The sequence below is a fragment of the Escherichia sp. WS3063 genome, from assembly GCF_046486595.1.
Classification (GTDB): domain Bacteria; phylum Pseudomonadota; class Gammaproteobacteria; order Enterobacterales; family Enterobacteriaceae; genus Escherichia; species Escherichia coli.
In genome coordinates this window covers 170,988-228,218 of sequence record NZ_JBJQKY010000004.1, presented here as the reverse complement: position 1 = coordinate 228,218, position 57,231 = coordinate 170,988, and the positions used below count along the sequence as shown (strand labels likewise).

Genomic DNA, 57,231 nt, shown 5'->3' with positions numbered 1-57,231 from the left:
GCTAGCGTCGTGGCAAAATGCATTGGCATAATCATTACAACCGCTGGTACATGTAGTCCGGCTGCGATATTCGGAATAAGACTGGCAAATGACATAAACGGCGCATTGCCTGAGCCCATCACAATGGCACAAATGGCAATGACCAGCGCCATAATAATCATCACGCCAATACCGCCCAGACCAGAATGCTCCGCCCCCCTGATAACCGCATCGACAGTGCCAATCGTCGTTAAGCCTTTCGCAAATATTTCACCCGCGACCACCAGCGTTACCACGTTGGCAAACTGCGTACCCATGCCGTCAAAAAACGCCTGCACATCGTCCATTGTTTCGCGCAAGTTATGCTTGCGGAAGAACTCAACAAACATCGTCACCGTCAAACTCAGTAACATCACCACCACCAGATGCAGTTCTGACTGCATCAGCCCGACGTGGGCAAGGAACAGCGAGCCGAGCATCAGGATTAACGGCATCACCGGTAAAATGGCGTAATAGAGCGGCGGGACATTATCGAGAGCTTTTTGCTCTGCCTGTTCGTGATTGATATGTTTATCTTTTTTGTCGAAAGCGCGTTGCACGAAAAAGTGGGAGATCGCCACCGAGATAATGACGCAAGAGGCGACCGGAAGCTGGTAGTGGAAGAAGTAAGTGGCAATTTTCATTCCTGCGACCTGGGCAGCAAAAATGGAGTTCGTTTCCAGAATCCCCCACTCAATGGACATGGTGGTTGCGATAACCGCCACCGCAGAGAGACGACTTACTCCCAGACTCACCAGCGTCGGAAATAAGGTGACCATCAGCAACATACCCAGACCGGAGGCGCTGGTAATAAACTGCGCCATGATTTGGCCGATGACGTAAGTTGCCGACAGAATAATATACGGCGAGCGAATGAGTTTTAACGGGCGGCTTAACAAGCTCACCATCGCGCGACTTGCCCCTATGCGCTCCATATAGCGGGCATAACCGCCCACTGCCATAATCGACAGCCCCAATCCGGCAATGCGGTTGGACAGCATGCGCAGGATTTCATTATAAATATCGACGATCAAGTAGCCGCTGCTTTTGGCGGGATCGAGCACACCACCGAACCCTAACCAGACACCGCACATCATCAGGAAGATACCTGCGGCAGCCAGCACCACCTGAGGTTTGTAGTTTTTCAGGATCAAATAGCCCATCGTAATTAATACGATGACAGATATAATTATGCCGAACATTGTTGAACTCCGTGTCAAAAGAAAACGGTCAATCCCATAAACGGCAGATTGAAAACAATGATGTTATATTTTTTGCAAGGCTATTTATGGTGCGGATGTCGTGTTTTTAATTGTAGATGAGGTGATTTTTCATTAAAAAATATGCGCTTATGATTATTTTGTAAGAACACATTCATAATATTCATAATACTTGTTAATAGTCTTATGAATAATTCAATCGGGATGTTTTTATCTGCGTTACATTAATTTTTCGCAATAGTTAATTATTCAGTTAATTATAGTAATGATGAGGCACAAAGAGAAAACCCCGCCATTTCCCCCTACTTTCAATCCTGTGATAGGATGTCACTGATGATGTTAATCACACTGACCTTACAGAATGGGCCTTATGAACGCATTTGATTCGCAAACCGAAGATTCTTCACCTGTAATTGGCCGCAACTTACGCAGCCGCCCGCTGGCGCGTAAAAAACTCTCCGAAATGGTGGAAGAAGAGCTGGAACAGATGATCCGCCGTCGTGAATTTGGCGAAGGTGAACAATTACCGTCTGAACGCGAACTGATGGCGTTCTTTAACGTCGGGCGTCCTTCGGTGCGTGAAGCGCTGGCAGCGTTAAAACGCAAAGGTCTGGTGCAGATAAACAACGGCGAACGCGCTCGCGTCTCACGTCCTTCTGCGGACACCATCATCGGCGAGCTTTCCGGCATGGCGAAAGATTTCCTTTCTCATCCTGGCGGGATTGCCCATTTCGAACAATTACGTCTGTTCTTTGAATCCAGCCTGGTGCGCTATGCGGCTGAACACGCTACCGATGAGCAAATCGATTTGCTGGCAAAAGCACTGGAAATCAACAGTCAGTCGCTGGATAACAACGCGGCATTCATTCGTTCAGACGTTGATTTCCACCGCGTGCTGGCGGAGATCCCCGGTAACCCAATCTTCATGGCGATCCACGTTGCCCTGCTCGACTGGCTGATCGCCGCACGTCCAACCGTGGCTGATCAGGCTCTGCACGAGCATAACAACGTTAGCTATCAACAGCATATTGCGATCGTTGACGCGATCCGCCGCCACGATCCCGATGAAGCCGATCGCGCGTTGCAATCGCATCTCAACAGCGTCTCTGCTACCTGGCACGCCTTCGGTCAGACCACCAACAAAAAGAAATAATGCCACTTTAGTGAAGCAGATCGCATTATAAGCTTTCTGTATGGGGTGTTGCTTAATTGATCTGGTATAACAGGTATAAAGGTATATCGTTTATCAGACAAGCATCACTTCAGAGGTATTTATGGCAACGAATTTACGTGGCGTAATGGCCGCACTCCTGACTCCTTTTGATCAACAACAAGCACTGGATAAAGCGAGTCTGCGTCGCCTGGTTCAGTTCAATATTCAGCAGGGCATCGACGGTTTATACGTGGGTGGTTCTACCGGCGAAGCCTTTGTACAAAGCCTTTCCGAGCGTGAACAGGTACTGGAAATCGTCGCCGAAGAGGCGAAAGGCAAGATTAAACTCATCGCTCACGTAGGTTGCGTCAGCACCGCCGAAAGCCAACAACTTGCGGCATCGGCTAAACGTTATGGCTTCGATGCCGTCTCCGCCGTCACACCGTTCTACTATCCTTTCAGCTTTGAAGAACACTGCGATCACTATCGGGCAATTATTGATTCAGCGGATGGTTTGCCGATGGTGGTGTACAACATTCCGGCGTTAAGTGGCGTTAAACTGAGCCTGGATCAGATCAACACTCTGGTTACGTTGCCAGGTGTTGGCGCGCTGAAACAGACCTCTGGCGATCTCTATCAGATGGAGCAGATCCGTCGTGAACATCCGGATCTGGTGCTCTATAACGGTTACGACGAAATCTTCGCCTCTGGTCTTCTGGCGGGCGCTGATGGTGGTATCGGTAGTACCTACAACATCATGGGCTGGCGTTATCAGGGCATTGTTAAGGCGCTGAAAGAAGGCGATATCCAGACCGCGCAGAAGCTGCAAACCGAATGTAATAAAGTCATTGATTTACTGATCAAAACGGGCGTATTCCGCGGCCTGAAAACGGTCCTCCATTATATGGATGTCGTTTCTGTGCCGCTGTGCCGCAAACCGTTTGGTCCGGTAGATGAAAAATATCTGCCAGAACTGAAGGCGCTGGCCCAGCAGTTGATGCAAGAGCGCGGGTGAGTTTTTTCCCCTCGCTCGCCCCTACCGGGTGAGGGGAAATAAACGCATCTGTACCCTACAATTTTCATACCAAAGCGTGTGGGCATCGCCCACCGCGGGAGACTCACAATGAGTACTACAACCCAGAATATCCCGTGGTATCGCCATCTTAACCGCGCACAATGGCGGGCATTTTCCGCTGCCTGGTTGGGATATCTGCTTGACGGTTTTGATTTCGTTTTAATCGCCCTGGTACTCACCGAAGTACAGGGTGAATTCGGGCTGACGACGGTGCAGGCGGCAAGTCTGATCTCCGCAGCCTTTATCTCTCGCTGGTTCGGCGGCCTGATGCTCGGCGCTATGGGTGACCGCTACGGGCGTCGTCTGGCAATGGTCACCAGCATCGTTCTCTTCTCGGCCGGGACGCTGGCCTGCGGCTTTGCGCCAGGCTACATCACCATGTTTATCGCTCGTCTGGTCATCGGCATGGGGATGGCGGGTGAATACGGTTCCAGCGCCACCTATGTCATTGAAAGCTGGCCAAAGCATCTGCGTAACAAAGCCAGTGGTTTTCTGATTTCAGGCTTCTCAGTGGGGGCCGTCGTTGCCGCTCAGGTCTATAGTCTGGTGGTTCCGGTCTGGGGCTGGCGTGCGCTGTTCTTTATCGGCATTTTGCCAATCATCTTTGCTCTCTGGCTGCGTAAAAACATCCCGGAAGCGGAAGACTGGAAAGAGAAACATGCTGGTAAAGCACCGGTACGCACAATGGTGGATATTCTCTACCGTGGTGAACATCGCATTGCCAATATCGTAATGACACTGGCGGCGGCTACTGCGCTGTGGTTCTGCTTCGCCGGTAACCTGCAAAATGCCGCGATCGTCGCTGTTCTTGGGCTGTTATGCGCCGCAATCTTTATCAGCTTTATGGTGCAGAGTACGGGCAAACGCTGGCCAACGGGCGTAATGCTGATGGTGGTCGTGTTGTTTGCTTTCCTCTACTCATGGCCGATTCAGGCGCTGCTGCCAACGTATCTGAAAACCGATCTGGCTTATGACCCGCATACTGTCGCCAATGTGCTGTTCTTTAGTGGCTTTGGCGCGGCGGTGGGGTGCTGCGTCGGTGGCTTCCTCGGTGACTGGCTGGGAACCCGCAAAGCGTACGTTTGTAGTCTGCTGGCCTCGCAGCTGCTGATTATTCCGGTATTTGCGATTGGCGGCGCAAACGTCTGGGTGCTCGGTCTGTTACTGTTCTTCCAGCAAATGCTTGGACAAGGGATCGCCGGGATCTTACCGAAACTGATTGGCGGTTATTTCGATACCGACCAGCGTGCAGCGGGCCTGGGCTTTACCTACAACGTTGGCGCATTGGGCGGCGCACTGGCCCCAATCATCGGCGCGTTGATCGCTCAACGTCTGGATCTGGGTACTGCGCTGGCATCGCTCTCGTTCAGTCTGACATTTGTGGTGATCCTGCTGATTGGTCTGGATATGCCTTCTCGCGTTCAGCGTTGGCTGCGCCCGGAAGCATTGCGTACTCATGACGCTATCGACGGCAAACCATTTAGCGGTGCCGTGCCGTTTGGCAGCGCCAAAAACGATTTAGTCAAAACCAAAAGTTAATCCTGTTGCCCGGTCTATGTACCGGGCCTTTCGCTAAGGGAAGATGTATGTCGTTACTTGCACAACTGGATCAAAAAATCGCTGCTAACGGTGGCCTGATTGTCTCCTGCCAGCCGGTTCCTGACAGCCCGCTCGATAAACCCGAAATCGTCGCAGCCATGGCATTAGCGGCAGAGCAGGCGGGCGCGGTTGCCATTCGCATCGAAGGTGTGGCAAATCTGCAAGCCACGCGTGCGGTGGTGAGCGTGCCGATTATTGGAATTGTGAAACGCGATCTGGAGGATTCTCCGGTACGCATCACGGCCTATATTGAAGATGTCGATGCGCTGGCGCAGGCGGGCGCGGACATTATCGCCATTGACGGCACCGACCGCCCGCGTCCGGTGCCTGTTGAAACGCTGCTGGCACGTATCCATCATCACGGTTTACTGGCGATGACCGACTGCTCAACGCCGGAAGACGGCCTGGCATGCCAAAAGCTGGGAGCCGAAATTATTGGCACTACGCTTTCTGGCTATACCACGCCTGAAACGCCAGAAGAGCCGGATCTGGCGCTGGTGAAAACGTTGAGCGACGCCGGATGTCGGGTGATTGCCGAAGGGCGTTACAACACGCCTGCTCAGGCGGCGGATGCGATGCGCCACGGCGCGTGGGCGGTGACGGTCGGTTCTGCCATTACGCGTCTTGAACACATTTGTCAGTGGTACAACACAGCGATGAAAAAGGCGGTGCTATGACCACACTGGCGATTGATATCGGCGGTACTAAACTTGCCGCCGCGCTGATTGGCGCTGACGGGCAGATCCGCGATCGCCGAGAACTTCCTACGCCTGCCAGCCAGACACCAGAAGCCTTGCGTGATGCCTTATCCGCATTAGTCTCTCCGTTGCAAGCTCATGCGCAGCGGGTTGCCATCGCTTCTACCGGAATTATTCGCGACGGCAGCCTGCTGGCGCTGAATCCGCATAATCTCGGTGGATTGCTACACTTTCCGTTAGTTAAAACACTGGAGCAGCTTACCGATTTGCCGACCATTGCCATTAACGACGCGCAGGCCGCAGCGTGGGCGGAGTATCAGGCGCTGGAAGGCGATATAACCGATATGGTCTTTATCACCGTTTCCACTGGCGTCGGCGGCGGTGTAGTGAGCGGCGGCAAACTGCTTACCGGCCCTGGCGGTCTGGCGGGGCACATCGGGCATACGCTGGCTGATCCTCATGGTCCAGTCTGCGGCTGTGGACGCACTGGTTGCGTGGAGGCGATTGCTTCTGGTCGCGGCATTGCGGCGGCAGCGCAAGGGGAGTTGGCTGGTGCGAATGCGAAAACTATTTTCACGCACGCCGGGCAGGGCGATGAGCAGGCGCAGCAACTGATTCACCGCTCCGCACATGTGCTGGCAAGGCTGATCGCTGATATTAAAGCCACAACTGATTGCCAGTGCGTGGTGGTCGGTGGCAGCGTTGGTCTGGCAGAAGGGTATCTGGCGTTGGTGGAAACGTATCTGGCGCAGGAGCCAGCGGCATTTCATGTTGATTTACTGGCGGCGCACTACCGCCACGATGCAGGTTTACTTGGGGCTGCGCTGTTGGCCCAGGGAGAAATATTATGATGATGGGTGAAGTACAGTCATTACCGTCTGCCGGATTACATCCTGCGTTACAGGACGCGTTAACGCTGGCATTAGCTGCCAGACCGCAAGAAAAAGCGCCTGGCCGTTACGAATTACAGGGTGACAATATCTTTATGAATGTCATGACGTTTAACACTCAATCGCCCGTTGAGAAAAAAGCGGAGCTGCACGAGCAATACATTGATATCCAGCTGTTATTAAACGGTGAGGAACGGATTCTGTTTGGCACGGCAGGCACTGCGCGTCAGTGTGAAGAGTTCCACCATGAGGATGATTACCAGCTTTGCAGCGCCATTGAGAACGAGCAAGCCATCATCTTAAAACCGGGAATGTTCGCCGTGTTTATGCCGGGAGAACCGCATAAACCAGGATGCGTTGTTGGCGAGCCTGGAGAAATTAAAAAGGTTGTGGTGAAGGTTAAGGCTGATTTAATGGCTTAAAACTTAGTTCGTTTTAAAGATTCTCCAGACAGTGTCTGGAGAATTCGAAACCGCTGAAATTAACGGCGTCTATAGCCTTCCTCTAACACCGCCTGTGTTCGAACGAGTTCATCCGCGAGTCGTTTTTCATCAGGTAGTTGCATCTTATATTCACTCGCCAGAACGGTGTTAGGTAAACCAGCCAGTGCATAATGCGCTTCTCCGACTCCTTTCTCTGCACAGAGAATCAGACCGATGGGCGGATTTTCATCCGGTAGCGTCCAGTGCTCTTTGGCGTAGTTGAGATACATATTCATTTGTCCGGCATCGCTATAGCTAAATTTGCCCACTTTTAGATCGACGATTAGCAGGCAGCGTAAACGGCGGTGGAAAAACAACAGATCGACCCGAAACCAGTTGTCATCAATGCGTAACCTTCGCTGCCGACCAACAAAGGCAAAATCATCCCCAAGTTCCAGCATGAAATCCATCAGGTGGTTGATCAGCGCCTCCTCGAAATCAGATTCTGAATATTCATCTTTCAATTCCAGAAATTCGAGCACAAAGGGATCGCGTATCGCCCGTTGCGGAAGAATATGCGTCTCGGCAGGAGCGTGTTGTTGCAGCATGGCTGATTTGTCATGTGACAGTAGTGTCCGTTCATAAAATTGGGTCGCAATTTGCCGTTCGAGCTGACGAGCAGACCAGCCACAGCGGAGTGTCTCTTTCTCATAAAAGCTACGAGCGTCAGCGTTTTTAACAGAAAGCAAACGGACGTAAGTGGACCAGGGCAGGGGGAAGGATTTGGCAAGTTGCGCTAAATGGCAAGATTCGCCAGATAGTGTCTGGCGAATTGTGGGGGTGAATTGTGCAGACAGTGTCTGCACAATTTCAATTCGTTGAAAACAAATATAAAAATTCTTAAACTGCCATAAATTCCTGGTGGAAAACCCACGCTTATACCTTAGACGTAAATCCTTTGATAGTCGCTTGATTAGCTGCGCACCATACGCAGCCCTGGCCTCGCCACCTTGTTCAAATTCGACAATTCGTCGGCCAATTTCCCAGTATGTGGCGGTCATTAACGCGTTAACAATACGTACCGTTTCCGTCCGGGCGCTATCGACCAGATGAATAATGCCGTCGTGGATTTGCTGGTAGCCTGCTGTGGTTCCTTCTGAGAGCGATTCCATTATCTGTCCCTTCATATGGCGCAGTGTTGAATAATGGAATCAGCTATACGCCGGGCATCTGCCGGTAACAATCCAGATGTGCGTATTACATTGGTTTTCTTCAGATTATGCGAGGCGATTTCCAGAACGAAAGGAGAATTTCAGCGCCGACTCTTTTCTGAGAAGGCGGCGCTGGGACAGAGCTTAAACTTCCAGCCAGTTCATAATACCGTCTGCCGCCTTACGACCTTCGGCAATAGCGGTCACCACCAGATCGGAACCTCGGACGATATCACCGCCAGCAAAGATTTTCGGGTTGCTGGTCTGGAAAGCGTTGTCGCTGCCTTCCGGGGCGATAATGCGCCCTTGCGAATCCAGCTCGACGCTGTGTTTTGCCAGCCATTCCATGCTGTGTGGACGGAAACCAAACGCCATGATCACCGCATCTGCCGGAACGATATGTTCGGAACCTGCCACGATCTCTGCGCGGCGACGGCCTTTGGCATCCGGTTCGCCCATTTCTGTGCGCACCATTTTTACGCCGCTGACTTTGCCGTTACCGTTCACTTCAATACCCAGTGGCTGGACGTTGAATTTGAACTCAACACCTTCTTCCCGCGCGTTTTTCACTTCGCGGCGGGAACCCGGCATGTTCTCTTCATCACGACGATAGGCACAGGTAACGTGCTTTGCCCCCTGGCGTACAGACGTGCGCACGCAGTCCATCGCAGTGTCGCCACCGCCAAGGACCACCACGCGTTTGCCTTCCATGCTGACGAACGGTTCTTCGCGAGTTTCGCCAAAGCCCATTAACTGTTTGGTGTTGGCGATAAGGAACGGCAGCGCTGCGTACACGCCATCGGCGTCTTCGTTTTCCAGCCCGCCGCGCATTGACTGATAAGTCCCGACGCCAAGGAACACGGCATCGTAATCACTCAGCAGATCGTCCAGCTGTACGTCGCGGCCCACTTCGGTATTGAGTTTGAATTCAATACCCATGCCGGTGAAGATTTCACGGCGGCGCGTCATTACCTCTTTTTCCAGCTTGAAAGCCGGAATACCGAAGGTCAGCAGGCCGCCAATTTCCGGGTGACGGTCGAAGACAACCGCTTTTACGCCGTTGCGCGTCAGCACATCCGCACACGCCAGACCCGCCGGGCCTGCACCGATAATCGCTACTTTTTTACCGGTCTGTTTCACGCCGGACATATCCGGACGCCAGCCCATTTCGAACGCTTTATCGTTGATATAGCGCTCAATGTTGCCGATGGTCACTGCGCCGAACTCATCGTTCAGGGTGCAGGAACCTTCGCACAGACGGTCTTGCGGGCAGACACGTCCGCACACTTCCGGCAGGGTATTGGTCTGATGCGACAGTTCCGCCGCTTCAAAAATACGCCCCTCGTTGGCGAGCTTCAGCCAGTTCGGGATGTAGTTGTGTACCGGGCATTTCCACTCGCAGTATGGGTTGCCGCACGACAGGCAGCGGTCAGCCTGCGCTTTGGCCTGGCCTTCGGAAAACGGCTCGTAAATTTCAACAAACTCAATTTTGCGGATCTTCAGCGGTTTCTTTGGCGGATCAACGCGCTGCAGGTCGATAAATTGATAAACATTCTGACTCATTGTTGCTACCCCTTACTGCGCCTGCACGCGCAACTCTGCTGCGCTACGACTACGGTGACCCAGCAGTGCTTTTACATCACTGGACTTCGGTTTAACCAGCGCGAATTTCGTGGCGAAGGTTGACCAGTTCGCCAGAATCTCTTCACCGCGCTGGGAACCGGTATGCTGCACATGCTCGGTGATAAGACCACGCAGATGCTCTTCATGGATCGCCAAATCGTCAACGCTTAAGACCTCGACCAGTTCCGGGTTAACGCGTTTGCGGAAATCGCCGCTTTCATCGAGAACGTAAGCGAAGCCACCGGTCATGCCCGCGCCGAAGTTAACGCCGGTTTTACCCAGAATACAGACAATACCGCCCGTCATATATTCACAGCCGTTGTCGCCAATGCCTTCTACCACGGTGATAGCACCGGAGTTACGTACGCCGAAACGTTCACCCGCGCGGCCTGCGGCATACAGACGACCTCCGGTCGCGCCATACAGGCAGGTGTTGCCGATAATGCTTGCTTCATGGCTGCGGAAGGCTGAGCCAACCGGAGGACGAATGGCGATTAAGCCGCCCGCCATGCCTTTACCGACATAGTCGTTGGCATCACCGGTCAGGTACAGTTCCACGCCGCCCGCGTTCCACACGCCGAAGCTCTGGCCTGCGGTGCCGTTGAAGTACGCCTTGATCGGATCGGCTGCCAGCCCCTGATCGCCATGCGTCTGGGCGATATAGCCTGAAAGCGATGCGCCGACAGAACGGTCGGTGTTGCGGATATCGAACCAGAAGGTTTTGCTCTGGCGTTCATCAACAAACGGTTTTGCCTGTTGCAGCAACTGCGCGTTCAGCAGGCCGTTATCAAACGGCGGATTGTTTTCGGTGCAGTAAAGTGCCTTACCTGCATGCGGCTCGGCAGTCTCCAGCAGCTTCGACAGCGCCAGTTTCTGCTGCTTGGCGGTGAAACCGTCCAGCTCTTTCAGCAGGTCGGTGCGACCAATCAGATCCACCAGACGTGTTACGCCCAGCTGTGCCATCAGCTCGCGGGTTTCACGGGCGATAAACTCAAAGTAATTCGTCACTTTGAACGGCAGGCCGTGATAGTGATTCTTACGCAGTTTGTCATCCTGAGTTGCTACACCCGTGGCGCAGTTGTTCAGGTGGCAAATTCGCAGATATTTACAACCGAGCGCGACCATTGGGCCAGTGCCGAAGCCGAAGCTTTCTGCGCCGAGAATCGCCGCTTTGATGATATCAACGCCCGTTTTCAGTCCGCCATCGACCTGCAAACGGATCTTGTGACGCAAGCCGTTGGCAACCAGCGCCTGTTGGGTTTCCACCAGGCCGAGTTCCCACGGACAGCCTGCGTATTTCACCGATGAAAGCGGACTTGCGCCGGTGCCGCCGTCATAGCCTGCGATGGTGATCAAGTCCGCATAAGCTTTCGCCACGCCAGTCGCGATGGTGCCGACGCCCGGTTCGGACACCAGCTTCACGGAGATCATCGCTTTCGGGTTAACCTGCTTGAGGTCGAAAATGAGCTGCGCTAAGTCCTCGATAGAGTAGATATCGTGGTGCGGCGGCGGGGAGATCAGCGTCACTCCGGGCACCGAATAGCGCAGTTTGGCAATGTAAGGAGTGACTTTATCACCCGGCAACTGACCGCCTTCGCCCGGCTTCGCGCCCTGGGCGACTTTAATCTGAATGACGTCAGCATTGACCAGATACGCCGGAGTAACACCGAAGCGACCGGACGCCACCTGCTTGATGCGTGAGACTTTGTTGGTACCGTAGCGCGCCGGATCTTCACCCCCTTCACCGGAGTTCGAGTTACCGCCGATGCTGTTCATCGCTTCAGCCAGCGCCTCGTGGGCTTCCGGGCTTAACGCGCCAATAGACATCGCAGCGGTATCGAAGCGTTTAAACAGTTCGCTTGCCGGTTCAACATCGGCAATGTTGACTGCGTTTTCACCCGGCGTAATTGCCAGCAGATCGCGCAGCGTGGTTGCCGGACGCTCATTAACCAGCTTCGCGTATTCCTGATAGTCGCTGTACTCGCCGCTTTGTACCGCCTGTTGCAGTGTGCGCACCACGTCCGGGTTGTAGGCGTGGTATTCGCCACCGTGCACGTATTTCAGCAGGCCGCCCTGGCTGATGGGCTTACGCGCCAGCCAGGCACGTTTCGACAGATTCAGCAGATCCTGCTGGAAGTCTTCAAAGCTCGCCCCGCCAATGCGGCTAACCGCGCCCTGGAAGCACAGGCCCACGACATCATCGTGCAGACCGACCGCTTCAAACAGTTTCGAGCAGCGATAAGAGGCGATGGTGGAGATGCCCATTTTGGACATGATTTTGTACAAGCCTTTGTTGATGCCGTTACGATAGTTGAGCATCACGGTACGATAATCTTTGGCAATCGCGTGGGTGTCTACCAGACGGCCCAGCGTTTCATAGGCAAGGTACGGATAAATAGCCGTCGCGCCGAAACCCAGCAACACGGCGAAGTGGTGCGGATCACGGGCGCTGGCGGTTTCGACGATGATGTTGGCATCGCAACGCAGGCTTTGCTCGACCAGACGGGTCTGGATCGCGCCAACCGCCATCGGAGCCGGAACCGGCAGGCGATCTTTAGCGATATTCCGGTCGGAGAGCACCAGCAGCACGGTGCCGCTACGTACCATTTTTTCGGCTTTGTCGCACAGCTCTTTAACCGTCGCTTCGAGCGTGGTTTTGGTGACGTCAAAGGTGATATCCAGCGTATCTGCGCGGTAGTGCTCCTCTTTCATCGTCGTGAGCTGTTTGAAATCCGAGTAGAGCAGAATCGGCGATTTAAAGCTTAAACGGTGCGCCTGGCCCTCTGCTTCGCAAAAGACGTTCATTTCACGACCGATACTGGTGGCGAGCGACATAACATGCGCTTCACGCAGCGGGTCGATTGGCGGGTTAGTCACCTGGGCAAACTGCTGGCGGAAGTAGTCGTAAATAATGCGCGGCTGACTGGAGAGCACGGCGAATGGGGTATCATCGCCCATCGAACCGACCGCTTCCTGACCGTTTTCGCCCAGTACGCGAATTACGGAGTCCAGCTCTTCCGCGCTGTAGTTAAACTGTTTCTGGTAGCTGGCAAGCGTGTCGTCGTCCAGTTCGCGGCTCCCCACTTCTTCATCGGGCAGATCTTCAAACGGTACCAGACGGCGGACGTTTTTCTCCATCCACTCTTTATATGGATGGCGGCTTTTCAGATCGTCATCGGTTTCTGCCGAGTGCAGAATACGCCCACTGCGAGTGTCGATCACCATCAGTTCGCCTGGCCCGACGCGGCCTTTTTCGACCACTTCGTCAGGCTGATAATCCCAGATACCGACTTCAGAGGCGCAGGTGATGAGCTTGTCTTTGGTGATGACAAAGCGCGCCGGACGCAGACCGTTACGGTCGAGGTTACAGGCGGCAAAACGACCGTCAGACATCACGATGCCCGCCGGACCATCCCACGGCTCCATATGCATGGAGTTAAAGTCAAAGAAGGCACGCAGTTCCGGGTCCATATCCGGGTTGTTCTGCCAGGCGGGTGGCACTAACAGACGCATGGCGCGGATGATATCCATCCCGCCTGCCAGCAGGAGTTCCAGCATGTTATCCATGGAACTGGAGTCAGAGCCGGTTTCGTTGACGAACGGCGCGGCGTCGTGCAGGTCAGGGATCAGCGGCGTCTGGAATTTATAGGTACGCGCACGCGCCCATTGGCGGTTACCGGTGATGGTGTTGATTTCACCGTTATGCGCCAGATAGCGGAACGGCTGCGCCAGCGGCCAGCGCGGTACGGTGTTAGTGGAGAAGCGCTGGTGGAACAGGCAAATGGCCGATTCCAGACGCAGGTCCGCAAGATCCAGATAAAAGCGCGGCAGATCCGCCGGCATACACAGACCTTTATAGATGTTCACCAGATTCGACAGGCTACAGACGTAGAAGTCTTTGTCGGCTTCGAGACGCTTTTCAATGCGGCGGCGGGCGATAAACAGACGGCGCTCCATATCGCGTGGACGCCAGCCTGCCGGGGCGTTCACAAAAATTTGCTCAATGCGTGGCAGAGAGGAGAGGGCGATTTCACCCAACACGCCTTCGTTAGTGGGGACATCACGCCAGCCCACAATCGACAAGGTTTCGCGTTGCAGTTCTTCTTCAACGATGCGGCGTGCGGCAGCGGCGAGTTCAGGATCTTTATTCAGGAATAGCATCCCGACGGCGTAGTTTTTCGCTAAACGCCAGCCGCGCTCCTGCGCAACGATGCGAAAAAAGCGATCCGGTTTTTGTAACAGCAAGCCGCAACCGTCACCGGTTTTACCATCGGCGAGAATCGCGCCACGGTGCTGCATGCGGGCCAGTGCGTGTATTGCAGTACGCACTACCTTGTGGCTAGGTTCGCCTTCTATGTGGGCGATCAGGCCGAAACCACAGTTATCCCTCTCAAGGGATTTATCGTACAACATATCGTGAACCTCCCCCAGGCTCTGCGGGAACCCCACTTCCGAACCGCTGCGCACGGGCACAGAAAGAGCGTGGCGACGGGGTTTGCGTGTCATACGCGCACCTCGCATTCGCCCCCTTGTTGTCCTTTTCGCATCGGTTAATACGGTGAAGAGGGGATCTCAATTACTGCATAAATATGATGAGCAGGCTGCTCATCCAGAAAGCTTCCAGCGGATTTCCAACTTATCGGGAAAGCTGATACAGGTCAAATGGCAAGCTTATTGGTACAGAAATGTGCTTTAGCGCAAAATTCTTTATTAATTGTCTGAAATTAAAGTGGATTTTCTATTTAAGGCTAAAAGGGCGTCGTTAGAGAAACAGTCAATTCCTGACTGTCATAAAGGCGTGTTAACCCTTATCCTGCCTTGAACTGACGAGAAAACCAGCATTTTATACTGCCTTAATTGGTAATAACGTTTCATGCTACTGTTTTTGCCTAAAATCCATAAGGAGATAAAAAAATCTGACACAAGATAAGCAAAAGTGATTTATGTGATTGTGCATGAAATTTCGGTAATTTTGATTGATTATGCAGTTGATAAAAGCAGGCCGGGACGATTGATCCAGGTCATCGCCGAATTGAGCTAAAAATGGCAGGCTTTGGCCTCTTTTCAAGGCGCGGTCTATCAGATTATGCAGTTACAGAAATTAGTCAATATGTTTGGTGGTGATCTCACCCGTCGTTATGGGCAAAAGGTGCATAAGCTGACGCTGCACGGCGGTTTTAGCTGCCCTAACCGTGACGGTACCATCGGGCGTGGTGGCTGCACATTCTGTAATGTGGCCTCGTTTGCCGATGAAGCGCAGCAGCATCGTTCCATTGCCGAGCAACTGGCGCACCAGGCGAATTTAGTTAACCGCGCTAAACGCTATCTGGCCTACTTTCAGGCGTATACCAGCACCTTTGCGGAAGTTCAGGTGCTGCGTTCTATGTATCAGCAGGCGGTGAGCCAGGCCAATATTGTCGGTTTGTGTGTTGGTACCCGCCCGGACTGCGTGCCGGATGCGGTGCTGGATCTGCTTTGCGAATATAAGGACCAGGGTTACGAAGTGTGGCTGGAGCTGGGGCTACAAACCGCCCACGACAAAACGCTGCATCGCATCAATCGCGGTCATGATTTTGCCTGTTATCAGCGCACGACGCAGCTGGCGCGTGAGCGTGGGCTGAAGGTGTGTTCTCACTTAATTGTCGGCCTGCCTGGCGAAGGGCAGGCTGAATGTTTGCAAACGCTGGAGCGAGTCATTGAAACTGGCGTGGACGGCATAAAGCTGCATCCGCTGCATATTGTGAAAGGCAGCATTATGGCGAAAGCCTGGGAAGCGGGGCGTTTGAACGGTATTGAACTGGAAGATTACACGCTCACTGCCGGAGAAATGATTCGCCATACGCCACCGGAAGTGATCTACCACCGCATTTCCGCCAGCGCCCGTCGCCCGACGCTGCTTGCTCCTCTGTGGTGCGAAAATCGCTGGACGGGAATGGTCGAGCTGGATCGTTATCTGAATGAACATGGCGTACAGGGATCGGCGCTGGGACGTCCGTGGCTACCTCCAACGGCGTAGGCCATTGAGGGGAATTCCGCATTTCTCACACAATTTATAACGTAACTGTCAGAATTGGGTATTATTGGGGCAGGTTGTCGTGAAGGAATTCCCTAATGAAGCAAATTCGTCTGCTGGCGCAGTATTATGTTGACCTGATGATGAAGTTAGGTCTGGTGCGCTTCTCAATGTTGCTGGCGCTGGCCCTCGTCGTTCTTGCCATTGTGGTACAAATGGCGGTAACCATGGTGCTGCATGGTCAGGTCGAAAGCATTGATGTTATTCGTTCTATCTTCTTTGGTTTGCTGATTACGCCGTGGGCGGTCTACTTTCTATCGGTGGTCGTCGAGCAACTGGAGGAGTCACGGCAACGTCTGTCACGACTGGTGCAAAAACTGGAGGAGATGCGCGAGCGCGATTTGAGCCTCAACGTTCAGTTAAAAGATAATATTGCCCAGCTAAATCAGGAAATCGCCGTTCGTGAAAAAGCGGAAGCAGAACTGCAGGAAACCTTCGGCCAACTGAAAATTGAAATCAAAGAGCGCGAAGAGACACAAATTCAGCTCGAGCAGCAATCCTCATTCTTACGTTCCTTCCTTGATGCTTCACCCGACCTGGTTTTTTATCGTAACGAAGATAAAGAGTTTTCCGGCTGTAACCGCGCGATGGAGCTGCTGACCGGAAAAAGCGAAAAACAACTGGTTCACCTGAAACCTGCTGATGTTTACTCACCGGAAGCCGCCGCAAAAGTCATTGAAACCGATGAAAAAGTGTTCCGTCATAATGTGTCACTGACCTATGAACAGTGGCTGGATTACCCGGACGGGCGCAAAGCCTGCTTTGAAATCCGTAAAGTGCCGTACTACGACCGCGTGGGTAAACGTCACGGTTTGATGGGCTTTGGTCGCGACATTACCGAGCGTAAGCGGTATCAGGATGCGCTTGAACGGGCCAGCCGCGACAAAACGACGTTTATCTCCACCATCAGTCACGAATTGCGTACACCGCTGAATGGTATCGTCGGCCTGAGCCGCATTCTGCTGGATACCGAACTCACCGCCGAGCAGGAAAAATACCTCAAAACCATCCATGTTTCGGCCGTCACGCTGGGGAATATCTTCAACGATATTATCGACATGGATAAGATGGAACGGCGCAAGGTCCAGCTTGATAATCAGCCGGTTGATTTCACCAGCTTCCTTGCCGATCTGGAAAATCTCTCCGCCTTGCAGGCGCAACAAAAAGGATTGCGCTTTAATCTGGAGCCGACGCTGCCATTACCGCATCAGGTCATTACCGACGGGACGCGTTTACGGCAGATCCTGTGGAACCTCATCAGTAACGCCGTCAAATTCACCCAGCAAGGCCAGGTTACTGTGCGCGTGCGCTACGATGAAGGCGATATGCTGCATTTTGAAGTGGAAGACTCTGGTATCGGCATTCCGCAGGATGAGCTGGATAAAATTTTCGCCATGTATTACCAGGTGAAAGACAGTCATGGCGGTAAACCTGCCACCGGCACCGGTATTGGTCTGGCCGTTTCTCGTCGTCTGGCGAAAAATATGGGCGGCGATATTACGGTTACCAGCGAACAGGGCAAAGGTTCAACCTTTACGTTGACGATTCACGCACCGTCGGTAGCAGAAGAGGTTGATGATGCGTTTGATGAAGACGATATGCCTTTACCGGCGCTGAATGTGCTGCTGGTGGAAGACATTGAACTGAACGTGATTGTCGCACGCTCTGTGCTGGAAAAATTAGGTAACAGCGTTGATGTCGCCATGACCGGCAAGGCGGCGCTGGAGATGTTTAAACCGGGCGAATACGACCTGGTATTGCTGGATATTCAGTTGCCAGATATGACCGGGCTGGATATCTCTCGTGAACTGACGAAGCGTTATCCGCGCGAGGATTTACCGCCGCTGGTGGCCTTAACCGCTAACGTGCTGAAAGACAAACAAGAGTACCTCAATGCTGGAATGGATGATGTGCTGAGTAAGCCGCTTTCTGTTCCGGCGCTAACCGCGATGATCAAGAAATTCTGGGATACCCAGGATGATGAGGAGAGTACGGTGACGACAGAAGAGAACAGTAAATCAGAAGCATTGCTCGATATTCCCATGCTGGAACAGTATCTCGAACTTGTAGGACCGAAGCTGATCACCGACGGGTTAGCGGTATTTGAGAAGATGATGCCGGGATATGTCAGCGTGCTGGAGTCGAATCTGACGGCGCAGGATAAAAAAGGCATTGTTGAGGAAGGGCATAAAATTAAAGGTGCGGCGGGGTCAGTGGGGTTACGCCATCTGCAACAGCTGGGTCAGCAAATTCAGTCTCCTGACCTTCCCGCCTGGGAAGATAACGTCGGTGAATGGATTGAAGAGATGAAAGAAGAGTGGCGTCACGACGTAGAAGTACTGAAAGCGTGGGTGGCAAAAGCCACTAAAAAATGACCCCGGCTAGACCGGGGTGCGCGAATACTGCGCCAACACCAGGGAAATCTTGGCTGCGCCGTAAATTATTATGATGAGTTACAAGGGCACAGCACTGTTTTTCAGGCCGCACGCAGTTAAGATAGCAAAACTTAAATGATTTGTTACATGAATCAGTTAAATGTGTGATGCGTAGCATTTTTATTAAAAAAATTAATGTGTTTCAGTCAATTGCGAAAGGATGATCACAATGAAGAAAATTGGCGTAATTCTGAGCGGATGCGGCGTCTATGACGGTTCTGAAATTCATGAAGCGGTGTTGACGTTGTTAGCTATTTCACGCAGCGGTGCGCAGGCGGTCTGCTTTGCACCGGATAAGCAGCAGGTTGATGTTATCAACCATTTAACGGGCGAAGCGATGACGGAAACGCGCAATGTGCTGATTGAAGCGGCACGAATAACGCGCGGTGAAATCCGTCCTCTGGCCCAGGCCGATGCCGCTGAACTGGATGCGTTGATTGTGCCGGGGGGTTTTGGCGCGGCGAAGAATTTAAGCAATTTTGCCAGTCTTGGTAGCGAATGCACCGTTGACCGTGAATTAAAGGCGCTGGCACAAGCGATGCATCAGGCCGGAAAACCGCTTGGTTTTATGTGTATTGCCCCGGCGATGCTGCCGAAAATTTTCGATTTCCCGCTGCGTTTGACCATCGGTACTGATATTGATACCGCAGAAGTGCTGGAAGAGATGGGCGCGGAGCATGTGCCATGTCCTGTCGATGATATCGTGGTTGATGAAGACAATAAGATTGTCACCACCCCGGCATATATGCTGGCGCAGAACATTGCAGAAGCGGCGAGCGGCATTGATAAGCTGGTTTCCCGCGTGCTGGTACTGGCTGAATGAGTAAAAGCCGCTTAACGGTGTTTAGTTTCGTTCGCCGTTTTCTTCTGCGGTTAATGGTTGTCCTCGCCGTTTTCTGGGGCGGGGGCATCGCGTTGTTTAGCGTTGCGCCTGTTCCCTTCTCAGCGGTAATGGTTGAGCGGCAAGTCAGCGCCTGGCTGCATGGCAATTTTCGTTACGTGGCACATTCTGACTGGGTCAGTATGGATCAAATCTCGCCGTGGATGGGACTGGCGGTGATTGCCGCAGAAGATCAGAAATTTCCTGAGCACTGGGGCTTTGATGTCGCTTCCATTGAGCAAGCCCTGGCGCACAACGAACGCAATGAAAACCGTATTCGCGGTGCGTCAACGATTTCTCAGCAGACAGCCAAAAATCTCTTTTTATGGGATGGGCGCAGCTGGGTTCGAAAAGGGCTGGAAGCCGGATTAACGCTGGGGATAGAAACAGTCTGGAGCAAAAAGCGTATCCTGACGGTTTACCTGAATATCGCCGAATTTGGCGACGGTGTGTTTGGCGTCGAAGCTGCGGCACAACGTTATTTCCACAAACCCGCGAGCAAGCTTACCCGGTCGGAAGCTGCATTACTGGCAGCTGTATTACCTAATCCACTTCGTTTCAAAGTCTCCGCGCCATCGGGCTACGTGCGTAGCCGTCAGGCGTGGATTTTACGGCAGATGTATCAGTTAGGCGGTGAGCCGTTTATGCAACAACACCAGCTTGATTAAGCTTCGCGCGAAGTGAGGGCCAGCGTTTTGCTCTCACGAGGTTGCAGATCTTTCTGCAGGGCAATAGCCAGCGCCGGTTGGGCGATAAATCGTTTCCACAACCGCTCTTGCTTACGCAGACAACACCACTTCGACCAGGTCGCCAGTGGAATCAATGTGCTTTCACCAATGTTGTCGCAGACGACGGGGATAACCTCTGACTCACTGATGCGATGACAAAGGATATTCTGCGGCTTCAGCGACATCGTCACGATACGGTTATCCTGCAAATAACGCTTCAGCTGTTTCAGTATCTGGCGCAGTTGTGCAATGTCTTCTTCGTAACGGCATTGTTCAGCAAATTCGGTCAGCGTAATGGAGGGTTTGCCGTCAAAATCTGCAATCACATCGTAGACATAACCGGTTCCGCAATCCGTCTCAACGGTACCGTGATAGCGCGGTATTCCACTCCAGTCTTTTAACCGACGACCAAGATGCGCGTAGTACTTTAACTCACGGCGGATCTCTTTATCGCCACCATCGCCACGATGGTAGACAATCTTGATACAGCGTTGGGCATCTTCCGGATGCGCATAACATTTCCGATGTCTTCCGGTGCCCAGGGGACTTTGTTCAGATAAGCGAATCATGCCATCTCCTGGAAATATTTTCTGACGATCTCCAGTATGGTCGATTAACTTAAACGAAATCTAAACAATGCTTCTTAAGGTTTTCTTAAGGTTCTTCTGAAAGTAAAAAGCGCACGAAATGTACAATTGACGTTGATTGATAACGATTTCAGTACGCGCTTTTCTTATTGCCGGGGGAGCTTGAAGGGATTTGAATGTCAAAGTGATGAAGATTAATCTTCATCAAAACCAGAGTTAAAGAGGGCGATAACGGCGGCCAGTGCTTCCTCTTCCTGCGGACCGGTCGCTTCAACTTCAATCTGCCGTCCTTTGGCAGAATCCAACATCAGCAGCGCAATAACGCTGTTGGCTTCAGCCTCGGTGCCTTCGTCATTACGTAACAGCACTTCAGCGTCAAAACCCTGCATTAATTCAAACAGCTTCATTGCAGGCCGGGCATGCATGCCCAGCTTGTTTGTGATTTCAACAGTTTGCTTGACGGTCATGGTTTACGTTTTTCCAGCGTACGATGGCGTGACTGGACGTTTTTACCGCGCGAGCGGAAGTAGTCTGCCAGTTGCTCTGCAATATACACCGAACGGTGCTTCCCGCCGGTACAACCAATGGCGACCGTCAGGTAGCTACGGTTGTTGGTTTCCAGCATAGGTAACCATAGCTCAAGATAGCTTCGCGTCTGGTAGATAAAATTGTGTACTTCTGTGTGGCGGTCGAGGAACGCGGCGACAGGCTTATCCAGACCTGTCATTGGACGCAGTTTCGGATCCCAGTGCGGGTTCGGCAAGAAGCGCACGTCAAAGACGTAATCTGCATCGATAGGGATACCGTGTTTGAAGCCAAAAGACTCAAAGACCATGGTCAGTTCGCGTTCACGTTTACCCAGCAGACGGGTACGCAGCATTTCAGCCAGCTCGTGAACGGACATTTCTGAGGTATCGACAATCAGATCCGCTCGCGAACGCAGAGGCTCCAGCAAATCGCTTTCTTTGTCGATAGCACTTTCCAGCGACAGGTTTTTGCTGGAAAGCGGATGCAGTCGGCGCGTGTCACTGTAACGACGAATTAAGGTATTACGGTCGGCATCCAGGAACAGTAGTTGCGGTGAGAAAGCGTCAGGCAGGTTACTCATCGCCTGTTCGAATATTTCTGGTGACTCCGGCATATTACGAACATCAATGCTGACGGCGGCAGAAATCTCGCGATCGGCCAGAGTTCGAGCCAGATCGGGTAACAACACTACGGGAAGGTTATCCACGCAGTAAAAACCCATATCTTCCAGCGCACGCAGGGCGACAGATTTACCTGAACCTGAACGTCCGCTGACGATCATCAGTACCATGTACTGTTTCTCCTCACAACGTCTAAAAGAGACATTACCGAATAACTACGCTTCATCCGGAGTACCTTCGGTATCCGTAATGATTTGATACAGCTCTTCATCGCTCTGGGCTGCGCGTAAACGGCGGCAGATGGTTTTGTCCGCCAGACGTTTCGCCACCAGTGACAGAGTATGCAGGTGCGTTTTAGTTTGGTCTGCCGGCACCAGCAGGGCAAAAAGTAAATCCACCGGTTGGTTGTCGATGGCATCGAAAGCTATAGGCGTTTCGAGCTGAACGAAAACGCCAACGGCGCGCAGAGTATCTTCTTCCAGTTTGCCATGCGGAATGGCAATACCATTGCCGATACCGGTACTGCCCATTTTTTCCCGCGTCAGGATAGCTTCAAAAACCACCTGAGGCGGCAGGCTAAGTTGTTTCGCCGCCAGCTCGCTGATGATTTCCAGGGCGCGTTTTTTGCTCTGACAGTGGACGCGGCTTCGCGTACATTCCCTGTTAAGAACACTGCTAAGCTGTAGAGTTGTATCATTATTTGTCATAATTTCACCTAAGAACCTGCCCACTCAAACAGTGGAACAGGCTCGGAGCATTAACCGTACAAATGGCCCGTTGTGCCGCACAACAGGCCGCCATGCACATGCTAATTGCCCGGACAATTAGTGTTGTTTCAGTTTATCTTTATGTTTGGTCAACTGGCGTGCCAGCTTATCAATTAAGCCATCAATGGCAGCGTACATGTCCTGACCTTCCGCGCTGGCATGAATTTCACCACCGTTTACATGCAGTGTTGCATCTGAGGTGTGGGTGACTTTCTCCACTTTCAGAACAACATAGACCTGGTTGATTCGGTCAAAATATTGCTCAAGTTTGGCAAATTTGGCTGTAACAAATTCGCGCAGTGCCTCGGTGATCTCGACGTTATTTCCGGTAATGTTGAGCTGCATAGTGTCTTCCTTATCGGTTGGGTCAAACGAGCTGTTTACGCTGGTTTGACGGCGGAATGGATAAAGACTCTCGGTACTTCGCAACAGTGCGGCGTGCCACCATGATACCTTGTTCCGACAGCAAAGAGGTTAACTTGCTGTCGCTCAACGGTTTCGCTGGGTTTTCCGCCGCGATTAATTTCTTCACCAGCGCACGAATCGCCGTGGAGGAAGCTTCGCCGCCGCCCTCGGTATTGACGTGACTGGAAAAGAAATACTTCAGTTCAAAAATGCCTCGTGGACTATGCAGGTATTTTTGCGTGGTCACGCGAGATATCGTCGATTCATGCATTTCGACAGCCTGGGCGATATCGGCCAGTACCATCGGTTTCATATATTCTTCACCTTGCTCAAAGAAGGCTTGCTGCTGTTCAACGATACAGCGACTCACGCGCAGTAGCGTATCGTTACGGCTTTCCAGACTCTTGATCAACCATTTGGCATCCTGCAGATTGCTGCGGATAAACTGGCTGTCACCATCGTTGCGCGCGTTATTGCACATCGAGGCGTAGTGCTGGTTGATTTGCAGACGCGGAATGCTGTCACTGTTGAGTTCTACCGTCCAGTGACCGTTATGCTTACGCACCAGCACATCTGGAATGACATACTCAGGTTCGCCAGTCTGGATCGACTGCCCGGGGCGCGGATCGAGCGACTGGATCAGATTGACGGCTTCTTTCAGCACATCTTCTTTCAGACGCGTGACGCGCATTAAAGTGCGGAAGTCGTGATTGGCTAACAGATCGAGATGATCGCTAATAATCAGTCTGGCCTCTTCCAGCCACGGCGTGGTTTTATCGAATTGGGAGAGTTGGATCAGCAGGCAGTCACGCAGATCTTTTGCCGCCACACCGACCGGATCAAACCGTTGGATCCGCTTAAGGACGGCTTCAACCTCGTCGATGTCAATCTCTTCATCGCCCATACTTTCGAGAATATCTTCCAGCGGGACAGTCAGATAACCAGTGTCATCAACGGCATCGACGATAGAGGTAGCAATAGCGCGGTCAGTGTCGGAAAACGGTGTCAACTCGACCTGCCACATCAGGTAATCCTGCAAGGTCTGCGTCGTTTCGCCCTGATAGACCGGCAGCTCGTCGTCAATGTAGTCACCGCTGGTGCCGGATGGTGTACCAGCGGTGTAAATGGTGTCCCAACTGGCATCGAGCGGCAGCTCTTCCGGCATCTCTTTTTGTTCGAGCGCGTCGGCGGTGTCCAGTGTTTCACTGTCTTGCGTTTCGCGGGTGTCGATTTCTTCATGAGTGTCGATTTGCTCAAGCAGCGGATTACTCTCCAGCGCCTGCTGTAGCTCCTGCTGAAGTTCCAGCGTCGACAACTGCAACAGACGAATTGCCTGTTGGAGCTGTGGCGTCATCGCCAGTTGTTGGCTAAGCCTGAGTTGCAAACCTTGCTTCATGTTCAGAATCGTACTCTCCTGCTAAAACGTCGCAAACTTCTACCCTATCAGAGTCTGAAGTCTTCCCCAAGGTATACACGCTTAACGTGTTCGTCTTGTAAGATTTCTGTAGGCGTGCCGTGGGCGATCAAATGCCCCTGACTGACGATATAAGCGCGTTCACAAACCGCCAGTGTTTCACGCACGTTGTGGTCAGTGATCAGTACGCCCAGGCCGCTGTCGCGCAGGTGTTCAATGATGCGTTTAATGTCGATAACCGAGATCGGGTCAACCCCGGCAAACGGTTCGTCGAGCAGAATAAATTTCGGATTCGCAGCCAGTGCGCGGGCAATTTCTACACGGCGACGTTCACCCCCGGAGAGTGACTGCCCCATGCTGTCACGCAGGTGCTCAATGTGAAACTCTTCCATCAGCTCGTTCGCGCGGTCTTCACGTTGTTCAGCAGACAAGTCGTCACGAATTTGCAGTACCGCCATCAGGTTATCGTAAACGCTGAGGCGACGGAAAATGGAGGCTTCCTGTGGCAGATAGCCGATACCGCGGCGCGCGCGTGCATGCAGAGGCAGCAGACTGATATCGTCATCATCAATAATGATGTTGCCCGCATCGCGCGGCACAATGCCTACAACCATGTAGAAAGTGGTGGTCTTACCGGCACCGTTTGGCCCCAGCAGACCGACAATTTCCCCGGAGTTGACGGTCAGGCTGACGTCTTCTACCACGCGACGGCCTTTATAGGCTTTTGCAAGGTTCTTTGCAGTTAATGTTGCCATAACGAATTAATTACCCTTCTTCTGTGCCGGGGTCTGGCCTTTGTTGTTTTTGTCCTGCAGCTGCGACGGCACCAGAACGGTGGTTACGCGCTTACCTTTGTCGCTGAAAGCCTGCATTTTCTGCTCTTTCACCAGGTAAGTGATCTTATCGCCCTTAATGTTGCTATCGACCTGCTGCAGATAAGCATTACCCGTCAGAACGACAAAATCTTTTGCCAGTTCGTAGTGCATCTGGGAAGCGTGACCTTCAACGGGTTTACCATTGTCCTGCATCTGGTAGAACGTTGCCGGTTTACCGTAGCCGTCAATCACTTCTTTACCTTGTTCGCCGCCCGGACGGGTAACGACCACTTTGTCGGCATTAATTTTGATGGTGCCCTGGGTGACGATGACATTACCGGTAAAGGTAACCACGTTGCCTTGCATATCAAGAGATTGCTGGTCCGATTCAATGTGGATCGGCTGATCAGTGTCTCCGGTTACGGCAAATGCCGGAATGCTGGCGGCCAGAAGTGAGCTGGCAAGCACAAGATTAAGGCTGAGTTTGTTTGTTTTGAATTTCATAGGATGTTCTAACCTTTTCAATCAGCTCGGCGTTCTTGCTGCGTAAGTTGCCGCGCATTTTCAGACCGCTGGAGTTAAATGTTGTTCCGTATAACGTGACGAGGTCTTCAGAGGTAACATCCTGCGTCACCAGATTGATCTGCGCGTTATCCGTCGTGATTCTGCGAAGTTGAGAGTCCGGCACAAGTGCGTTGACTTCAACGTGTCCATATAAATAGAGCATCCGGTCATTGGTCAGCTTGGCTTTATCTGCTTTTACGGACCATGTCGGGATTTTATCCTTATCAAACGTGGTAAGTACCGGCTGCGTAAACCACGAAACGGCCTGATCGGAATAATATTCAACGTGTTGAGCAATCAATCGATAGCTTAGTGCCCCTTCTGGGTTATAGACGAGCGTGTCCGTATGCTCGCTTTTATAGGTGGGATCATTGTTGTTGACGACCACCTGGGCGGTATCGTCTTTTTCGGCCATATTAATGCCGATCATCACCAGAACCGCCAGTGATAGCACAATGATAACCCAACGTCTGGCTTTACTCATATCGATTGCCCTTTGGCTTCATCCAGTTTGCCCTGCGCCAGGAGTAATAAGTCGCAAACTTCTCGCACTGCGCCACGACCGCCAGCAATGCGCGTCACGTAATCGGCGCGCGGGATCAACAATGGATGCGCATCGGCCACGGCGACGCTTAACCCCACTTTTTCCATTACCGGCCAGTCGATGAGATCATCGCCGACATAAGCCACATTTTCCGGGGCAATCGCCAGTTTTTCCAGCAGATCGCTAAAGGCGATCAGTTTGTTTGACTGCCCCTGATACAAGTGAGTGATCCCCAATGTGGCACAACGATCTTCTACCAGTTTAGCCTTTCGCCCGGTAATGATAGCGACTTCAATATCAGAGGTGAGCGCACAACGAATGCCATAACCGTCACGAACATTGAACGCTTTCAGCTCTTCGCCATTATTGCCCATATAAATCAGGCCATCTGACAGTACGCCATCGACATCGAGGATCAGCAGACGAATATTCTCTGCTTTTGCCATAACGTCGGCGCTGACAGGGCCGTAACAGGTCGCAAGCGACGCACCTGCTTTGCTCATTGTTGTTTATCCTTGAATCTTTACACTACGCCTGCACGCAGTAAATCATGCATATGTAACACACCGAGTAAATGGTCGCCATCGGCAACCATCACGGAGGTGATATGGCGGGACTGCATTAAGTTCAGTGCCTCAACGGCCAGAATGCCAGGGCGCACACGTATTCCCCCCGGCGTCATCACATCGGCAATACTTAACTGACGAACATCCACGCCCATATCGAAGACACGGCGTAAATCACCGTCGGTAAAGATGCCTTCAATCATCATATTGTCATCGCAAATGACAGTCATACCAAGATTTTTGCGGGTAACTTCCAGCAACGCGTCACGCAGACTGGCCGTTTTCTTAACATGCGGGATCTCATCGCCCGTATGCATAATATCGTTTACGCGCAGCAGAAGTTTACGACCCAGTGCGCCGCCTGGGTGTGAGAGCGCAAAATCTTCAGCAGTAAAGCCGCGTGCTTTTAACAGCGCGACAGCGAGGGCATCGCCCATAACCAGCGTGGCGGTGGTGCTGCTGGTCGGTGCCAGCCCTAACGGACAGGCTTCTTTCGCTACTTTAACACACAGATGCACATCTGCGGCGCGCGCCATGCTGCTCTCCGGGCGACCGGTGATGCAGATTAACGGTACGTGAAGACGCTTAAGCACTGGAATTAAGGCCGTGATTTCGCTGGATTCACCTGAGTTAGAGATAGCAATCACCACATCCTGTGGGGTGACCATGCCTAAATCACCATGCGCGGCTTCACCAGGATGGACGAAAAATGAAGGTGTACCGGTGCTGGCAAACGTTGCCGCCATTTTGCGCCCGATGTGCCCCGATTTCCCCATCCCCATGACGACAACTTTCCCTTTACACCAGAACATCTTTTCACAGGCAAGCGTGAAATTCTGATTGATGTATTGATCAAGCTCCGCCAGGCATTCACGTTCAATCGCCAGGACTTCTTTACCTGCTTGCTGAAAGTCAAAACCCGGTTGTAACTCTACGTGCGACATAATGCGTTTCCAGTTATTCAACGAGTATTGGCGATAACCAGTACAACATCGCCAGCCATACGATAAATCCGCCAGTTAATAATACCCCTACACCACGACCCGGTTGCGGGGAGCGCCGCCAGCATAGCAACGCAAAAATAATGCTCACCAGCAACATCACGCTGTAGTCACGACTGTACGCCAGTGGATCAATCTCTCCTGGTGTTATCAGCGCGGGTAAACCCAACACGATGACAATATTAAAAATGTTTGCGCCAATGATATTTCCGACAGCAATGTCGTTTTCACCTTTGCGAACCCCCGCTATTGCGGTTGCCAGTTCCGGCAGGCTGGTTCCGATAGCAATTGCCGTCAGACCCATCGTCAACTCGCTGATGGCAAAGTAATTCGCCAGCACCGTGGCGTTATCAACCACCATCCGCGTGGCCACTGGCATGATGATAAGCGCAATGCCGAGCCATAAAAACGCGACGGGCAATCCACCGTCACGCGGCAACTCTGCAAGCTGCTCTCTGGTCAGGCTGTCAGTCCCCTGACGTTCAGCCTGACGTGCAAGTTTAACAATGAACAGCAGCCATAGCACAGCCAGAAAGAGGAGAAAGATACCATCGCTGCGACTAAGTTGTCCGTCATAGAGTACGGAACCGGCCACCACGCTGACCAACAACATTAAGGGTAATTCACGGCGTAGAACATCAGAATGGACGGTAAAAGGACGAACCAGCGCAGCAAGACCGAGGATCAGCAATATATTGATAATGTTTGAGCCGAGGGCTGTACCAACGGCTAAATCGCGTTGTTCGTGCAAAGACGCGGCAAGCGAGACGATGATTTCTGGTAACGATGTACCAATACTGACCACCGTCATGCCGATGATTAGCGGCGGGATGCCAAAGGTTCGGCAAAGAATAGACGCGGCAAAAACCAGGCGGTCGGCACTGTAAACGACCAAAAGTAAACCAACAATTAACAGTGCCGTAGCTAAAAGCATCTAACGTCCTTTCTTCAGGTATACTCGCCGGTCCGCTGAAGATTTTCAGAAAGCCGTAACGGATTCTTAATTTTGACTTTATGCGGCTAAAAAGTAAAACAAATGCCAGCTTTCGCTAACCACGGCGGGTAATATTCTGTAAATATGTTGGGTTCAAGGTTAAATTGAGCGCCATGCTTAGAAAATCAACGCAAGACGAAGGGTGAATTATGGAGCAGTCTGTGGCGAATTTAGTCGATATGCGCGATGTCAGTTTTACGCGTGGCAATCGCTGCATCTTCGATAATATTTCCCTGACCGTGCCGCGAGGGAAGATCACGGCGATCATGGGGCCATCGGGCATCGGTAAAACGACGCTACTCCGTCTGATTGGCGGGCAAATCGCACCAGATCATGGTGAGATCCTTTTCGATGGTGAGAATATTCCGGCGATGTCTCGTTCGCGCCTGTATACAGTGCGCAAACGGATGAGCATGTTATTTCAGTCCGGGGCGTTGTTCACTGATATGAACGTATTTGACAACGTCGCCTATCCACTGCGGGAACATACCCAACTTCCCGCGCCATTGTTGCATAGTACGGTGATGATGAAGCTGGAGGCAGTGGGGCTGCGTGGAGCGGCTAAACTTATGCCTTCTGAACTTTCCGGTGGGATGGCGCGGCGTGCAGCGCTGGCACGTGCGATTGCGCTGGAGCCGGATCTCATCATGTTTGATGAGCCCTTTGTTGGGCAAGATCCCATCACCATGGGCGTACTGGTGAAGCTGATTTCTGAGCTGAACAGCGCGCTGGGTGTGACTTGTGTGGTGGTTTCTCACGATGTGCCGGAAGTGTTAAGTATTGCCGATCACGCCTGGATCCTGGCGGACAAAAAAATTGTCGCTCATGGCAGTGCCCAGGCGTTGCAGGCGAATCCTGATCCGCGCGTACGTCAGTTTCTGGACGGGATAGCTGACGGGCCTGTTCCGTTCCGCTATCCTGCCGGCGATTATCACGCTGATCTTTTACCAGGGAGTTAAGCCACTCATGCTGTTAAATGCGCTGGTGTCGCTCGGACATAAAGGGATTAAAACCCTGAGAACGTTCGGGCGGGCCGGGTTAATGTTATTCAATGCGCTGGTCGGCAAACCGGAATTTCGCAAACATGCGCCGCTGCTGGTGCGCCAGCTCTATAATGTCGGCGTCCTGTCGATGCTGATTATTGTAGTTTCTGGCGTGTTCATCGGAATGGTGTTGGGGCTGCAAGGTTATCTGGTTCTGACCACTTATAGTGCGGAAACCAGTCTGGGTATGCTGGTGGCGTTATCGCTACTGCGTGAACTGGGGCCGGTGGTTGCCGCGCTGTTGTTTGCCGGGCGTGCCGGTTCGGCGCTAACCGCAGAAATCGGCCTGATGCGCGCTACAGAGCAACTCTCCAGTATGGAGATGATGGCGGTGGATCCGTTGCGTCGGGTTATTTCTCCCCGTTTCTGGGCTGGGGTTATTTCATTACCACTGTTGACGGTTATTTTCGTCGCCGTGGGGATCTGGGGCGGATCTCTGGTCGGCGTCAGTTGGAAAGGCATTGATAGCGGGTTCTTCTGGTCGGCAATGCAAAATGCCGTCGACTGGCGTATGGATCTGGTCAACTGTCTGATTAAGAGCGTGGTGTTCGCCATCACGGTGACGTGGATTTCGTTGTTTAACGGCTACGACGCCATCCCGACGTCTGCCGGGATTAGCCGGGCAACCACTCGCACCGTTGTCCACTCGTCTCTGGCTGTTCTGGGGCTGGATTTTGTGCTGACCGCATTGATGTTTGGGAATTGAGTTCATGCAAACGAAAAAAAATGAAATTTGGGTGGGTATCTTTTTATTAGCAGCACTACTGGCGGCGCTGTTTGTTTGCCTGAAGGCGGCGAACGTGACGTCCATACGTACTGAACCGACCTATACGCTTTATGCGACGTTCGATAACATTGGCGGCCTGAAAGCGCGCTCTCCGGTCAGCATTGGTGGCGTTGTTGTGGGCCGGGTGGCGGATATTACGCTGGACCCGAAAACCTATCTGCCGCGCGTAACGCTGGAAATTGAACAACGTTATAACCACATTCCTGATACCAGTTCGCTGAGCATTCGTACTTCCGGCCTGCTGGGGGAACAATATCTGGCATTAAACGTCGGTTTTGAAGACCCGGAACTGGGGACTGCTATCCTGAAGGATGGCGATACAATTCAGGACACCAAGTCTGCGATGGTGCTGGAAGATCTCATTGGTCAGTTCCTTTACGGTAGTAAAGGCGATGACAATAAGAATAGTGGCGATGCGCCAGCTGCTGCGCCAGGTAATAATGAAACCACTGAACCTGTGGGTACAACGAAATAATTTCAGGAGAACCGACGCATGTTTAAACGTTTAATGATGGTCGCTTTGCTGGTGATTGCACCGCTGAGTGCGGCAACCGCGGCAGACCAGACCAATCCGTATAAGCTGATGGACGAGGCGGCGCAGAAAACGTTCGATCGCCTGAAGAATGAGCAACCGCAAATTCGGGCCAACCCGGATTATCTGCGTACCATTGTCGATCAGGAACTGCTGCCATACGTACAGGTGAAATACGCCGGTGCGCTGGTGCTGGGCCAGTATTACAAGAGTGCGACCCCTGCTCAACGTGATGCTTACTTTGCCGCTTTCCGCGAGTACCTGAAGCAGGCTTACGGTCAGGCGCTGGCGATGTATCACGGTCAAACCTATCAGATTGCGCCAGAACAGCCGCTGGGCGATAAAACCATTGTGCCTATTCGCGTTACCATTATTGACCCGAATGGCCGCCCGCCGGTGCGTCTGGACTTCCAGTGGCGTAAAAACTCCCAGACGGGCAACTGGCAGGCTTACGACATGATTGCTGAAGGCGTCAGTATGATCACCACCAAACAAAACGAGTGGGGAACGCTGCTGCGTACCAAAGGTATCGACGGCCTGACTGCACAACTGAAATCGATTTCTCAACAGAAAATCACTCTGGAAGAGAAAAAATAATGAGCGAGTCACTGAGCTGGATGCAGACGGGTGACACGCTGGCGTTATCCGGAGAGCTGGATCAGGACGTTCTGCTACCGCTTTGGGAAATGCGTGAGGAAGCGGTGAAGGGGATTACCAGCATCGATCTTAGCCGTGTGTCCCGCGTGGATACGGGTGGACTGGCACTGCTGCTCCATCTTATCGAACTGGCGAAAAAGCAGGGCAACAACGTGACGCTTCAGGGGGTAAACGACAAAGTGTATACCCTCGCGAAATTGTATAATTTGCCTGCTGATGTTCTGCCTCGTTAAATTTTTTCAGGCCGGATATGGCGTTAACCGCCTGTCCGGCAAACCTGCCTGCAAGTCGAGCCTTGTCTGATTTATCAGCGAGGCTTTTTGCTTATTTATGCCAGCGCAACTTTGCTCTAAGATGTTTCGCTGATTTATTAACTGATGATTGAAGATCCCATGGAAAATAATGAAATTCAGAGCGTGTTGATGAACGCTCTCTCCCTCCAGGAAGTCCACGTTTCCGGCGATGGCAGCCACTTTCAGGTTATTGCCGTGGGTGAGTTGTTTGACGGCATGAGTCGGGTTAAAAAACAGCAGACGGTCTATGGCCCGCTGATGGAATATATTGCGGATAACCGCATTCATGCTGTGTCGATCAAAGCGTATACCCCTGCGGAGTGGGCGCGCGATCGCAAACTGAACGGCTTTTGAGCTATGGGCGATTCGCCGGTAGCGGATATGAATTGTTAACTGAGAACAAACTAAATGGATAAATTTCGTGTTCAGGGGCCAACGAAGCTCCAGGGCGAAGTCACAATTTCCGGCGCTAAAAATGCTGCTCTGCCTATCCTTTTTGCCGCACTACTGGCGGAAGAACCGGTAGAGATCCAGAACGTCCCGAAACTAAAAGACGTCGATACATCAATGAAGCTGCTAAGCCAGCTGGGTGCGAAAGTAGAACGTAATGGTTCTGTGCACATTGATGCCCGCGACGTTAATGTATTCTGCGCACCTTACGATCTGGTTAAAACCATGCGTGCTTCTATCTGGGCGCTGGGGCCGCTGGTAGCGCGCTTTGGTCAGGGGCAAGTTTCACTGCCTGGCGGTTGTACGATCGGTGCACGTCCGGTTGATCTACACATTTCTGGCCTCGAACAATTAGGCGCGACCATCAAACTGGAAGAAGGTTACGTTAAAGCTTCCGTCGATGGTCGTCTGAAAGGCGCACATATCGTGATGGATAAAGTCAGCGTTGGCGCAACGGTGACCATCATGTGTGCTGCAACCCTGGCCGAAGGCACCACGATTATTGAAAACGCAGCGCGTGAACCGGAAATCGTCGATACCGCGAACTTCCTGATTACGCTGGGTGCGAAAATTAGCGGTCAGGGCACCGATCGTATCGTCATCGAAGGTGTGGAACGTTTAGGCGGCGGTGTCTATCGCGTGCTACCGGATCGTATCGAAACCGGTACTTTCCTGGTGGCGGCGGCGATCTCTCGCGGCAAAATTATCTGCCGTAACGCGCAGCCAGATACTCTGGACGCCGTGCTGGCGAAACTGCGTGACGCTGGAGCGGACATCGAAGTCGGCGAAGACTGGATTAGCCTGGATATGCATGGCAAACGTCCGAAGGCTGTTAACGTACGTACCGCGCCGCATCCGGCATTCCCGACCGATATGCAGGCCCAGTTCACGCTGTTGAACCTGGTGGCAGAAGGGACCGGGTTCATCACCGAAACGGTCTTTGAAAACCGCTTTATGCATGTGCCAGAGCTGAGCCGTATGGGCGCGCACGCCGAAATCGAAAGCAATACCGTTATTTGTCACGGTGTTGAAAAACTTTCTGGCGCACAGGTTATGGCAACCGATCTGCGTGCATCAGCAAGCCTGGTGTTGGCTGGCTGTATTGCGGAAGGGACGACCGTGGTTGATCGTATTTATCACATCGATCGTGGCTACGAACGCATTGAAGACAAACTGCGCGCTTTAGGTGCAAATATTGAGCGTGTGAAAGGCGAGTAATCGTCTGAGAGCTGGCAGCCCCGTTCGCGGGGCTACCGCCAGACCACTCATTTTTTCGGTTTAGTGTAGCTACGCATCAACTGCGTTCTGTCGATAAACTCATGGGTCTGCGGATCATGGTAGCGAGATGGCCAGATAATCCAGGGGTCAGTTCCCAGGGCTTTCGCAATAATCATCTCTCCTTTCGGCCAGGGGCGCGATAATGCGTTCGCCAGCGTTGAGGAACTCAAACCATTTCTGCGAGATTCCGCCGCCATTGACGTTCCCTTCTTGCGCAAACCCGCAATGATGTCAGCGGGATGCCAGTCAATGAAATTACTTTCCATCTTTCCTCACTCCTTAAGTTAGTCGCTTTCATTCAGAACACTTCTTCTGTCGAGCATCACTATACTCCTGATGGCCTATTGCTCTAAAAAGTTCCTGTAAAGAGTGTGAATATTCAGAATATATAAAGATGTACAGCCCTATTTTTCAGGTGTTATAGAGCTGAATAAGTGTTTTTATGGAATTTACTGGAATCATCCCGCGCGCTGCGCGGGATGAGGGGAGGGGATTAACGATCGCGTTGAACAGCGATGTGCGCGAGGCCGATGAGTGCTTCTCGCCAAGGGGTGTCCGGGAGCACCTGTAACGCTGCGATGGCTTTGTCTGCTTCTTCCTCAGCACGCTGACGCGTCCATTCAAGAGATCCACAAGCGTTCATTGCTTCCAGAACCGGTTCCAGAAGATGGCGACCGTTACCCTGTTCGATGGCGGTACGAATCATCTGTGCCTGTTCTGGTGTGCCATGATGCATTGCATGCAGCAGCGGCAGCGTCGGTTTACCTTCGTTCAGATCGTCGCCGACGTTTTTACCTAACTGTTCGCCATCGGCATTGTAATCGAGTAAATCGTCGATCAACTGGAAAGCAGTGCCGAGATAGCGCCCATAATCCTGCAGGCCTTTCTCCTCCTCCGGCGTACAGCCAGCCAGAATCCCGGAACACTGCGCGGCAGCCTCAAACAGACGCGCGGTTTTGCTATAGATAACGCGCATGTAGTTTTCTTCAGTGATGTCCGGATCGTTAACGTTCATCAGTTGCAGAACTTCACCTTCTGCGATGACGTTTACGGCTTCTGACATGACTTCCAGCACTTTGAGCGAACCGAGGCTGGTCATCATCTGGAACGCGCGGGTATAAATAAAATCGCCTACCAGCACGCTGGCGGCATTGCCAAATGCGGCGTTGGCGGTAGCTTTACCCCTGCGCATATCTGATTCATCCACAACGTCGTCGTGCAGCAGAGTCGCCGTGTGGATAAACTCGATCAGGGCAGCAATGGTGACATGCGCATTTCCCTCATAGCCAACAGCTCGTGCAGCCAGTACAGCAATCATCGGACGAATACGTTTACCGCCGCCGCTGACGATGTAATAGCCTAACTGATTGATCAGTTGGACGTCGGAATTAAGCTGCTCAAGGATTGCCGCATTAACACCCGCCATATCTTGCGCGGTTAACTCATTGATTTTTTCTAAATTCATCGCAAAAGCCGGGCTTTTCGCCCCGATTACCTTACTGTGAACAAAGGCAACTTAGGGTTTATGGTTAGGAATATAGGGTGATTGTACTGAAAAAATGGCACAGATAAACGTTACCGTACAAGTTGTGTTTTTTTTCTTCGTGTATTGACTGTAGCACTTGTCAAAGGCGTGCGTTTTGCGTAATATTCGCGCCCTATTGTGAATATTTATAGCGCACTCTGAATCATTGAAAAGGTGTGCGCGGAAGCGGAGTTTTATATGTACGCGGTTTTCCAAAGTGGTGGTAAACAACACCGAGTAAGCGAAGGTCAGACCGTTCGCCTGGAAAAGCTGGACATCGCAACTGGCGAAACTGTTGAGTTCGCTGAAGTGCTGATGATCGCAAACGGTGAAGAAGTCAAAATCGGCGTTCCTTTCGTTGATGGCGGCGTAATCAAAGCTGAAGTTGTTGCTCACGGTCGTGGCGAGAAAGTTAAAATCGTTAAGTTTCGTCGTCGTAAACACTATCGTAAGCAGCAGGGCCATCGTCAGTGGTTCACTGATGTGAAAATTACTGGCATCAGCGCCTAAGACCTGAGGAGAGATTTCAAATGGCACATAAAAAGGCTGGCGGCTCCACACGTAACGGTCGCGATTCAGAAGCTAAACGCCTGGGCGTTAAGCGTTTCGGTGGCGAATCCGTTCTGGCGGGTAGCATCATCGTTCGTCAACGTGGTACCAAATTCCACGCTGGCGCTAACGTAGGTTGCGGTCGTGACCACACTCTGTTTGCTAAAGCAGACGGTAAAGTGAAATTCGAAGTTAAAGGCCCGAAAAACCGTAAATTTATCAGCATCGAAGCTGAATAAGTTTTTCGCGTCCCGGTAACGGATGAAAGCCCCGCAACACGTTGCGGGGCTTTTTACATTCGATAACCGGTAAAAATGCGCATGGTGCGACGTTAATCCGCAAATGCGCTTTGCAGGGAATACGGTATGAAGCAGCAGGCAGGCATTGGCATTCTTTTGGCGCTCACCACAGCAATTTGCTGGGGGGCGTTGCCAATCGCAATGAAGCAGGTGCTGGAGGTGATGGAACCTCCGACAATCGTGTTTTACCGTTTCTTGATGGCGAGTATTGGCCTTGGTGCCATTCTTGCGGTGAAGAAGAGGTTGCCGCCATTACGCGTGTTTCGTAAGCCACGCTGGTTGATTTTGTTGGCAGTGGCGACCGCCGGGCTGTTTGGGAACTTCATCCTGTTCAGCTCATCCTTGCAATACCTGAGTCCGACCGCTTCGCAGGTGATTGGGCAACTCTCGCCAGTTGGCATGATGGTTGCCAGCGTATTTATCCTGAAAGAGAAAATGCGCAGCACTCAGGTTGTAGGGGCATTGATGCTCCTGAGCGGCCTGGTGATGTTTTTTAACACCAGTCTGGTCGAGATATTTACAAAGCTCACCGATTACACCTGGGGAGTAATCTTTGGGGTCGGTGCGGCGACGGTGTGGGTGAGTTATGGCGTGGCGCAAAAGGTTTTATTGCGTCGGCTGGCCTCACCGCAGATCCTGTTTTTACTGTACACTTTATGTACAATTGCGCTCTTCCCTCTGGCAAAGCCTGGAGTGATAGCGCAGCTTAGCCACTGGCAGCTCGCATGTTTAATTTTTTGCGGACTGAATACATTGGTAGGATATGGCGCCCTGGCGGAAGCGATGGCTCGCTGGCAGGCAGCGCAGGTGAGCGCGATCATCACGCTCACCCCACTGTTTACGCTGTTTTTTTCAGATCTTTTATCACTGGCCTGGCCCGATTTCTTCGCCAGACCGATGTTAAACCTTTTAGGTTATCTCGGTGCGTTTGTCGTGGTTGCGGGCGCGATGTATTCCGCCATTGGTCATCGTATTTGGGGTGGATTACGTAAGCATACAACGGTGGTATCGCAACCCCGCGCAGGCGAATGATTTACGGAGAATAAAATGAAGTTTGTTGATGAAGCATCGATTCTGGTCGTTGCAGGTGATGGCGGTAATGGTTGCGTGAGCTTCCGCCGTGAAAAGTATATTCCGAAAGGCGGCCCGGATGGCGGCGACGGCGGTGACGGTGGTGACGTATGGATGGAAGCCGACGAGAACCTGAACACGCTTATCGATTATCGTTTTGAAAAATCTTTCCGTGCAGAGCGCGGTCAGAACGGTGCAAGCCGCGACTGTACCGGTAAGCGCGGTAAAGACGTAACGATTAAAGTACCGGTAGGTACGCGTGTTATCGATCAGGGTACCGGTGAAACCATGGGCGATATGACCAAACACGGTCAGCGTCTGCTGGTTGCCAAGGGCGGCTGGCACGGTCTGGGCAATACCCGCTTCAAATCGTCCGTTAACCGTACGCCACGGCAGAAAACCAACGGCACGCCGGGCGATAAGCGTGAGCTGCTGCTGGAGCTGATGCTGCTGGCTGACGTCGGTATGTTGGGGATGCCAAACGCGGGTAAATCGACCTTTATTCGTGCGGTATCGGCGGCTAAACCGAAAGTGGCGGATTATCCGTTTACCACTCTGGTACCAAGCCTGGGCGTGGTGCGAATGGACAACGAAAAGAGCTTCGTTGTTGCCGATATTCCAGGGCTGATTGAAGGCGCTGCAGAAGGCGCAGGTCTGGGCATTCGCTTCCTGAAGCACCTGGAACGTTGCCGCGTTCTGTTGCACCTCATCGATATCGATCCGATTGACGGCACCGATCCGGTTGAAAACGCGCGTATTATTATCAGCGAGCTGGAAAAATACAGCCAGGATCTGGCGGCGAAACCGCGTTGGTTAGTCTTCAACAAGATCGATCTGCTGGATAAGGCAGAAGCCGAAGAGAAAGCGAAAGCGATCGCTGAAGCGCTGGGCTGGGAAGATAAATATTATCTGATCTCTGCGGCGAGCGGACTGGGCGTGAAAGATCTCTGCTGGGATGTGATGACCTTTATCATTGAAAACCCGGTCGTGCAGGCTGAAGAAGCGAAACAGCCAGAGAAAGTCGAATTCATGTGGGATGATTATCACCGTCAGCAGCTTGAAGAGATTGCTGAAGAGGATGATGAAGACTGGGATGACGACTGGGACGAAGACGACGAAGAAGGCGTTGAGTTCATTTACAAGCGTTAATCAGCAAAACCCCGGCCATGCGCCGGGGTTTCTCTTTAGACTAATTGTTCTGGTAAATATCTTTATACAAACGGCTTTCAAAACGTACCAACGGAATACGGCGATTACGCTGATCCGCCGGTTCTACTGCATAGCCAGAAAGATATTGTACAAACGCCATTCGTTGCCCGCTCGCCGTGGTAATGAATCCCGCCAGGTTATATACCCCCTGCAACGAGCCGGTTTTCGCTGAGACTTTGCCATCCACGCCCGCCTGATGCAGACCTGCACGGTACTGCAAAGAGCCGTCATAGCCCGCCAGCGGCAGCATAGAGATAAAGTTAAGTTCATTGTCGTGTTGGGCTATGTATTGCAGCACCTGCATCATGGTGGCGGGGGCAATCAGGTTATGCCGCGAAAGCCCTGAACCATCGGCAATAATGGTGTTACCAATATCGACACCGGCTTGCTGGCGCAGGATCTGACGCACGGCGTCCGACCCGGCCCGCCATGTTCCAGGCACATTGAAGCGCGCATGGCCGATCATGCGGAAAACCGTATCGGCAATCATGTTGTCCGACTTTTTCAGCATAATCTTAAGCAGATCGTGCAGCGGGGCCGACTGTTTACTGGCAACTACCGTTCCAGGTTCGTTAACCTGAGTCTGGCGTAGCAGTGTTCCGCTCCAGGTGATACCTGCCTGTTTTAACTCATCTTTCAGAATTGCTCCAGCATAGCTGGCACCATCCTGCACGGCAAAAGCCAACGGGAGCGGCTCAGAACGTTGTGGCAGGCATCCGGTCAGCGTAAAGCGGTTCAGGTCGCCTGGCACCACATCCAGCTCGCAGTATTGCGCTTCGGCAGAACCACGGGGGAGGGTGCGTACCTGGCTGAACATCGTAACGGGGTAATAAGATGCCACGCGTATAAAAGCCATATCACCAGGTTTTGGGGCACTATAGAGCGAGACGGAGAAACAGTTGCGGTCAACTATGGCGGCGGCAGGCGGAGCGCTAAAGCATTGTGTCATGTCATTCCATGGCCAGCCGGGGGCTTTATCGTGGCTGGCGAAAATGGAGGTATCTATCAACACATTGCCATCGATTTGGTTGACGCCAGATTTTTTCAAAGTCGCGACCATATTGCGAATATCCTGACGTTTTAACGTCGGATCGGCACCAAATCGCGCTACTAAGTCACCCTTAAGTACACCGTTTTCCACATTACCTTTGGTTTCAAGCGTCGTGGTAAAACGAAAATCGGGGCCGAGTTGAATCAACGCCGCCAGCGCAGTAATCACTTTCTGCGTGCTGGCGGGCAGCGCCATCTGCTGACTGTGGTAATCAATAGCGGGGGCCGACGCGCCGACTTTTTGCACCATCAGGGCAAGGTTGGCACCAGCGGGGAGTTGAGTAATGTACTCATCAACATTTGCGGCCTGAACACTGAACGCTATACAGCTGGTCAATCCGATGATAAATCTGGAAAATCGCATAATCTCGCGCTAACAACCTGGAATCGAGCCGTCATACTACGGCGCAACGCCCTATAAAGTAAACGATGACCCTTCGGGAACTTCAGGGTAAAATGACTATCAAAATGTGAATTGTAGCTGACCTGGGACCTGTACCCGGGTCGGTATTTTTTTGCTTCTGGTCCCGGTGAGGAGTTATGCCGGGCAGGCCGAACAGCCGGGGTGGGTGAAGACTTGCCCCATCAGGAATATTCAAGAGGTATAACAAATGCAAGCTATTCCGATGACCTTACGCGGCGCTGAAAAATTACGCGAAGAGCTGGATTTTCTGAAATCTGTGCGCCGTCCTGAAATCATTGCTGCTATCGCGGAAGCGCGTGAGCATGGCGACCTGAAAGAAAACGCCGAATACCACGCAGCTCGTGAACAGCAGGGCTTCTGCGAAGGCCGTATCAAAGACATCGAAGCCAAGCTGTCGAACGCGCAGGTGATTGATGTCACCAAAATGCCCAACAATGGGCGCGTTATTTTTGGTGCTACCGTAACGGTGCTGAATCTCGATTCTGACGAAGAACAGACTTATCGCATCGTTGGCGATGACGAAGCTGACTTTAAACAAAACCTGATTTCTGTAAACTCGCCTATTGCTCGTGGCCTGATCGGCAAAGAAGAAGATGATGTTGTGGTCATCAAAACGCCGGGCGGCGAAGTAGAATTTGAAGTAATTAAGGTGGAATACCTGTAAGAATTACCCAATACTCAAGATGTTGATGTATTGTAAAGAAAGGAAAAAGGCCGCTATGCGGCCTTTTATCAACGAACAGAGCGTGGCATTTTGCTCTCCTGCCTGCGGGAAACCCCTCGTTTTACACAGCAAATGTGTGTAACTTTAGGATAATCTTAGCGTGGCAGCGAGATTTTACGTTCTTTAGTTGGGCGATAAAGCACCAGCGTTTTACCGATGACCTGTACATTACAGGCGCCGGTTTCGCGCACGATAGCTTCCACGATCAAGGTTTTAGTTTCGCGATCTTCGGTGGCGATTTTCACCTTGATGAGTTCATGGTGCTCTAACGCTTGTTCAATCTCGGCCAGCACCCCTTCGGTCAAACCATTACTGCCAAGCAGAACAACTGGCTTGAGCGGATGTGCCAGACCTTTCAGGTGCTGTTTTTGTTTAGTACTCAGATTCATCGTATTTTTTGCTTACGTTGGGATTGAAAACGGGTCATTCTACCGCCATCTCCCATATATCACCAAATAGGCGCGTAAAAATTTACGCAATTGGTTACGATGAGTTATCCCAATGGGAAAGTTAAATGACAGGTAAGAAGCGTTCTGCCAGCTCCAGCCGCTGGCTTCAGGAACACTTTAGCGATAAATATGTTCAACAGGCACAGAAAAAGGGGTTACGTTCCCGTGCCTGGTTTAAACTTGATGAAATACAGCAAAGTGACAAACTCTTTAAACCGGGAATGACGGTTGTCGACCTTGGTGCTGCTCCGGGTGGTTGGTCACAATATGTGGTCACCCAAATTGGCGGCAAAGGCCGCATCATCGCTTGCGATCTTTTACCTATGGATCCTATCGTTGGTGTGGACTTTCTTCAGGGCGATTTTCGTGATGAACTGGTGATGAAAGCACTGCTGGAGCGCGTTGGCGACAGCAAAGTCCAGGTTGTCATGTCCGATATGGCACCAAACATGAGCGGAACACCGGCGGTGGATATCCCCCGTGCCATGTATCTGGTGGAACTGGCGCTAGAAATGTGTCGTGATGTATTAGCGCCAGGTGGCAGTTTTGTTGTGAAGGTGTTCCAGGGCGAAGGTTTCGATGAGTATCTAAGGGAAATTCGCTCCCTGTTTACGAAGGTCAAAGTTCGTAAGCCGGACTCTTCTCGTGCACGTTCGCGGGAAGTGTATATTGTAGCGACCGGGCGTAAACCCTAACCGGGAGATTTCAGACGAAAGTTTGAAAGATGCTGGATATAGAGTATCCTGACGCTGTTTTTAACACAGTTGTAATAAGAGGTTAATCCCTTGAGTGACATGGCGAAAAACCTAATACTCTGGCTGGTCATTGCCGTTGTGCTGATGTCAGTATTCCAGAGCTTTGGGCCCAGCGAGTCTAATGGCCGTAAGGTGGATTACTCTACCTTCCTACAAGAGGTCAATAACGACCAGGTTCGTGAAGCGCGTATCAACGGACGTGAAATCAACGTTACCAAGAAAGATAGTAACCGTTATACCACTTACATTCCGGTTCAGGATCCGAAATTACTGGATAACCTGTTGACCAAGAACGTCAAGGTTGTCGGTGAACCGCCTGAAGAACCAAGCCTGCTGGCTTCTATCTTCATCTCCTGGTTCCCGATGCTGTTGCTGATTGGTGTCTGGATCTTCTTCATGCGTCAAATGCAGGGCGGCGGTGGCAAAGGTGCCATGTCGTTTGGTAAGAGCAAAGCGCGCATGCTGACGGAAGATCAGATCAAAACGACCTTTGCTGACGTTGCGGGCTGCGACGAAGCAAAAGAAGAAGTTGCTGAACTGGTTGAGTATCTGCGCGAGCCGAGCCGCTTCCAGAAACTCGGCGGTAAGATCCCGAAAGGCGTCCTGATGGTCGGTCCTCCGGGTACCGGTAAAACGCTGCTGGCGAAAGCGATTGCAGGCGAAGCAAAAGTTCCGTTCTTTACTATCTCCGGTTCTGACTTCGTAGAAATGTTCGTCGGTGTGGGTGCATCCCGTGTTCGTGATATGTTCGAACAGGCGAAGAAAGCGGCACCGTGCATCATCTTTATCGATGAAATCGACGCCGTAGGCCGCCAGCGTGGCGCAGGTCTGGGCGGTGGTCACGATGAACGTGAACAGACTTTGAACCAGATGCTGGTTGAGATGGATGGCTTCGAAGGTAACGAAGGTATCATCGTTATCGCCGCAACTAACCGTCCGGACGTTCTCGACCCGGCCCTGCTGCGTCCTGGCCGTTTCGACCGTCAGGTTGTGGTTGGCTTGCCAGATGTTCGCGGTCGTGAGCAGATCCTGAAAGTTCACATGCGTCGCGTACCATTGGCTCCCGATATCGACGCGGCAATCATTGCCCGTGGTACTCCTGGTTTCTCCGGTGCTGACCTGGCGAACCTGGTGAACGAAGCGGCACTGTTCGCTGCTCGTGGCAACAAACGCGTTGTGTCGATGGTTGAGTTCGAGAAAGCGAAAGACAAAATCATGATGGGTGCGGAACGTCGCTCCATGGTGATGACGGAAGCGCAGAAAGAATCAACGGCTTACCACGAAGCGGGTCATGCGATTATCGGTCGCCTGGTGCCGGAACACGATCCGGTGCACAAAGTGACGATTATCCCACGCGGTCGTGCGCTGGGTGTGACTTTCTTCTTGCCTGAGGGCGACGCAATCAGCGCCAGCCGTCAGAAACTGGAAAGCCAGATTTCTACGCTGTACGGTGGTCGTCTGGCAGAAGAGATCATCTACGGGCCGGAACATGTTTCTACCGGTGCGTCCAACGATATTAAAGTTGCGACCAACCTGGCACGTAACATGGTGACTCAGTGGGGCTTCTCTGAGAAATTGGGTCCACTGCTGTACGCAGAAGAAGAAGGTGAAGTGTTCCTCGGCCGTAGCGTAGCGAAAGCGAAACATATGTCTGATGAAACTGCACGTATCATCGACCAGGAAGTAAAAGCACTGATTGAGCGTAACTATAATCGTGCGCGTCAGCTTCTGACCGACAATATGGATATTCTGCATGCGATGAAAGATGCTCTCATGAAATATGAGACTATCGACGCACCGCAGATTGATGACCTGATGGCACGTCGCGATGTACGTCCGCCAGCGGGCTGGGAAGAACCAGGCGCTTCTAACAATTCTGGCGACAATGGTAGTCCAAAGGCTCCACGTCCGGTTGATGAACCGCGTACGCCGAACCCGGGTAACACCATGTCAGAGCAGTTAGGCGACAAGTAAGTTCCCGCATCAGATGACTGTATTTGTACCGAAAACCCCGGGGCGTGCTCCGGGGTTTTTTCTTATCAATTCATACCAGGGATAACACCATGAAACTCTTTGCCCAAGGCACTTCACTGGACCTTAGCCATCCTCACGTAATGGGGATCCTCAACGTCACGCCTGATTCCTTTTCGGATGGCGGCACGCATAACTCGCTGATAGATGCGGTGAAACATGCGAATCTGATGATCAACGCTGGCGCGACGATCATTGACGTTGGTGGCGAGTCCACGCGCCCAGGAGCGGCGGAAGTTAGCGTTGAAGAAGAGTTGCAACGTGTTATTCCTGTGGTTGAGGCAATTGCTCAACGCTTCGAAGTCTGGATCTCGGTAGATACATCCAAACCAGAAGTCATCCGTGAGTCAGCGAAAGTTGGCGCTCACATTATTAACGATATCCGCTCCCTTTCCGAACCTGGCGCTCTGGAGGCGGCTGCAGAAACCGGTTTACCGGTTTGTCTGATGCATATGCAGGGAAATCCAAAAACCATGCAGGAAGCCCCGAAGTATGACGATGTCTTTGCGGAAGTGAATCGCTACTTTATTGAGCAAATAGCACGTTGCGAGCAGGCGGGTATCGCAAAAGAGAAATTGTTGCTCGACCCCGGATTCGGTTTCGGTAAAAATCTCTCCCATAACTATTCATTACTGGCGCGCCTGGCTGAATTTCACCATTTCAACCTGCCGCTGTTGGTGGGTATGTCACGAAAATCGATGATTGGGCAACTGCTGAACGTGGGGCCGTCCGAGCGCCTGAGCGGTAGTCTGGCCTGTGCGGTCATTGCCGCAATGCAAGGCGCGCACATCATTCGTGTTCATGACGTCAAAGAAACCGTAGAAGCGATGCGGGTGGTGGAAGCCACTCTGTCTGCAAAGGAAAACAAACGCTATGAGTAATCGTAAATATTTCGGTACCGATGGGATTCGTGGTCGTGTAGGGGATGCGCCGATCACACCTGATTTTGTGCTTAAGCTGGGTTGGGCAGCGGGTAAAGTGCTGGCGCGCCACGGCTCCCGTAAGATCATTATTGGTAAAGACACGCGTATTTCTGGCTATATGCTGGAGTCAGCACTGGAAGCGGGTCTGGCGGCTGCGGGCCTTTCCGCACTCTTCACTGGCCCGATGCCAACACCGGCCGTGGCTTATCTGACGCGTACTTTCCGCGCAGAGGCTGGGATTGTGATATCTGCATCGCATAACCCGTTCTACGATAACGGCATTAAATTCTTCTCTATCGACGGCACCAAACTGCCGGATGCGGTAGAAGAGGCCATCGAAGCGGAAATGGAAAAAGAGATCAGCTGTGTTGATTCGGCAGAACTGGGTAAAGCCAGCCGTATCGTTGATGCTGCGGGTCGCTATATCGAGTTTTGCAAAGCCACGTTCCCGAACGAACTTAGCCTCAGTGAACTGAAGATTGTGGTGGATTGTGCAAATGGTGCGACTTATCACATCGCGCCGAACGTGCTGCGTGAACTGGGGGCGAACGTTATCGCTATCGGTTGTGAGCCGAACGGTGTGAACATCAATGCTGAAGTGGGGGCTACCGACGTTCGCGCGCTCCAGGCTCGTGTGCTGGCTGAAAAAGCGGATCTCGGTATTGCCTTCGACGGCGACGGCGATCGCGTGATTATGGTTGACCATGAAGGCAATAAAGTCGATGGCGATCAGATCATGTATATCATCGCGCGTGAAGGTCTTCGTCAGGGCCAGCTGCGTGGTGGCGCGGTGGGTACATTGATGAGCAACATGGGGCTTGAACTGGCGCTGAAACAGTTAGGTATTCCATTTGCGCGCGCGAAAGTGGGTGACCGCTACGTACTGGAAAAAATGCAGGAGAAAGGCTGGCGTATCGGTGCAGAGAACTCCGGTCATGTGATCCTGCTGGATAAAACCACTACCGGTGACGGTATCGTTGCTGGCTTGCAGGTGCTGGCGGCGATGGCGCGTAACCATATGAGCCTGCACGACCTTTGCAGCGGCATGAAAATGTTCCCGCAGATTCTGGTTAACGTGCGTTACACCGCAGGTAGCGGCGATCCGCTGGAGCATGAATCAGTCAAAGCTGTGACCGCAGAAGTTGAAGCGGCGCTGGGTAGCCGTGGACGTGTGCTGTTGCGTAAATCCGGCACCGAACCGTTAATTCGCGTGATGGTGGAAGGCGAAGACGAAGCGCAGGTGACTGAATTTGCACACCGCATCGCCGATGCAGTAAAAGCCGTTTAAAGCGTTAGATAACTGGCTAAAAAGGCGGCGATTGTCGCCTTTTTTCTCAGCGAACACATCGGTTTTGCTGTTTTTTTCCGCAGTTGATACAATGCAATAAAATTGCCCTTGCGAAGGTCATTCGCTTTGGTTAGTATTCACACCCGCTTCAGTGGGAAAGATTAAAAACTCCCGCTTTATTGGTTGAAGCATTGGTACGCGGCAACTCCGCAAGGAACAGGTTGATTATGTACGAAGCTCTTTTAGTAGTTTTCCTTATTGTGGCAATTGGCCTTGTTGGTCTGATCATGCTGCAGCAAGGTAAAGGCGCTGATATGGGAGCCTCCTTCGGAGCAGGCGCTTCCGCTACGCTGTTTGGTTCAAGTGGTTCTGGTAACTTCATGACCCGCATGACGGCGCTGCTGGCAACGTTATTCTTCATCATCAGTCTGGTGCTGGGTAACATCAATAGCAATAAAACCAATAAAGGTAGCGAATGGGAAAACCTGAGTGCGCCGGCGAAAACCGAACAAACTCAGCCAGCTGCTCCGGCTAAGCCGACCAGCGATATCCCGAACTAAAAAGTAGTATCCGTGCCGAGGTGGTGGAATTGGTAGACACGCTACCTTGAGGTGGTAGTGCCCAATAGGGCTTACGGGTTCAAGTCCCGTCCTCGGTACCAAATTCCAGAAAAGAGACGCTGAAAAGCGTCTTTTTTCGTTTTGGTCCTGGTCTGAGGAATGGTTGTCAGGTATCTGTATCTCGTCCAGTTGCTTTACTCGTAGCTGGTACTTTGAAACGATGGTGCCGGTACGCCTTAGTTATAAACTTTTCCCTTCTGCTGACATAATTGGCACTTTATTGTGTCAACTCCAGTTCCGGTACGAATACGGATATGTTTACTTCTCGATAAACCATCCTGCTCCTGTCAGTATAACTACTGATGGCTACGTTCTGCGTAATGTTTAGAGACGCATTGATAATGTTATTTAATTACTGAGAACAATGGCCGCATCATTTAAAAAGAAAAAACTAACAGTGTTTCGGTCTGATATGGATCAGAGTTGAAAAACATGTCTGATATAAAATTGAACATTGTTGATAATTGTTTATATTGGTTGTGAACTTGGATTTCTGGATGACAGTATTCAACAAATTTGTTAGAAGTTTTAAATCTCATTGGTTGTTGTATCTTTGTGTTATTGTTTTTGGTATTACGAACTTAGTCGCCTCTTCCGGAGCGCATATGGTTCAGCGATTGCTGTTTTTCGTTCTGACCATCCTGGTTGTTAAACGTATATCATCCCTTCCGCTTCGCCTGCTTGTTGCCGCACCATTTGTGTTACTGACAGCGGCAGATATGAGTATTAGCCTCTATTCATGGTGTACCTTTGGTACAACTTTCAATGATGGATTTGCGATTAGTGTGCTGCAGAGTGATCCGGATGAAGTTGTCAAAATGCTGGGAATGTATATCCCTTATCTATGTGCTTTTGCCTTTTTATCCCTTCTTTTTTTTGCAGTAATAATAAAATATAATGTTTCCTTGCCGACAAAAAAAGTGACAGGAATATTATTGCTGATTGTCATTTCGGGAAGTTTATTTTCCGCTTGTCAATTTGCTTATAAAGATGCAAAAAATAAAGAGGCGTTCAGTCCATATATACTAGCGTCGCGATTTGCTACCTATACGCCGTTTTTCAATCTCAATTATTTTGCTTTAGCAGCGAAAGAGCATCAAAGATTACTCTCAATTGCAAACACGGTGCCGTATTTTCAACTATCAGTCAGGGATACAGGTATTGATACCTACGTGTTGATTGTGGGGGAGTCTGTACGTGTCGACAATATGTCTTTGTATGGATATACACGCTCTACGACACCGCAAGTCGAAGCACAAAGAAAACAGATCAAACTGTTTAATCAAGCAATAAGCGGTGCACCTTACACTGCGCTGTCGGTTCCCCTTTCTTTAACTGCTGATTCTGTTTTGAGTCATGACATTCATAATTACCCCGACAACATTATTAATATGGCTAATCAGGCAGGATTTCAGACTTTCTGGCTAAGTTCGCAATCCGCTTTTCGGCAGAATGGTACAGCAGTTACCAGTATCGCCATGCGCGCCATGGAAACAGTTTATGTCAGAGGATTTGATGAATTGTTGTTGCCGCATTTATCGCAAGCATTACAGCAAAATACGCAGCAAAAGAAACTGATTGTTCTTCATTTAAATGGAAGCCATGAACCGGCTTGTAGCGCCTATCCGCAATCCAGCGCCGTGTTTCAACCGCAGGACGATCAGGATGCCTGCTATGACAACTCCATTCATTACACAGATAGTTTGCTAGGTCAGGTTTTTGAATTATTAAAAGATCGCCGCGCCTCGGTCATGTATTTTGCCGACCACGGCCTGGAACGCGACCCTACGAAGAAGAACGTCTATTTTCATGGAGGCAGGGAGGCCAGCCAGCAGGCATATCATGTCCCGATGTTTATCTGGTATAGCCCCGTTCTTGGGGATGGCGTGGATCGCACAACGGAAAACGATATCTTTTCCACTGCGTACAATAATTACCTTATTAATGCGTGGATGGGGGTAACAAAGCCGGAACAGCCGCAAACGCTTGAGGAAGTGATTGCACACTATAAAGGAGACTCACGGGTTGTAGATGCAAACCATGATGTTTTCGATTTTGTGATGCTAAGAAAGGAGTTTACTGAGGATAAGCAAGGTAACCCCACCCCTGAAGGGCAGGGTTGATGTCGAATTACTGGCCTTTATTTTCCAGATTCTCCACCTGCGGCACGCCCGAAGCGGCAGAGGAGGAGAGGAGGCCAGTTTTGGCATAACCGAAAAGTTTCTCGCGGGTATCGGTGATATCCAGGTTGCGCATGGTCAGTTGACCGATACGATCATCTGGCGAGAACACCGAGTCGCCTTTTTCCATCGTCAGACGCTCTGGCTTGTAGGTCAGGTTCTCTGAGACGGTATTCAGGATTGAATAATCGTTCCCACGGCGCAGCTCCAGGGTAACTTCACCAGTGATCTGGCTGGCAACCCAGCGTTGCAGAGAGTCACGCAGCATCAGCGCCTGGGAGTCAAACCAACGCCCCTGGTACAGCAGACGGCCCAACTGACGACCATGCGCGTGATACTGCTCAATGGTGTCTTCGTTGTGAATACCGGTCAACAGGCGTTCATACGCAATGTGCAGCAGCGCCATCCCCGGAGCCTCGTAAATACCACGGCTTTTCGCTTCGATGATACGGTTTTCAATCTGGTCGCTCATGCCCAGGCCGTGACGACCGCCGATGCGGTTAGCTTCCAGCATCATTTCTATGTCGTCGCTAAAGGTTTTACCGTTCAGCGCCACTGGATGACCTTGCTCAAAGCGTACTGTGACTTCTTCTGCCGGGATCTTCACGCTCTCATCCCAGAACTTCACGCCCATAATGGGGTTGACGATTTTGACGCTGGAGTTGAGGTATTCCAGATCCTTCGCTTCATGCGTTGCACCAAGCATGTTGGAGTCCGTGGAGTAGGCTTTTTCGACAGACATTTTGTAGTCGAAACCGCAGGCAATCATAAATTCAGACATTTCATGACGACCGCCCAGTTCATCAATAAAGTCAGTATCAAGCCACGGTTTGTAAATCTGCAGTTCAGCATTGGTCAGCAGACCGTAACGGTAGAAACGTTCGATATCGTTTCCTTTATAGGTGCTGCCGTCACCCCAGATATTCACGCCATCTTCTTTCATAGCAGCAACCAGCATGGTGCCGGTCACGGCGCGGCCCAGCGGCGTCGTGTTGAAATAGGTCAGGCCGCCAGTGGTGTTATGAAATGCGCCACACTGAATAGCGGCAATACCTTCGGCCACCAGTTGTTTGCGGCAGTCGATCAGACGTGCGTTCTCCGCGCCGTATTCCATGGCACGACGAGGGATCGCATCATAATCCTCTTCGTCTGGCTGGCCCAGATTTGCAGTATATGCATAAGGAACCGCTCCCTTTTGTCGCATCCACAGCAGTGCGGCACTGGTGTCCAGACCGCCGGAAAAAGCGATACCAATACGTTGACCTACCGGGAGATGCTTGAGAATCGTCGTCATAAAATAACACCCTGCTTAATTAACTGATGATGAGCCTGGATTTCCGCTCTCACTGAATTTTTATGCAAAATAAATGAGTTTTCATTTAATCATCTTTTATCGGAGACAGGAAGAGTTTAGTGTGTTTTTTGTAAAATAATGCGCTTAAGGGAGAGCAGGAGAAGGCAAAAGTATTCAACAAATGAAAGTGAACTGGATATTCATTCACGTGATTAGCAATAAACGTTGACAAAATGTGGCATGGATCACTATAATGCCTGCAGATTTTACGTCCCGTCTCGGTACACCAAATCCCAGCAGTATTTGCATTTTTTACCCAAAACGAGTAGAATTTGCCACGTTTCAGGCGCGGGGTGGAGCAGCCTGGTAGCTCGTCGGGCTCATAACCCGAAGGTCGTCGGTTCAAATCCGGCCCCCGCAACCACTTTCCCTTAGAGTCTTTTTTCAAATATACTGTGAAGACTTCGGCCTTCGTAGTGGGATTTGAAAAAATCCTTCTGGAAAGTGCTCCAGACCGCAGTTGCGGTTATAGGGTTCAGTTATATAAAGCCCCGATTTATCGGGGTTTTTTGTTATCTGACTACAGAATAACTGGGCTTTAGGCCCTTTTTTTATGTCTTGGGGGTGGGCTTGTCCACATTAGAGCAAAAATTAACAGAGATGATTACTGCGCCAGTTGAGGCCCTGGGTTTTGAACTGGTTGGCATCGAATTTATTCGCGGTCGCACATCCACACTGCGCATCTATATTGATAGTGAAGATGGCATCAATGTTGATGATTGTGCTGATGTGAGCCACCAGGTAAGTGCTGTGCTGGATGTTGAAGATCCCATCACCGTTGCTTATAACCTGGAAGTCTCCTCACCGGGTCTCGATCGCCCACTGTTCACGGCTGAACACTACGCCCGTTTCGTCGGAGAAGAGGTGACTCTGGTTCTCCGCATGGCGGTACAAAACCGTCGTAAATGGCAGGGCGTTATCAAAGCGGTAGACGGTGAAATGATCACAGTTACCGTCGAAGGTAAAGATGAAGTGTTCGCGCTGAGTAATATCCAGAAGGCGAACCTGGTTCCCCACTTTTAATAGTCTGGATGAGGTGAAAAGCCCGCGATGAACAAAGAAATTTTGGCTGTAGTTGAAGCCGTATCCAATGAAAAGGCGCTACCTCGCGAGAAGATTTTCGAAGCATTGGAAAGCGCGCTGGCGACAGCAACAAAGAAAAAATATGAACAAGAGATCGACGTCCGCGTACAGATCGATCGCAAAAGCGGTGATTTTGACACCTTCCGTCGCTGGTTAGTTGTTGATGAAGTCACCCAGCCGACCAAGGAAATCACCCTTGAAGCAGCACGTTATGAAGATGAAAGCCTGAACCTGGGCGATTACGTTGAAGATCAGATTGAGTCTGTTACCTTTGACCGTATCACTACCCAGACGGCAAAACAGGTTATCGTGCAGAAAGTGCGTGAAGCCGAACGTGCGATGGTGGTTGATCAGTTCCGTGAACACGAAGGTGAAATCATCACCGGCGTGGTGAAAAAAGTAAACCGCGACAACATCTCTCTGGATCTGGGCAACAACGCTGAAGCCGTGATCCTGCGCGAAGATATGCTGCCGCGTGAAAACTTCCGTCCTGGCGACCGCGTTCGTGGCGTGCTCTATTCCGTTCGCCCGGAAGCGCGTGGCGCGCAACTGTTCGTCACCCGTTCCAAGCCGGAAATGCTGATCGAACTGTTCCGCATTGAAGTGCCGGAAATCGGCGAAGAAGTGATTGAAATTAAAGCAGCGGCTCGCGATCCGGGTTCTCGTGCGAAAATCGCGGTGAAAACCAACGATAAACGTATCGATCCGGTAGGTGCTTGCGTAGGTATGCGTGGCGCGCGTGTTCAGGCGGTTTCTACTGAACTGGGCGGCGAGCGTATCGATATCGTCCTGTGGGATGATAACCCGGCGCAGTTCGTGATTAACGCAATGGCACCGGCAGACGTTGCTTCTATCGTGGTGGATGAAGATAAACACACCATGGATATCGCCGTTGAAGCCGGTAACCTGGCGCAGGCGATTGGCCGTAATGGTCAGAACGTGCGTCTGGCTTCGCAGCTGAGCGGTTGGGAACTCAACGTGATGACCGTTGACGACCTGCAGGCTAAGCATCAGGCGGAAGCGCACGCAGCGATCGACACCTTCACCAAATATCTCGACATCGACGAAGACTTCGCGACTGTTCTGGTAGAAGAAGGCTTCTCGACGCTGGAAGAACTGGCCTATGTGCCGATGAAAGAGCTGTTGGAAATCGAAGGCCTTGATGAGCCGACCGTTGAAGCACTGCGCGAGCGTGCTAAAAATGCACTGGCCACCATTGCACAGGCCCAGGAAGAAAGCCTCGGTGATAACAAACCGGCTGACGATCTGCTGAACCTTGAAGGGATAGATCGTGATTTGGCATTCAAACTGGCCGCCCGTGGCGTTTGTACGCTGGAAGATCTCGCCGAACAGGGCATTGATGATCTGGCTGATATCGAAGGGTTGACCGACGAAAAAGCCGGAGCACTGATTATGGCTGCCCGTAATATTTGCTGGTTCGGTGACGAAGCGTAATAAACTGTAGCAGGAAGGAACAGCATGACAGATGTAACGATTAAAACGCTGGCCGCAGAGCGACAGACCTCCGTGGAACGCCTGGTACAGCAATTTGCTGATGCAGGTATCCGGAAGTCTGCTGACGACTCTGTGTCTGCACAAGAGAAACAGACTTTGATTGACCACCTGAATCAGAAAAATTCAGGCCCGGACAAATTGACGCTGCAACGTAAAACACGCAGCACCCTTAACATTCCTGGTACCGGTGGAAAAAGCAAATCGGTACAAATCGAAGTCCGCAAGAAACGCACCTTTGTGAAACGCGATCCGCAAGAGGCTGAACGCCTTGCTGCGGAAGAGCAAGCGCAGCGTGAAGCGGAAGAGCAAGCCCGTCGTGAGGCAGAAGAATCGGCCAAACGTGAGGCGCAACAAAAAGCTGAACGTGAGGCCGCAGAACAAGCTAAGCGTGAAGCTGCTGAACAAGCGAAACGTGAAGCTGCGGAAAAAGACAAAGTGAGCAATCAACAAGACGATATGACTAAAAACGCCCAGGCTGAAAAAGCCCGCCGTGAGCAGGAAGCTGCAGAGCTCAAGCGTAAAGCCGAAGAAGAAGCGCGTCGTAAACTCGAAGAAGAAGCACGTCGCGTTGCTGAAGAAGCACGTCGTATGGCGGAAGAAAACAAATGGACTGATAACGCGGAACCGACTGAAGATTCCAGCGATTATCACGTCACTACTTCTCAACATGCTCGCCAGGCAGAAGACGAAAGCGATCGTGAAGTCGAAGGCGGCCGTGGCCGTGGTCGTAACGCGAAAGCTGCGCGTCCGAAGAAAGGCAACAAACACGCTGAATCAAAAGCTGATCGTGAAGAAGCACGCGCAGCAGTACGTGGCGGTAAAGGCGGAAAACGTAAAGGTTCTTCGCTGCAGCAAGGCTTCCAGAAGCCTGCTCAGGCCGTTAACCGTGACGTTGTGATCGGTGAAACCATCACCGTTGGCGAACTGGCGAACAAGATGGCGGTTAAAGGCTCTCAGGTCATCAAAGCGATGATGAAACTGGGCGCAATGGCAACCATCAACCAGGTTATCGATCAGGAAACCGCACAGCTGGTTGCTGAAGAGATGGGCCACAAAGTTATCCTGCGTCGTGAAAACGAGCTGGAAGAAGCGGTAATGAGCGACCGTGACACGGGTGCAGCGGCTGAACCGCGCGCGCCGGTTGTGACCATCATGGGTCACGTTGACCACGGTAAAACCTCTCTGCTGGACTACATTCGTTCAACGAAAGTGGCCTCTGGCGAAGCGGGCGGCATTACCCAGCACATTGGTGCATACCACGTTGAAACTGAAAACGGCATGATCACCTTCCTGGACACCCCGGGGCACGCCGCGTTTACTTCAATGCGTGCTCGTGGTGCGCAGGCAACGGACATCGTAGTCCTGGTTGTTGCTGCCGACGACGGCGTAATGCCGCAGACCATCGAAGCAATCCAGCACGCGAAAGCGGCGCAGGTTCCGGTGGTCGTTGCAGTGAACAAGATCGATAAACCAGAAGCCGATCCGGATCGTGTTAAGAACGAACTCTCCCAGTATGGCATCCTGCCGGAAGAGTGGGGCGGTGAAAGCCAGTTCGTACATGTGTCTGCGAAAGCGGGTACTGGTATCGATGAGCTGCTGGACGCTATCCTGCTGCAGGCGGAAGTTCTGGAACTGAAAGCGGTACGTAAAGGCATGGCGAGCGGTGCGGTTATCGAATCCTTCCTCGATAAAGGTCGTGGTCCGGTTGCTACCGTTCTGGTACGTGAAGGTACTCTGCACAAGGGCGATATCGTTCTGTGTGGCTTCGAATACGGTCGTGTTCGTGCGATGCGTAACGAACTGGGTCAGGAAGTGCTGGAAGCGGGTCCGTCCATTCCGGTGGAAATCCTCGGCCTGTCCGGCGTTCCGGCTGCGGGTGATGAAGTTACCGTTGTACGTGACGAGAAGAAAGCGCGTGAAGTTGCACTCTATCGTCAGGGTAAATTCCGCGAAGTTAAACTGGCGCGTCAGCAGAAATCTAAACTCGAGAACATGTTCGCCAACATGACCGAAGGCGAAGTTCACGAAGTGAATATCGTCCTGAAGGCAGACGTACAGGGTTCTGTGGAAGCTATCTCCGACTCCTTGCTGAAACTGTCTACTGACGAAGTTAAAGTGAAGATCATCGGTTCTGGCGTAGGTGGTATCACCGAAACCGACGCTACCCTGGCTGCGGCGTCCAACGCCATCCTGGTTGGCTTCAACGTACGTGCTGATGCCTCTGCACGTAAAGTAATTGAAGCGGAAAGCCTGGATCTGCGTTACTACTCCGTCATCTATAACCTGATCGACGAAGTGAAAGCGGCAATGAGCGGTATGCTGTCTCCGGAACTGAAACAACAGATTATCGGTCTGGCGGAAGTTCGTGACGTATTCAAATCACCGAAATTTGGTGCCATCGCAGGCTGTATGGTTACCGAAGGTGTGGTTAAACGTCACAACCCGATCCGCGTTCTGCGCGACAACGTGGTTATCTACGAAGGCGAGCTGGAGTCCCTGCGCCGCTTCAAAGATGACGTTAACGAAGTCCGTAACGGTATGGAATGTGGTATCGGCGTTAAGAACTACAACGACGTCCGCACTGGCGATGTGATCGAAGTATTCGAAATCATCGAAATCCAACGTACCATCGCTTAAGGTTTTTAGGGTTCCATGCGGGATAAGGCGTTTACGCCGCATCCGGCATGGATTGCCTGATGCGACGCTGGCGCGTCTTATCAGGCCAACGTGAACAGCCCTTCCACCTGAAATTAATTTTAAAAAGGGGCTAACAGCCCCTTTTTTGTCAGGAGAATTTATTATGGCGAAAGAATTTGGTCGCCCGCAGCGCGTAGCGCAGGAAATGCAAAAAGAGATCGCTCTCATCCTGCAGCGTGAAATTAAAGATCCTCGTCTGGGCATGATGACCACCGTTTCCGGTGTCGAAATGTCTCGCGACCTGGCGTATGCCAAAGTATATGTGACGTTCCTCAACGACAAAGATGAAGACGCGGTTAAAGCGGGCATCAAAGCGTTGCAGGAAGCTTCTGGTTTCATCCGCAGCCTGCTGGGGAAAGCGATGCGCCTGCGTATCGTGCCGGAACTGACCTTCTTCTACGACAACTCTCTGGTTGAAGGGATGCGCATGTCAAACCTGGTGACCAGCGTGGTCAAACATGACGAAGAACGTCGTGTTAACCCGGACGACAGCAAGGAGGACTAATGAGTCGTCCTCGTCGTCGCGGTCGCGACATTAACGGCGTTTTGTTGCTGGATAAACCGCAGGGGATGTCCAGCAACGATGCGCTGCAAAAAGTGAAACGGATTTATAACGCCAACCGTGCCGGGCATACCGGTGCGCTGGACCCGCTGGCGACCGGCATGTTGCCAATTTGCCTCGGGGAAGCGACGAAGTTTTCCCAGTATCTGCTGGACTCCGACAAACGCTATCGGGTCATTGCGCGTCTTGGGCAGCGTACCGATACTTCTGATGCCGACGGACAAATCGTTGAAGAACGTCCGGTAACCTTTAGTGCAGAGCAACTGGCGGCGGCGCTGGATACCTTCCGTGGCGATATCGAACAGATCCCTTCGATGTATTCAGCACTGAAATATCAGGGCAAAAAACTGTACGAATACGCGCGTCAGGGCATTGAAGTTCCACGTGAAGCGCGCCCGATTACCGTTTATGAATTGCTGTTTATTCGCCACGAAGGCAATGAGCTGGAGCTGGAAATTCACTGCTCAAAAGGCACTTATATCCGCACCATCATTGACGATCTCGGCGAAAAACTCGGTTGTGGCGCGCATGTTATTTACCTGCGTCGTCTGGCGGTAAGTAAATATCCGGTTGAACGGATGGTGACCCTGGAACATCTGCGTGAACTGGTTGAACAAGCCGAACAGCAGGATATTCCAGCCGCGGAGTTACTTGATCCATTACTGATGCCAATGGACAGTCCTGCTTCGGACTACCCGGTGGTAAATCTTCCGTTAACGTCTTCTGTTTACTTCAAAAATGGTAACCCGGTTCGTACATCCGGTGCGCCGCTGGAAGGACTGGTTCGCGTTACAGAAGGTGAGAACGGCAAGTTTATCGGTATGGGCGAAATTGACGATGAAGGCCGCGTCGCGCCTCGTCGCCTGGTGGTTGAATACCCGGCGTAATGTTAACCGTCTTGCGATAACAGGTCGCTACGAGTAGAATACTGCCGCTTAACGTCGCGTAAATTGTTTAACACTTTGCGTAACGTACACTGGGATCGCTGAATTAGAGATCGGCGTCCTTTCATTCTATATACTTTGGAGTTTTAAAATGTCTCTAAGTACTGAA

General features: G+C 51.7%; 55 protein-coding genes and 2 tRNA genes (2 of these 57 running past the window's edge). 36 read left to right on the top strand and 21 right to left on the bottom strand.

Annotated elements, in window-relative coordinates; all coding sequences use genetic code 11:
* Positions 1–1,220: the 5' portion of an anaerobic C4-dicarboxylate transporter DcuC gene (gene dcuC, locus ACJHYW_RS05890; RefSeq protein ID WP_000466983.1), read on the bottom strand. Its footprint begins 148 nt before the window's first position; only the first 1,220 of its 1,368 coding nucleotides appear in the window; its start codon is at positions 1,218–1,220; its stop codon lies off the left edge, out of view.
* 379 nt (positions 1,221–1,599) lie between these two features.
* Here dcuC and nanR point away from each other — a divergent pair, with 379 nt between their 5' ends.
* The 6 genes from nanR (at position 1,600) to nanQ (ending at position 7,075) form a co-directional block, all read left to right on the top strand.
* The gene (nanR, locus tag ACJHYW_RS05885; protein ID WP_000523850.1) at positions 1,600–2,391 is read left to right on the top strand and encodes a transcriptional regulator NanR; all 792 of its coding nucleotides are present in this window, start codon (positions 1,600–1,602) and stop codon (positions 2,389–2,391) included.
* A gap of 121 nt (positions 2,392–2,512) precedes the next feature.
* Positions 2,513–3,406, top strand: coding sequence for an N-acetylneuraminate lyase (gene nanA, locus ACJHYW_RS05880; protein WP_000224706.1), 894 nt, complete (start codon positions 2,513–2,515; stop codon positions 3,404–3,406).
* Positions 3,407–3,514: 108 nt separating this feature from the next.
* Complete coding sequence (nanT, locus tag ACJHYW_RS05875) at positions 3,515–5,005, top strand: sialic acid transporter NanT (protein WP_000108455.1); 1,491 nt, start codon at positions 3,515–3,517, stop codon at positions 5,003–5,005.
* A 47-nt stretch (positions 5,006–5,052) separates the two neighbouring features.
* Positions 5,053–5,742, top strand: a complete 690-nt coding sequence (locus ACJHYW_RS05870) for an N-acetylmannosamine-6-phosphate 2-epimerase (RefSeq protein WP_000054239.1) — start codon at positions 5,053–5,055, stop codon at positions 5,740–5,742.
* Entirely contained in the window at positions 5,739–6,614 is an 876-nt protein-coding gene (gene nanK, locus ACJHYW_RS05865) for an N-acetylmannosamine kinase (RefSeq protein WP_061092739.1), read from the top strand. The genes ACJHYW_RS05870 and nanK overlap by 4 nt, the downstream gene beginning before the upstream one ends.
* Positions 6,611–7,075 (top strand): N-acetylneuraminate anomerase, encoded by a 465-nt coding sequence (nanQ, locus tag ACJHYW_RS05860; protein WP_000979888.1) that lies wholly within the window; start codon positions 6,611–6,613, stop codon positions 7,073–7,075. Before nanK ends, nanQ begins: the two co-directional genes overlap by 4 nt.
* Positions 7,076–7,134: 59 nt before the next feature.
* Here the strand turns inward: nanQ and ACJHYW_RS05855 are convergent, their stop codons facing one another.
* The 3 genes from ACJHYW_RS05855 to gltB all read right to left on the bottom strand — a co-directional run bounded on the left by ACJHYW_RS05855 (position 7,135) and on the right by gltB (position 14,322).
* A complete protein-coding gene (locus tag ACJHYW_RS05855) occupies positions 7,135–8,247 on the bottom strand; it encodes a YhcG family protein (RefSeq protein WP_000445109.1) in 1,113 nt (370 codons plus the stop codon).
* Positions 8,248–8,430: 183 nt separating this feature from the next.
* Positions 8,431–9,849 carry a glutamate synthase subunit GltD gene (gene gltD, locus ACJHYW_RS05850; protein ID WP_000081682.1) on the bottom strand — a complete coding sequence of 473 codons (1,419 nt, stop codon included), beginning with the start codon at positions 9,847–9,849 and terminating at the stop codon, positions 8,431–8,433.
* 12 nt (positions 9,850–9,861) lie between these two features.
* On the bottom strand, positions 9,862–14,322 hold the full coding sequence (gene gltB, locus ACJHYW_RS05845; RefSeq protein WP_032245892.1) for a glutamate synthase large subunit: 4,461 nt from the start codon (positions 14,320–14,322) through the stop codon (positions 9,862–9,864).
* Positions 14,323–14,995: 673 nt separating this feature from the next.
* Here gltB and ACJHYW_RS05840 point away from each other — a divergent pair.
* From ACJHYW_RS05840 to mtgA, 4 genes are all read left to right on the top strand, one after another.
* Positions 14,996–15,925, top strand: a complete 930-nt coding sequence (locus tag ACJHYW_RS05840) for a TIGR01212 family radical SAM protein (RefSeq protein ID WP_001361198.1) — start codon at positions 14,996–14,998, stop codon at positions 15,923–15,925.
* Between the two features lie 95 nt (positions 15,926–16,020).
* Positions 16,021–18,357: an aerobic respiration two-component sensor histidine kinase ArcB gene (gene arcB / locus ACJHYW_RS05835; RefSeq protein ID WP_000809774.1), complete on the top strand. Its 2,337-nt coding sequence runs from the start codon at positions 16,021–16,023 to the stop codon at positions 18,355–18,357.
* Positions 18,358–18,586: 229 nt separating this feature from the next.
* Complete coding sequence (gene elbB, locus ACJHYW_RS05830) at positions 18,587–19,240, top strand: isoprenoid biosynthesis glyoxalase ElbB (RefSeq protein ID WP_001300411.1); 654 nt, start codon at positions 18,587–18,589, stop codon at positions 19,238–19,240.
* Positions 19,237–19,965, top strand: coding sequence for a monofunctional biosynthetic peptidoglycan transglycosylase (gene mtgA / locus ACJHYW_RS05825; RefSeq protein ID WP_000047096.1), 729 nt, complete (start codon positions 19,237–19,239; stop codon positions 19,963–19,965). Before elbB ends, mtgA begins: the two co-directional genes overlap by 4 nt.
* On the opposite strand, the gene yrbL is transcribed toward mtgA, so the two are convergent.
* From yrbL to ACJHYW_RS05765, 12 genes are all read right to left on the bottom strand, one after another.
* A complete protein-coding gene (yrbL, locus tag ACJHYW_RS05820) occupies positions 19,962–20,594 on the bottom strand; it encodes a PhoP regulatory network protein YrbL (protein WP_000620398.1) in 633 nt (210 codons plus the stop codon). The genes mtgA and yrbL overlap by 4 nt on opposite strands.
* A gap of 212 nt (positions 20,595–20,806) precedes the next feature.
* Positions 20,807–21,079: a PTS phosphocarrier protein NPr gene (npr, locus tag ACJHYW_RS05815; protein ID WP_000216791.1), complete on the bottom strand. Its 273-nt coding sequence runs from the start codon at positions 21,077–21,079 to the stop codon at positions 20,807–20,809.
* The gene (rapZ, locus tag ACJHYW_RS05810) at positions 21,076–21,930 is read right to left on the bottom strand and encodes an RNase adapter RapZ (RefSeq protein ID WP_000243741.1); all 855 of its coding nucleotides are present in this window, start codon (positions 21,928–21,930) and stop codon (positions 21,076–21,078) included. Before rapZ ends, npr begins: the two co-directional genes overlap by 4 nt.
* Before the next feature lie 45 nt (positions 21,931–21,975).
* On the bottom strand, positions 21,976–22,467 hold the full coding sequence (gene ptsN / locus ACJHYW_RS05805; protein WP_000183676.1) for a PTS IIA-like nitrogen regulatory protein PtsN: 492 nt from the start codon (positions 22,465–22,467) through the stop codon (positions 21,976–21,978).
* Positions 22,468–22,584: 117 nt separating this feature from the next.
* The gene (hpf, locus tag ACJHYW_RS05800) at positions 22,585–22,872 is read right to left on the bottom strand and encodes a ribosome hibernation promoting factor (protein WP_001176599.1); all 288 of its coding nucleotides are present in this window, start codon (positions 22,870–22,872) and stop codon (positions 22,585–22,587) included.
* Positions 22,873–22,894: 22 nt separating this feature from the next.
* Positions 22,895–24,328, bottom strand: coding sequence for an RNA polymerase factor sigma-54 (gene rpoN, locus ACJHYW_RS05795; RefSeq protein ID WP_000809051.1), 1,434 nt, complete (start codon positions 24,326–24,328; stop codon positions 22,895–22,897).
* Positions 24,329–24,375: 47 nt separating this feature from the next.
* Entirely contained in the window at positions 24,376–25,101 is a 726-nt protein-coding gene (gene lptB / locus ACJHYW_RS05790; protein WP_000224099.1) for an LPS export ABC transporter ATP-binding protein, read from the bottom strand.
* Positions 25,102–25,107: 6 nt separating this feature from the next.
* Positions 25,108–25,665 (bottom strand): lipopolysaccharide ABC transporter substrate-binding protein LptA, encoded by a 558-nt coding sequence (gene lptA / locus ACJHYW_RS05785; RefSeq protein ID WP_000669785.1) that lies wholly within the window; start codon positions 25,663–25,665, stop codon positions 25,108–25,110.
* Positions 25,634–26,209 (bottom strand): LPS export ABC transporter periplasmic protein LptC, encoded by a 576-nt coding sequence (gene lptC / locus ACJHYW_RS05780; protein ID WP_000030537.1) that lies wholly within the window; start codon positions 26,207–26,209, stop codon positions 25,634–25,636. The genes lptA and lptC overlap by 32 nt, the downstream gene beginning before the upstream one ends.
* Positions 26,206–26,772, bottom strand: coding sequence for a 3-deoxy-manno-octulosonate-8-phosphatase KdsC (kdsC, locus tag ACJHYW_RS05775; protein ID WP_000030016.1), 567 nt, complete (start codon positions 26,770–26,772; stop codon positions 26,206–26,208). The genes lptC and kdsC overlap by 4 nt, the downstream gene beginning before the upstream one ends.
* A 20-nt stretch (positions 26,773–26,792) precedes the next feature.
* Positions 26,793–27,779 carry an arabinose-5-phosphate isomerase KdsD gene (gene kdsD, locus ACJHYW_RS05770; RefSeq protein ID WP_001295557.1) on the bottom strand — a complete coding sequence of 329 codons (987 nt, stop codon included), beginning with the start codon at positions 27,777–27,779 and terminating at the stop codon, positions 26,793–26,795.
* A gap of 13 nt (positions 27,780–27,792) precedes the next feature.
* A complete protein-coding gene (locus tag ACJHYW_RS05765; protein WP_000922872.1) occupies positions 27,793–28,770 on the bottom strand; it encodes a calcium/sodium antiporter in 978 nt (325 codons plus the stop codon).
* A gap of 209 nt (positions 28,771–28,979) precedes the next feature.
* Between ACJHYW_RS05765 and mlaF the strand changes: the two genes are divergently transcribed.
* The 7 genes from mlaF (at position 28,980) to murA (ending at position 33,810) form a co-directional block, all read left to right on the top strand.
* Positions 28,980–29,789: a phospholipid ABC transporter ATP-binding protein MlaF gene (mlaF, locus tag ACJHYW_RS05760; protein WP_000438245.1), complete on the top strand. Its 810-nt coding sequence runs from the start codon at positions 28,980–28,982 to the stop codon at positions 29,787–29,789.
* A gap of 7 nt (positions 29,790–29,796) precedes the next feature.
* Entirely contained in the window at positions 29,797–30,579 is a 783-nt protein-coding gene (gene mlaE / locus ACJHYW_RS05755; protein ID WP_000925803.1) for a lipid asymmetry maintenance ABC transporter permease subunit MlaE, read from the top strand.
* A 4-nt stretch (positions 30,580–30,583) separates the two neighbouring features.
* Positions 30,584–31,135, top strand: a complete 552-nt coding sequence (mlaD, locus tag ACJHYW_RS05750) for an outer membrane lipid asymmetry maintenance protein MlaD (RefSeq protein WP_001296448.1) — start codon at positions 30,584–30,586, stop codon at positions 31,133–31,135.
* Positions 31,136–31,153: 18 nt separating this feature from the next.
* Complete coding sequence (gene mlaC, locus ACJHYW_RS05745) at positions 31,154–31,789, top strand: phospholipid-binding protein MlaC (RefSeq protein ID WP_000476484.1); 636 nt, start codon at positions 31,154–31,156, stop codon at positions 31,787–31,789.
* Positions 31,789–32,082, top strand: coding sequence for a lipid asymmetry maintenance protein MlaB (gene mlaB / locus ACJHYW_RS05740; RefSeq protein WP_001361199.1), 294 nt, complete (start codon positions 31,789–31,791; stop codon positions 32,080–32,082). Before mlaC ends, mlaB begins: the two co-directional genes overlap by 1 nt.
* 159 nt (positions 32,083–32,241) lie before the next feature.
* The gene (gene ibaG / locus ACJHYW_RS05735; RefSeq protein ID WP_000429656.1) at positions 32,242–32,496 is read left to right on the top strand and encodes a BolA family iron metabolism protein IbaG; all 255 of its coding nucleotides are present in this window, start codon (positions 32,242–32,244) and stop codon (positions 32,494–32,496) included.
* Positions 32,497–32,550: 54 nt separating this feature from the next.
* Entirely contained in the window at positions 32,551–33,810 is a 1,260-nt protein-coding gene (murA, locus tag ACJHYW_RS05730) for a UDP-N-acetylglucosamine 1-carboxyvinyltransferase (protein WP_000357259.1), read from the top strand.
* Positions 33,811–33,857: 47 nt separating this feature from the next.
* Here murA and sfsB read toward each other — a convergent pair whose 3' ends face one another.
* Entirely contained in the window at positions 33,858–34,136 is a 279-nt protein-coding gene (gene sfsB, locus ACJHYW_RS05725; protein WP_000445407.1) for a DNA-binding transcriptional regulator SfsB, read from the bottom strand.
* A 227-nt stretch (positions 34,137–34,363) separates the two neighbouring features.
* Positions 34,364–35,335: an octaprenyl diphosphate synthase gene (gene ispB, locus ACJHYW_RS05720; protein ID WP_001047336.1), complete on the bottom strand. Its 972-nt coding sequence runs from the start codon at positions 35,333–35,335 to the stop codon at positions 34,364–34,366.
* Positions 35,336–35,593: 258 nt separating this feature from the next.
* On the opposite strand from ispB, the gene rplU reads away from it, so the two are divergent.
* The 4 genes from rplU to cgtA all read left to right on the top strand — a co-directional run bounded on the left by rplU (position 35,594) and on the right by cgtA (position 38,463).
* Positions 35,594–35,905: a 50S ribosomal protein L21 gene (gene rplU / locus ACJHYW_RS05715; protein WP_000271401.1), complete on the top strand. Its 312-nt coding sequence runs from the start codon at positions 35,594–35,596 to the stop codon at positions 35,903–35,905.
* A gap of 20 nt (positions 35,906–35,925) precedes the next feature.
* Positions 35,926–36,183 (top strand): 50S ribosomal protein L27, encoded by a 258-nt coding sequence (gene rpmA / locus ACJHYW_RS05710; protein ID WP_000940595.1) that lies wholly within the window; start codon positions 35,926–35,928, stop codon positions 36,181–36,183.
* A 126-nt stretch (positions 36,184–36,309) separates the two neighbouring features.
* Positions 36,310–37,275, top strand: a complete 966-nt coding sequence (locus ACJHYW_RS05705; protein WP_000813037.1) for a DMT family transporter — start codon at positions 36,310–36,312, stop codon at positions 37,273–37,275.
* A 15-nt stretch (positions 37,276–37,290) separates the two neighbouring features.
* Entirely contained in the window at positions 37,291–38,463 is a 1,173-nt protein-coding gene (gene cgtA, locus ACJHYW_RS05700) for an Obg family GTPase CgtA (RefSeq protein ID WP_000673561.1), read from the top strand.
* A gap of 40 nt (positions 38,464–38,503) precedes the next feature.
* Here cgtA and dacB read toward each other — a convergent pair whose 3' ends face one another.
* Positions 38,504–39,937, bottom strand: coding sequence for a serine-type D-Ala-D-Ala carboxypeptidase (dacB, locus tag ACJHYW_RS05695; protein ID WP_001212619.1), 1,434 nt, complete (start codon positions 39,935–39,937; stop codon positions 38,504–38,506).
* A 247-nt stretch (positions 39,938–40,184) separates the two neighbouring features.
* Between dacB and greA the strand changes: the two genes are divergently transcribed.
* Complete coding sequence (gene greA / locus ACJHYW_RS05690) at positions 40,185–40,661, top strand: transcription elongation factor GreA (RefSeq protein WP_001148001.1); 477 nt, start codon at positions 40,185–40,187, stop codon at positions 40,659–40,661.
* A 155-nt stretch (positions 40,662–40,816) separates the two neighbouring features.
* Here greA and yhbY read toward each other — a convergent pair whose 3' ends face one another.
* Positions 40,817–41,110 (bottom strand): ribosome assembly RNA-binding protein YhbY, encoded by a 294-nt coding sequence (gene yhbY, locus ACJHYW_RS05685; RefSeq protein ID WP_001054420.1) that lies wholly within the window; start codon positions 41,108–41,110, stop codon positions 40,817–40,819.
* A gap of 125 nt (positions 41,111–41,235) precedes the next feature.
* Between yhbY and rlmE the strand changes: the two genes are divergently transcribed.
* From rlmE to ACJHYW_RS05650, 7 genes are all read left to right on the top strand, one after another.
* A complete protein-coding gene (gene rlmE, locus ACJHYW_RS05680; protein ID WP_000145975.1) occupies positions 41,236–41,865 on the top strand; it encodes a 23S rRNA (uridine(2552)-2'-O)-methyltransferase RlmE in 630 nt (209 codons plus the stop codon).
* Positions 41,866–41,964: 99 nt separating this feature from the next.
* Positions 41,965–43,899 carry an ATP-dependent zinc metalloprotease FtsH gene (gene ftsH / locus ACJHYW_RS05675; protein WP_001107467.1) on the top strand — a complete coding sequence of 645 codons (1,935 nt, stop codon included), beginning with the start codon at positions 41,965–41,967 and terminating at the stop codon, positions 43,897–43,899.
* A gap of 89 nt (positions 43,900–43,988) precedes the next feature.
* Positions 43,989–44,837 (top strand): dihydropteroate synthase, encoded by an 849-nt coding sequence (gene folP / locus ACJHYW_RS05670; protein WP_000764731.1) that lies wholly within the window; start codon positions 43,989–43,991, stop codon positions 44,835–44,837.
* Positions 44,830–46,167, top strand: coding sequence for a phosphoglucosamine mutase (gene glmM / locus ACJHYW_RS05665; RefSeq protein ID WP_000071137.1), 1,338 nt, complete (start codon positions 44,830–44,832; stop codon positions 46,165–46,167). Before folP ends, glmM begins: the two co-directional genes overlap by 8 nt.
* Positions 46,168–46,394: 227 nt before the next feature.
* A complete protein-coding gene (gene secG / locus ACJHYW_RS05660; RefSeq protein ID WP_001295556.1) occupies positions 46,395–46,727 on the top strand; it encodes a preprotein translocase subunit SecG in 333 nt (110 codons plus the stop codon).
* Between the two features lie 14 nt (positions 46,728–46,741).
* Positions 46,742–46,828 (top strand) — tRNA-Leu (locus ACJHYW_RS05655).
* Positions 46,829–47,284: 456 nt separating this feature from the next.
* Entirely contained in the window at positions 47,285–48,910 is a 1,626-nt protein-coding gene (locus tag ACJHYW_RS05650) for a phosphoethanolamine transferase (RefSeq protein WP_072275278.1), read from the top strand.
* A gap of 7 nt (positions 48,911–48,917) precedes the next feature.
* Here ACJHYW_RS05650 and argG read toward each other — a convergent pair whose 3' ends face one another.
* On the bottom strand, positions 48,918–50,261 hold the full coding sequence (gene argG / locus ACJHYW_RS05645; RefSeq protein ID WP_000207669.1) for an argininosuccinate synthase: 1,344 nt from the start codon (positions 50,259–50,261) through the stop codon (positions 48,918–48,920).
* A 347-nt stretch (positions 50,262–50,608) separates the two neighbouring features.
* Here argG and ACJHYW_RS05640 point away from each other — a divergent pair.
* The 7 genes from ACJHYW_RS05640 to rpsO form a co-directional block, all read left to right on the top strand.
* Positions 50,609–50,685: transfer RNA gene (locus tag ACJHYW_RS05640), tRNA-Met, on the top strand.
* Between the two features lie 206 nt (positions 50,686–50,891).
* A complete protein-coding gene (gene rimP / locus ACJHYW_RS05635) occupies positions 50,892–51,344 on the top strand; it encodes a ribosome maturation factor RimP (protein ID WP_001300397.1) in 453 nt (150 codons plus the stop codon).
* 27 nt (positions 51,345–51,371) lie between these two features.
* The gene (nusA, locus tag ACJHYW_RS05630) at positions 51,372–52,859 is read left to right on the top strand and encodes a transcription termination factor NusA (protein WP_001031055.1); all 1,488 of its coding nucleotides are present in this window, start codon (positions 51,372–51,374) and stop codon (positions 52,857–52,859) included.
* A gap of 24 nt (positions 52,860–52,883) precedes the next feature.
* Positions 52,884–55,556, top strand: coding sequence for a translation initiation factor IF-2 (gene infB, locus ACJHYW_RS05625; RefSeq protein WP_000133044.1), 2,673 nt, complete (start codon positions 52,884–52,886; stop codon positions 55,554–55,556).
* 163 nt (positions 55,557–55,719) lie between these two features.
* A complete protein-coding gene (gene rbfA, locus ACJHYW_RS05620) occupies positions 55,720–56,121 on the top strand; it encodes a 30S ribosome-binding factor RbfA (RefSeq protein WP_001040205.1) in 402 nt (133 codons plus the stop codon).
* Complete coding sequence (truB, locus tag ACJHYW_RS05615) at positions 56,121–57,065, top strand: tRNA pseudouridine(55) synthase TruB (RefSeq protein WP_000089698.1); 945 nt, start codon at positions 56,121–56,123, stop codon at positions 57,063–57,065. Before rbfA ends, truB begins: the two co-directional genes overlap by 1 nt.
* Before the next feature lie 148 nt (positions 57,066–57,213).
* A protein-coding gene (rpsO, locus tag ACJHYW_RS05610; protein WP_000059466.1) for a 30S ribosomal protein S15 crosses the window boundary here: on the top strand, positions 57,214–57,231 show its beginning. 252 nt of this gene lie beyond the right edge of the window; the window shows 18 of its 270 coding nt (coding positions 1–18); the start codon lies at positions 57,214–57,216; its stop codon lies off the right edge, out of view.

Excerpts from the sequence above, each read along its gene's own strand:
- rapZ (WP_000243741.1), bottom strand. The coding sequence starts at position 21,930 with ATGGTACTGATGATCGTCAGCGGACGTTCAGGTTCAGGTAAATCTGTC.
- gltB (WP_032245892.1), bottom strand. The coding sequence starts at position 14,322 with ATGTTGTACGATAAATCCCTTGAGAGGGATAACTGTGGTTTCGGCCTG.
- lptA (WP_000669785.1), bottom strand. The coding sequence starts at position 25,665 with ATGAAATTCAAAACAAACAAACTCAGCCTTAATCTTGTGCTTGCCAGC.
- ACJHYW_RS05855 (WP_000445109.1), bottom strand. The coding sequence starts at position 8,247 with ATGGAATCGCTCTCAGAAGGAACCACAGCAGGCTACCAGCAAATCCAC.
- glmM (WP_000071137.1), top strand. The coding sequence starts at position 44,830 with ATGAGTAATCGTAAATATTTCGGTACCGATGGGATTCGTGGTCGTGTA.
- nanA (WP_000224706.1), top strand. The coding sequence starts at position 2,513 with ATGGCAACGAATTTACGTGGCGTAATGGCCGCACTCCTGACTCCTTTT.
- ACJHYW_RS05840 (WP_001361198.1), top strand. The coding sequence starts at position 14,996 with ATGCAGTTACAGAAATTAGTCAATATGTTTGGTGGTGATCTCACCCGT.
- hpf (WP_001176599.1), bottom strand. The coding sequence starts at position 22,872 with ATGCAGCTCAACATTACCGGAAATAACGTCGAGATCACCGAGGCACTG.
- nusA (WP_001031055.1), top strand. The coding sequence starts at position 51,372 with ATGAACAAAGAAATTTTGGCTGTAGTTGAAGCCGTATCCAATGAAAAG.
- murA (WP_000357259.1), top strand. The coding sequence starts at position 32,551 with ATGGATAAATTTCGTGTTCAGGGGCCAACGAAGCTCCAGGGCGAAGTC.
- ACJHYW_RS05705 (WP_000813037.1), top strand. The coding sequence starts at position 36,310 with ATGAAGCAGCAGGCAGGCATTGGCATTCTTTTGGCGCTCACCACAGCA.
- truB (WP_000089698.1), top strand. The coding sequence starts at position 56,121 with ATGAGTCGTCCTCGTCGTCGCGGTCGCGACATTAACGGCGTTTTGTTG.
- npr (WP_000216791.1), bottom strand. The coding sequence starts at position 21,079 with ATGACCGTCAAGCAAACTGTTGAAATCACAAACAAGCTGGGCATGCAT.
- infB (WP_000133044.1), top strand. The coding sequence starts at position 52,884 with ATGACAGATGTAACGATTAAAACGCTGGCCGCAGAGCGACAGACCTCC.
- mlaE (WP_000925803.1), top strand. The coding sequence starts at position 29,797 with ATGCTGTTAAATGCGCTGGTGTCGCTCGGACATAAAGGGATTAAAACC.
- ispB (WP_001047336.1), bottom strand. The coding sequence starts at position 35,335 with ATGAATTTAGAAAAAATCAATGAGTTAACCGCGCAAGATATGGCGGGT.
- ACJHYW_RS05650 (WP_072275278.1), top strand. The coding sequence starts at position 47,285 with ATGACAGTATTCAACAAATTTGTTAGAAGTTTTAAATCTCATTGGTTG.
- mlaF (WP_000438245.1), top strand. The coding sequence starts at position 28,980 with ATGGAGCAGTCTGTGGCGAATTTAGTCGATATGCGCGATGTCAGTTTT.
- lptC (WP_000030537.1), bottom strand. The coding sequence starts at position 26,209 with ATGAGTAAAGCCAGACGTTGGGTTATCATTGTGCTATCACTGGCGGTT.
- mlaC (WP_000476484.1), top strand. The coding sequence starts at position 31,154 with ATGTTTAAACGTTTAATGATGGTCGCTTTGCTGGTGATTGCACCGCTG.
- nanR (WP_000523850.1), top strand. The coding sequence starts at position 1,600 with ATGGGCCTTATGAACGCATTTGATTCGCAAACCGAAGATTCTTCACCT.
- nanT (WP_000108455.1), top strand. The coding sequence starts at position 3,515 with ATGAGTACTACAACCCAGAATATCCCGTGGTATCGCCATCTTAACCGC.
- kdsD (WP_001295557.1), bottom strand. The coding sequence starts at position 27,779 with ATGTCGCACGTAGAGTTACAACCGGGTTTTGACTTTCAGCAAGCAGGT.
- dacB (WP_001212619.1), bottom strand. The coding sequence starts at position 39,937 with ATGCGATTTTCCAGATTTATCATCGGATTGACCAGCTGTATAGCGTTC.
- sfsB (WP_000445407.1), bottom strand. The coding sequence starts at position 34,136 with ATGGAAAGTAATTTCATTGACTGGCATCCCGCTGACATCATTGCGGGT.
- ptsN (WP_000183676.1), bottom strand. The coding sequence starts at position 22,467 with ATGACAAATAATGATACAACTCTACAGCTTAGCAGTGTTCTTAACAGG.
- nanK (WP_061092739.1), top strand. The coding sequence starts at position 5,739 with ATGACCACACTGGCGATTGATATCGGCGGTACTAAACTTGCCGCCGCG.
- ACJHYW_RS05870 (WP_000054239.1), top strand. The coding sequence starts at position 5,053 with ATGTCGTTACTTGCACAACTGGATCAAAAAATCGCTGCTAACGGTGGC.
- ibaG (WP_000429656.1), top strand. The coding sequence starts at position 32,242 with ATGGAAAATAATGAAATTCAGAGCGTGTTGATGAACGCTCTCTCCCTC.
- ACJHYW_RS05765 (WP_000922872.1), bottom strand. The coding sequence starts at position 28,770 with ATGCTTTTAGCTACGGCACTGTTAATTGTTGGTTTACTTTTGGTCGTT.
- secG (WP_001295556.1), top strand. The coding sequence starts at position 46,395 with ATGTACGAAGCTCTTTTAGTAGTTTTCCTTATTGTGGCAATTGGCCTT.
- elbB (WP_001300411.1), top strand. The coding sequence starts at position 18,587 with ATGAAGAAAATTGGCGTAATTCTGAGCGGATGCGGCGTCTATGACGGT.
- arcB (WP_000809774.1), top strand. The coding sequence starts at position 16,021 with ATGAAGCAAATTCGTCTGCTGGCGCAGTATTATGTTGACCTGATGATG.
- yhbY (WP_001054420.1), bottom strand. The coding sequence starts at position 41,110 with ATGAATCTGAGTACTAAACAAAAACAGCACCTGAAAGGTCTGGCACAT.
- lptB (WP_000224099.1), bottom strand. The coding sequence starts at position 25,101 with ATGGCAACATTAACTGCAAAGAACCTTGCAAAAGCCTATAAAGGCCGT.
- cgtA (WP_000673561.1), top strand. The coding sequence starts at position 37,291 with ATGAAGTTTGTTGATGAAGCATCGATTCTGGTCGTTGCAGGTGATGGC.
- gltD (WP_000081682.1), bottom strand. The coding sequence starts at position 9,849 with ATGAGTCAGAATGTTTATCAATTTATCGACCTGCAGCGCGTTGATCCG.
- mlaD (WP_001296448.1), top strand. The coding sequence starts at position 30,584 with ATGCAAACGAAAAAAAATGAAATTTGGGTGGGTATCTTTTTATTAGCA.
- nanQ (WP_000979888.1), top strand. The coding sequence starts at position 6,611 with ATGATGATGGGTGAAGTACAGTCATTACCGTCTGCCGGATTACATCCT.
- mlaB (WP_001361199.1), top strand. The coding sequence starts at position 31,789 with ATGAGCGAGTCACTGAGCTGGATGCAGACGGGTGACACGCTGGCGTTA.
- ftsH (WP_001107467.1), top strand. The coding sequence starts at position 41,965 with ATGGCGAAAAACCTAATACTCTGGCTGGTCATTGCCGTTGTGCTGATG.
- rpmA (WP_000940595.1), top strand. The coding sequence starts at position 35,926 with ATGGCACATAAAAAGGCTGGCGGCTCCACACGTAACGGTCGCGATTCA.
- folP (WP_000764731.1), top strand. The coding sequence starts at position 43,989 with ATGAAACTCTTTGCCCAAGGCACTTCACTGGACCTTAGCCATCCTCAC.
- rplU (WP_000271401.1), top strand. The coding sequence starts at position 35,594 with ATGTACGCGGTTTTCCAAAGTGGTGGTAAACAACACCGAGTAAGCGAA.
- yrbL (WP_000620398.1), bottom strand. The coding sequence starts at position 20,594 with ATGATTCGCTTATCTGAACAAAGTCCCCTGGGCACCGGAAGACATCGG.
- argG (WP_000207669.1), bottom strand. The coding sequence starts at position 50,261 with ATGACGACGATTCTCAAGCATCTCCCGGTAGGTCAACGTATTGGTATC.
- greA (WP_001148001.1), top strand. The coding sequence starts at position 40,185 with ATGCAAGCTATTCCGATGACCTTACGCGGCGCTGAAAAATTACGCGAA.
- kdsC (WP_000030016.1), bottom strand. The coding sequence starts at position 26,772 with ATGAGCAAAGCAGGTGCGTCGCTTGCGACCTGTTACGGCCCTGTCAGC.
- rpoN (WP_000809051.1), bottom strand. The coding sequence starts at position 24,328 with ATGAAGCAAGGTTTGCAACTCAGGCTTAGCCAACAACTGGCGATGACG.
- mtgA (WP_000047096.1), top strand. The coding sequence starts at position 19,237 with ATGAGTAAAAGCCGCTTAACGGTGTTTAGTTTCGTTCGCCGTTTTCTT.
- rlmE (WP_000145975.1), top strand. The coding sequence starts at position 41,236 with ATGACAGGTAAGAAGCGTTCTGCCAGCTCCAGCCGCTGGCTTCAGGAA.
- rbfA (WP_001040205.1), top strand. The coding sequence starts at position 55,720 with ATGGCGAAAGAATTTGGTCGCCCGCAGCGCGTAGCGCAGGAAATGCAA.